56 protein-coding genes, 1 tRNA gene, 1 other RNA gene and 1 pseudogene (2 of these 59 only partly in view) are annotated in these 55,591 nt (G+C 65.1%); 10 read left to right on the top strand and 49 right to left on the bottom strand.

Features of this window, described 5'->3' with window-relative positions; genetic code table 11:
• The 3 genes from J4O76_RS00560 to J4O76_RS00550 form a co-directional block, all read right to left on the bottom strand.
• Window positions 1-310 carry the 5' portion of a dihydrofolate reductase gene (locus tag J4O76_RS00560; protein WP_426279707.1) on the bottom strand. Its footprint begins 155 nt before the window's first position, so only the first 310 of its 465 coding nucleotides appear in the window; its start codon is at window positions 308-310; its stop codon lies beyond the left edge, outside the window.
• Window positions 311-504: 194 nt separating this feature from the next.
• On the bottom strand, window positions 505-1,023 hold the full coding sequence (locus J4O76_RS00555; protein ID WP_426279706.1) for a hemerythrin domain-containing protein: 519 nt from the start codon (window positions 1,021-1,023) through the stop codon (window positions 505-507).
• Between the two features lie 79 nt (window positions 1,024-1,102).
• Complete coding sequence (locus J4O76_RS00550; RefSeq protein ID WP_426279705.1) at window positions 1,103-1,897, bottom strand: thymidylate synthase; 795 nt, start codon at window positions 1,895-1,897, stop codon at window positions 1,103-1,105.
• A 91-nt stretch (window positions 1,898-1,988) separates the two neighbouring features.
• Between J4O76_RS00550 and J4O76_RS00545 the strand changes: the two genes are divergently transcribed.
• A complete protein-coding gene (locus tag J4O76_RS00545; protein WP_426279704.1) occupies window positions 1,989-2,381 on the top strand; it encodes a JAB domain-containing protein in 393 nt (130 codons plus the stop codon).
• A gap of 363 nt (window positions 2,382-2,744) precedes the next feature.
• Here the strand turns inward: J4O76_RS00545 and J4O76_RS00540 are convergent, their stop codons facing one another.
• From J4O76_RS00540 to J4O76_RS00530, 3 genes are all read right to left on the bottom strand, one after another.
• Window positions 2,745-3,440, bottom strand: coding sequence for a class I SAM-dependent methyltransferase (locus J4O76_RS00540; protein WP_107954741.1), 696 nt, complete (start codon window positions 3,438-3,440; stop codon window positions 2,745-2,747).
• Between the two features lie 23 nt (window positions 3,441-3,463).
• Complete coding sequence (prfB, locus tag J4O76_RS00535) at window positions 3,464-4,591, bottom strand: peptide chain release factor 2 (RefSeq protein ID WP_056065876.1); 1,128 nt, start codon at window positions 4,589-4,591, stop codon at window positions 3,464-3,466.
• Window positions 4,592-4,725: 134 nt separating this feature from the next.
• Window positions 4,726-7,242, bottom strand: a complete 2,517-nt coding sequence (locus tag J4O76_RS00530; RefSeq protein ID WP_426279703.1) for a penicillin-binding protein 1A — start codon at window positions 7,240-7,242, stop codon at window positions 4,726-4,728.
• 502 nt (window positions 7,243-7,744) lie between these two features.
• Between J4O76_RS00530 and hrpB the strand changes: the two are divergent.
• Both hrpB and J4O76_RS00520 read left to right on the top strand, forming a co-directional pair.
• Window positions 7,745-10,185, top strand: a pseudogene (gene hrpB / locus J4O76_RS00525) (ATP-dependent helicase HrpB).
• Window positions 10,186-10,194: 9 nt separating this feature from the next.
• Window positions 10,195-10,476 carry an ETC complex I subunit gene (locus J4O76_RS00520; protein WP_056051595.1) on the top strand — a complete coding sequence of 94 codons (282 nt, stop codon included), beginning with the start codon at window positions 10,195-10,197 and terminating at the stop codon, window positions 10,474-10,476.
• 100 nt (window positions 10,477-10,576) lie between these two features.
• Here J4O76_RS00520 and J4O76_RS00515 read toward each other — a convergent pair whose 3' ends face one another.
• The 4 genes from J4O76_RS00515 to J4O76_RS00500 are packed head-to-tail and all read right to left on the bottom strand — an operon-like array spanning window position 10,577 to window position 13,208.
• Window positions 10,577-11,080, bottom strand: coding sequence for an NUDIX hydrolase (locus J4O76_RS00515; RefSeq protein ID WP_426279702.1), 504 nt, complete (start codon window positions 11,078-11,080; stop codon window positions 10,577-10,579).
• Window positions 11,077-11,742 (bottom strand): TPM domain-containing protein, encoded by a 666-nt coding sequence (locus tag J4O76_RS00510; protein WP_426279701.1) that lies wholly within the window; start codon window positions 11,740-11,742, stop codon window positions 11,077-11,079. Before J4O76_RS00510 ends, J4O76_RS00515 begins: the two co-directional genes overlap by 4 nt.
• A 1-nt stretch (window position 11,743) precedes the next feature.
• Window positions 11,744-12,601: a TPM domain-containing protein gene (locus J4O76_RS00505; protein ID WP_426279700.1), complete on the bottom strand. Its 858-nt coding sequence runs from the start codon at window positions 12,599-12,601 to the stop codon at window positions 11,744-11,746.
• A 10-nt stretch (window positions 12,602-12,611) separates the two neighbouring features.
• Window positions 12,612-13,208 (bottom strand): LemA family protein, encoded by a 597-nt coding sequence (locus J4O76_RS00500; RefSeq protein ID WP_277984471.1) that lies wholly within the window; start codon window positions 13,206-13,208, stop codon window positions 12,612-12,614.
• Between the two features lie 104 nt (window positions 13,209-13,312).
• Here J4O76_RS00500 and mscL point away from each other — a divergent pair, with 104 nt between their 5' ends.
• Window positions 13,313-13,783: a large conductance mechanosensitive channel protein MscL gene (gene mscL, locus J4O76_RS00495; RefSeq protein WP_056065888.1), complete on the top strand. Its 471-nt coding sequence runs from the start codon at window positions 13,313-13,315 to the stop codon at window positions 13,781-13,783.
• 146 nt (window positions 13,784-13,929) lie between these two features.
• Here mscL and J4O76_RS00490 read toward each other — a convergent pair whose 3' ends face one another.
• On the bottom strand, window positions 13,930-14,361 hold the full coding sequence (locus J4O76_RS00490) for an RrF2 family transcriptional regulator (protein WP_176501167.1): 432 nt from the start codon (window positions 14,359-14,361) through the stop codon (window positions 13,930-13,932).
• A 122-nt stretch (window positions 14,362-14,483) separates the two neighbouring features.
• Between J4O76_RS00490 and ssrA the strand changes: the two genes are divergently transcribed.
• Window positions 14,484-14,839: a transfer-messenger RNA gene (gene ssrA / locus J4O76_RS00485) on the top strand.
• A gap of 72 nt (window positions 14,840-14,911) precedes the next feature.
• Here ssrA and J4O76_RS00480 read toward each other — a convergent pair.
• The 12 genes from J4O76_RS00480 to rimP all read right to left on the bottom strand — a co-directional run bounded on the left by J4O76_RS00480 (window position 14,912) and on the right by rimP (window position 28,207).
• Entirely contained in the window at window positions 14,912-15,643 is a 732-nt protein-coding gene (locus J4O76_RS00480; RefSeq protein WP_426279699.1) for a hypothetical protein, read from the bottom strand.
• A 137-nt stretch (window positions 15,644-15,780) separates the two neighbouring features.
• Complete coding sequence (locus tag J4O76_RS00475; RefSeq protein ID WP_207897157.1) at window positions 15,781-16,161, bottom strand: response regulator; 381 nt, start codon at window positions 16,159-16,161, stop codon at window positions 15,781-15,783.
• A 118-nt stretch (window positions 16,162-16,279) separates the two neighbouring features.
• Window positions 16,280-18,709 carry a polyribonucleotide nucleotidyltransferase gene (gene pnp / locus J4O76_RS00470; protein ID WP_426279698.1) on the bottom strand — a complete coding sequence of 810 codons (2,430 nt, stop codon included), beginning with the start codon at window positions 18,707-18,709 and terminating at the stop codon, window positions 16,280-16,282.
• 231 nt (window positions 18,710-18,940) lie between these two features.
• The gene (gene rpsO, locus J4O76_RS00465; protein ID WP_055881152.1) at window positions 18,941-19,210 is read right to left on the bottom strand and encodes a 30S ribosomal protein S15; all 270 of its coding nucleotides are present in this window, start codon (window positions 19,208-19,210) and stop codon (window positions 18,941-18,943) included.
• 18 nt (window positions 19,211-19,228) lie between these two features.
• Entirely contained in the window at window positions 19,229-20,254 is a 1,026-nt protein-coding gene (truB, locus tag J4O76_RS00460; RefSeq protein ID WP_426279697.1) for a tRNA pseudouridine(55) synthase TruB, read from the bottom strand.
• A gap of 146 nt (window positions 20,255-20,400) precedes the next feature.
• A complete protein-coding gene (locus J4O76_RS00455) occupies window positions 20,401-20,976 on the bottom strand; it encodes a thymidine kinase (RefSeq protein ID WP_426279696.1) in 576 nt (191 codons plus the stop codon).
• 386 nt (window positions 20,977-21,362) lie between these two features.
• The gene (gene rbfA, locus J4O76_RS00450) at window positions 21,363-21,752 is read right to left on the bottom strand and encodes a 30S ribosome-binding factor RbfA (protein ID WP_107954753.1); all 390 of its coding nucleotides are present in this window, start codon (window positions 21,750-21,752) and stop codon (window positions 21,363-21,365) included.
• A gap of 118 nt (window positions 21,753-21,870) precedes the next feature.
• On the bottom strand, window positions 21,871-24,732 hold the full coding sequence (gene infB / locus J4O76_RS00445; protein ID WP_426279695.1) for a translation initiation factor IF-2: 2,862 nt from the start codon (window positions 24,730-24,732) through the stop codon (window positions 21,871-21,873).
• Window positions 24,729-25,601: a DUF448 domain-containing protein gene (locus tag J4O76_RS00440; protein ID WP_426279694.1), complete on the bottom strand. Its 873-nt coding sequence runs from the start codon at window positions 25,599-25,601 to the stop codon at window positions 24,729-24,731. Before J4O76_RS00440 ends, infB begins: the two co-directional genes overlap by 4 nt.
• Window positions 25,582-25,821: a 4-oxalocrotonate tautomerase family protein gene (locus tag J4O76_RS00435; RefSeq protein WP_332795938.1), complete on the bottom strand. Its 240-nt coding sequence runs from the start codon at window positions 25,819-25,821 to the stop codon at window positions 25,582-25,584. The genes J4O76_RS00440 and J4O76_RS00435 overlap by 20 nt, the downstream gene beginning before the upstream one ends.
• Complete coding sequence (gene nusA, locus J4O76_RS00430; protein WP_426279693.1) at window positions 25,821-27,611, bottom strand: transcription termination factor NusA; 1,791 nt, start codon at window positions 27,609-27,611, stop codon at window positions 25,821-25,823. Before nusA ends, J4O76_RS00435 begins: the two co-directional genes overlap by 1 nt.
• On the bottom strand, window positions 27,611-28,207 hold the full coding sequence (rimP, locus tag J4O76_RS00425) for a ribosome maturation protein RimP (RefSeq protein ID WP_056065919.1): 597 nt from the start codon (window positions 28,205-28,207) through the stop codon (window positions 27,611-27,613). Before rimP ends, nusA begins: the two co-directional genes overlap by 1 nt.
• Window positions 28,208-28,385: 178 nt before the next feature.
• Between rimP and J4O76_RS00420 the strand changes: the two genes are divergently transcribed.
• On the top strand, window positions 28,386-29,510 hold the full coding sequence (locus J4O76_RS00420) for a PQQ-dependent sugar dehydrogenase (RefSeq protein ID WP_426279692.1): 1,125 nt from the start codon (window positions 28,386-28,388) through the stop codon (window positions 29,508-29,510).
• Between the two features lie 125 nt (window positions 29,511-29,635).
• Here J4O76_RS00420 and J4O76_RS00415 read toward each other — a convergent pair whose 3' ends face one another.
• Together J4O76_RS00415 and J4O76_RS00410 are read right to left on the bottom strand one after the other, a co-directional pair.
• The gene (locus tag J4O76_RS00415; protein WP_426279691.1) at window positions 29,636-30,034 is read right to left on the bottom strand and encodes a PaaI family thioesterase; all 399 of its coding nucleotides are present in this window, start codon (window positions 30,032-30,034) and stop codon (window positions 29,636-29,638) included.
• Window positions 30,031-30,486 (bottom strand): PaaI family thioesterase, encoded by a 456-nt coding sequence (locus J4O76_RS00410; RefSeq protein ID WP_121904285.1) that lies wholly within the window; start codon window positions 30,484-30,486, stop codon window positions 30,031-30,033. The genes J4O76_RS00415 and J4O76_RS00410 overlap by 4 nt, the downstream gene beginning before the upstream one ends.
• Window positions 30,487-30,592: 106 nt before the next feature.
• On the opposite strand from J4O76_RS00410, the gene J4O76_RS00405 reads away from it, so the two are divergent.
• Window positions 30,593-31,375, top strand: coding sequence for a crotonase/enoyl-CoA hydratase family protein (locus J4O76_RS00405; protein ID WP_426279690.1), 783 nt, complete (start codon window positions 30,593-30,595; stop codon window positions 31,373-31,375).
• Window positions 31,376-31,620: 245 nt separating this feature from the next.
• Here J4O76_RS00405 and J4O76_RS00400 read toward each other — a convergent pair whose 3' ends face one another.
• From J4O76_RS00400 to J4O76_RS00340, 13 genes are all read right to left on the bottom strand, one after another.
• On the bottom strand, window positions 31,621-31,989 hold the full coding sequence (locus J4O76_RS00400; protein WP_426279689.1) for a hypothetical protein: 369 nt from the start codon (window positions 31,987-31,989) through the stop codon (window positions 31,621-31,623).
• On the bottom strand, window positions 31,986-32,417 hold the full coding sequence (locus tag J4O76_RS00395) for a hypothetical protein (RefSeq protein WP_243650177.1): 432 nt from the start codon (window positions 32,415-32,417) through the stop codon (window positions 31,986-31,988). Before J4O76_RS00395 ends, J4O76_RS00400 begins: the two co-directional genes overlap by 4 nt.
• A gap of 39 nt (window positions 32,418-32,456) precedes the next feature.
• Window positions 32,457-33,182, bottom strand: coding sequence for a hydroxyacylglutathione hydrolase (gloB, locus tag J4O76_RS00390; protein WP_426279688.1), 726 nt, complete (start codon window positions 33,180-33,182; stop codon window positions 32,457-32,459).
• Between the two features lie 7 nt (window positions 33,183-33,189).
• Window positions 33,190-33,606, bottom strand: coding sequence for a VOC family protein (locus tag J4O76_RS00385; protein WP_426279687.1), 417 nt, complete (start codon window positions 33,604-33,606; stop codon window positions 33,190-33,192).
• A gap of 79 nt (window positions 33,607-33,685) precedes the next feature.
• The gene (lptG, locus tag J4O76_RS00380; protein WP_056489568.1) at window positions 33,686-34,783 is read right to left on the bottom strand and encodes an LPS export ABC transporter permease LptG; all 1,098 of its coding nucleotides are present in this window, start codon (window positions 34,781-34,783) and stop codon (window positions 33,686-33,688) included.
• Complete coding sequence (gene lptF / locus J4O76_RS00375) at window positions 34,780-35,973, bottom strand: LPS export ABC transporter permease LptF (RefSeq protein WP_175518216.1); 1,194 nt, start codon at window positions 35,971-35,973, stop codon at window positions 34,780-34,782. Before lptF ends, lptG begins: the two co-directional genes overlap by 4 nt.
• Window positions 35,974-36,062: 89 nt before the next feature.
• Window positions 36,063-38,027 carry an ATP-binding protein gene (locus J4O76_RS00370; RefSeq protein WP_426279686.1) on the bottom strand — a complete coding sequence of 655 codons (1,965 nt, stop codon included), beginning with the start codon at window positions 38,025-38,027 and terminating at the stop codon, window positions 36,063-36,065.
• Window positions 38,028-38,123: 96 nt separating this feature from the next.
• A complete protein-coding gene (gene spt, locus J4O76_RS00365; protein WP_056066129.1) occupies window positions 38,124-39,386 on the bottom strand; it encodes a serine palmitoyltransferase in 1,263 nt (420 codons plus the stop codon).
• 150 nt (window positions 39,387-39,536) lie between these two features.
• Entirely contained in the window at window positions 39,537-39,779 is a 243-nt protein-coding gene (locus J4O76_RS00360; RefSeq protein WP_426279685.1) for an acyl carrier protein, read from the bottom strand.
• 58 nt (window positions 39,780-39,837) lie between these two features.
• Window positions 39,838-40,737, bottom strand: coding sequence for an NAD-dependent epimerase/dehydratase family protein (locus J4O76_RS00355; protein ID WP_426279684.1), 900 nt, complete (start codon window positions 40,735-40,737; stop codon window positions 39,838-39,840).
• A 97-nt stretch (window positions 40,738-40,834) separates the two neighbouring features.
• Window positions 40,835-41,932 (bottom strand): glutamate 5-kinase, encoded by a 1,098-nt coding sequence (gene proB, locus J4O76_RS00350; RefSeq protein ID WP_426279683.1) that lies wholly within the window; start codon window positions 41,930-41,932, stop codon window positions 40,835-40,837.
• A gap of 118 nt (window positions 41,933-42,050) precedes the next feature.
• Window positions 42,051-43,097: a GTPase ObgE gene (gene obgE / locus J4O76_RS00345; RefSeq protein ID WP_056055836.1), complete on the bottom strand. Its 1,047-nt coding sequence runs from the start codon at window positions 43,095-43,097 to the stop codon at window positions 42,051-42,053.
• Between the two features lie 78 nt (window positions 43,098-43,175).
• Window positions 43,176-43,775: a TetR/AcrR family transcriptional regulator gene (locus tag J4O76_RS00340; RefSeq protein WP_056055838.1), complete on the bottom strand. Its 600-nt coding sequence runs from the start codon at window positions 43,773-43,775 to the stop codon at window positions 43,176-43,178.
• Between the two features lie 63 nt (window positions 43,776-43,838).
• Between J4O76_RS00340 and J4O76_RS00335 the strand changes: the two genes are divergently transcribed.
• Window positions 43,839-44,708 (top strand): metal-dependent hydrolase, encoded by an 870-nt coding sequence (locus J4O76_RS00335; RefSeq protein ID WP_426279682.1) that lies wholly within the window; start codon window positions 43,839-43,841, stop codon window positions 44,706-44,708.
• Between the two features lie 283 nt (window positions 44,709-44,991).
• On the opposite strand, the gene J4O76_RS00330 is transcribed toward J4O76_RS00335, so the two are convergent.
• The 4 genes from J4O76_RS00330 to hspQ form a co-directional block, all read right to left on the bottom strand.
• Window positions 44,992-45,537, bottom strand: a complete 546-nt coding sequence (locus tag J4O76_RS00330; RefSeq protein ID WP_426279681.1) for a GNAT family N-acetyltransferase — start codon at window positions 45,535-45,537, stop codon at window positions 44,992-44,994.
• A 174-nt stretch (window positions 45,538-45,711) separates the two neighbouring features.
• Complete coding sequence (gene rpmA, locus J4O76_RS00325; protein ID WP_132738101.1) at window positions 45,712-46,002, bottom strand: 50S ribosomal protein L27; 291 nt, start codon at window positions 46,000-46,002, stop codon at window positions 45,712-45,714.
• Between the two features lie 13 nt (window positions 46,003-46,015).
• The gene (gene rplU / locus J4O76_RS00320; protein ID WP_107963253.1) at window positions 46,016-46,363 is read right to left on the bottom strand and encodes a 50S ribosomal protein L21; all 348 of its coding nucleotides are present in this window, start codon (window positions 46,361-46,363) and stop codon (window positions 46,016-46,018) included.
• A gap of 236 nt (window positions 46,364-46,599) precedes the next feature.
• Window positions 46,600-46,995 (bottom strand): heat shock protein HspQ, encoded by a 396-nt coding sequence (gene hspQ / locus J4O76_RS00315; RefSeq protein WP_056065959.1) that lies wholly within the window; start codon window positions 46,993-46,995, stop codon window positions 46,600-46,602.
• Between the two features lie 156 nt (window positions 46,996-47,151).
• On the opposite strand from hspQ, the gene J4O76_RS00310 reads away from it, so the two are divergent.
• Window positions 47,152-47,241 (top strand) — tRNA-Ser (locus J4O76_RS00310).
• A 137-nt stretch (window positions 47,242-47,378) separates the two neighbouring features.
• Here J4O76_RS00310 and J4O76_RS00305 read toward each other — a convergent pair.
• Together J4O76_RS00305 and J4O76_RS00300 are read right to left on the bottom strand one after the other, a co-directional pair.
• Window positions 47,379-48,164, bottom strand: a complete 786-nt coding sequence (locus J4O76_RS00305) for a formate/nitrite transporter family protein (protein WP_426279680.1) — start codon at window positions 48,162-48,164, stop codon at window positions 47,379-47,381.
• 35 nt (window positions 48,165-48,199) lie between these two features.
• Entirely contained in the window at window positions 48,200-50,560 is a 2,361-nt protein-coding gene (locus tag J4O76_RS00300) for an FdhF/YdeP family oxidoreductase (RefSeq protein WP_426279679.1), read from the bottom strand.
• A 336-nt stretch (window positions 50,561-50,896) separates the two neighbouring features.
• On the opposite strand from J4O76_RS00300, the gene J4O76_RS00295 reads away from it, so the two are divergent.
• Window positions 50,897-51,394, top strand: a complete 498-nt coding sequence (locus J4O76_RS00295; RefSeq protein WP_426279678.1) for a hypothetical protein — start codon at window positions 50,897-50,899, stop codon at window positions 51,392-51,394.
• On the opposite strand, the gene J4O76_RS00290 is transcribed toward J4O76_RS00295, so the two are convergent.
• From J4O76_RS00290 to J4O76_RS00270, 5 genes are all read right to left on the bottom strand, one after another.
• Window positions 51,382-51,972: a YoaK family protein gene (locus J4O76_RS00290; protein ID WP_426279677.1), complete on the bottom strand. Its 591-nt coding sequence runs from the start codon at window positions 51,970-51,972 to the stop codon at window positions 51,382-51,384. The genes J4O76_RS00295 and J4O76_RS00290 overlap by 13 nt on opposite strands.
• A gap of 318 nt (window positions 51,973-52,290) precedes the next feature.
• On the bottom strand, window positions 52,291-53,082 hold the full coding sequence (locus J4O76_RS00285; protein WP_426279676.1) for an alpha/beta hydrolase: 792 nt from the start codon (window positions 53,080-53,082) through the stop codon (window positions 52,291-52,293).
• 398 nt (window positions 53,083-53,480) lie between these two features.
• The gene (locus J4O76_RS00280) at window positions 53,481-54,503 is read right to left on the bottom strand and encodes an FUSC family protein (RefSeq protein ID WP_426279675.1); all 1,023 of its coding nucleotides are present in this window, start codon (window positions 54,501-54,503) and stop codon (window positions 53,481-53,483) included.
• 60 nt (window positions 54,504-54,563) lie between these two features.
• Window positions 54,564-55,115, bottom strand: coding sequence for an RNA polymerase sigma factor (locus J4O76_RS00275; protein ID WP_426279674.1), 552 nt, complete (start codon window positions 55,113-55,115; stop codon window positions 54,564-54,566).
• A 113-nt stretch (window positions 55,116-55,228) separates the two neighbouring features.
• Window positions 55,229-55,591: the 3' portion of a hypothetical protein gene (locus J4O76_RS00270; RefSeq protein ID WP_426279673.1), read on the bottom strand. The gene runs 33 nt beyond the window's last position; the window shows 363 of its 396 coding nt (coding positions 34-396); the start codon falls outside the window, past its right edge — the gene reads right to left on this strand; its stop codon occupies window positions 55,229-55,231.

The following is a 55,591-nucleotide window of genomic DNA, read 5'->3' as shown; positions in this document are numbered from 1 at the left end:
GGGGGAGCAACTGCGCATAAATCTGTGCGCCACCGATGACTGCGACGTCATCGCCCGCCATCGCCAGCGCTTCCTCGACCGAATGCGCGACCTCGGCGCCTGGAGCCGTCCAGTCGCCGCGGGTGAGAACGATATGTCGGCGGCCGGGGAGGGGGCTCGGGAAGCTCTCGAACGTCTTGCGCCCCATCACCATCGGCTTGCCCATCGTCAGCGCCTTGAAGCGCTTGAGGTCGGCGGGGATGCGCCAGGGTAGCTGGCCGTCACGGCCGATGACGCCGTTGGTAGCGCGGGCGAGGTAGAAGGTGATCATGTTTCGGTCATGCCGGAATGAGGGAAGGGGGGCTACACTTCCGTTTAAGTCGGCATACTCCGCCTAACGAGCAACCACCCCGGCGGAGGCCGGGGCCCAATTGGGAAACGCTGCTGATGGACGCCGCGCCCTGTTACTCCGACCTTTCCAATTGGGCCCCGGCCTTCGCCGGGGTGGTAGATAAACCGTGTGGCTCAACCCGGCGCGTGTTCCTTCACATACGCCTCGGGATCCTTCTCGACGACCTTCACCCCGTTCAGGTGATTCGCCTCGAACGCCGCAAACCGCACGCCAAGCTCGTGCCGTTCCTCCAGCGTCGCATGCTTGCGGAAGTCGGTCAGGCCCTGGCGCTCTTCCTCAGCCAGGTGATCGCTGTTCGCCTTGTTGCACTCGCCGACCGCTTCGAACCAGGCGTCCGAGCCGACCGGGTGCTTGTCGACCGCCTCGCCCGTCTCGCGAATGTCGTTGTGATCCTCAATCGCGTCCTCGGTCTCCTCGGCGGCCGAGTCGGCATCGTTGCCACCGGTGCCGATCTTCATCAGCCGCGGGTAGAAGAAGCGCTCCTCGGCCTCGGCATGCGCGTCGAGCAGGTTCTTGAGGCGAGTCCATAGAGCCGACAGCGCCTCGGTGTCCGTGGCGTCGATCGAATCGATCTGAGCGAACAATGCGCGCTGCTGCGCGTGTTCGTCGAGAATGAGCTGTGTGATATCCATGCGCATCTGAACCGCACAGCGGACGGGCGGTTCCTATTGCGATTCGGTCGCGCGGCGCTGCCGCGGGGTCGCTCCCTGTTCAGACCGCTACGGGGGCCTTGATGTGCGCCTGCGCGACGTAGTCGTGGAGGACGAAATCCTCATACTCGTACGCGTCGATCGAGTCCGGCTTCCGCAAAATCTCAAGGCGCGGGAGAGGCCCCGGCGAGCGGGTCAGTTGCAGTTGCGCCTGCTCCAGATGATTCGAATAGAGGTGGCAATCGCCGCCGGTCCAGATGAACTCGCCGACCTCGAGCCCGCATTGCTGCGCGAGGATGTGCGTGAGCAGCGCGTAGCTGGCGATGTTGAACGGCACGCCGAGGAAGATGTCGCCCGAGCGCTGGTAGAGCTGGAGCGAGAGCCTGCCGTTGGCGACGTGCGTCTGGAAGAGGCAGTGGCACGGCGCGAGCGCCATCGCGTGAAGGTCGCCCGGGTTCCACGCGCTGACGATCTGGCGGCGCGAGGCGGGGTTGGTCTTGATCTGGCCGATCAGCTCGGCGATCTGGTCGATGTGGCGGCCGTCCGCAGCAACCCAGTCGCGCCATTGCTTTCCGTAGACCGGGCCGAGATCGCCGTCCTCGTCCGCCCATTCGTCCCAGATCGCGACTTTACGCTCTTGCAGCCAGCGGACGTTGGTGTCGCCGCGGAGGAACCACAGAAGTTCGACGATGATCGAGCGAAGGTGAAGCTTCTTGGTGGTGAGCACGGGGAAGCCCTGCGCGAGATCGAACCGCATCTGCGCGCCGAACACGCTGAGCGTGCCGGTGCCGGTGCGGTCCATCGTCTCGACGCCGGTCGAGAGCACGCGGTCCATGAGGTCTAGATATTGGCGCATGCGGGGGGCGTAGCGGCGTAGTGGCGGCGGCTCAAGCCGATGTGGACGCGGTTGCGCGTGCAGCCGCCCGCGCGCCGACGCAGTCGGGTATGTGCCGCCGCCACCCGTACCATCCCCTCGTATCACCGACCTCAAGACGGCGCGCGCGCTGTTCGCTGGCTTACGTGATGCCACGGTAGAGACAGTCGCGGTCGCGTATCTTGATCCGAATCGGAGGCTTCTCGGGATGCGGCATGTCGTCGGGGGGCGGGATCAGGTGGCGATCCCGATCCGGACGGTCGCGGTGGATGCGTTGGCGTTCGGGGCTTACGGGGTGATCATCGCGCACAACCATCCGAGCGGGGATGCTACGCCGAGTGCGCGCGATGTGGCGTTCACGCGGGCACTGGCCGTTGGGTTGCGGACGTTGGAAGTGGTTTTGATCGATCACCTGGTGATCGCGGGGGACGAGGTGACGAGTTTGCGAGCGATGGGGATCGTCTGACTTGTCGCATCGATTCCTATCGAACCTGTGGCGGACATCACCGAGATGGGGGGCGTCTGCTAGTTGACGACACAAAAGCTTGTTTCCCCGCGAAGGCGGGGACCCGGACTGGGCTCCCGCCTTCGCGGGAGAACAAGGAAGCGTGGGCTGCCGTCGGGTTGCGGGCGATGGCTTCTCAAGTTTGCGGGATTGGCGTGGGTGTGAGGAGCGCTTGTTCCCAATTCCACCACCCCGGCGAAGGCCGGGGCCCAATTGGGGGACGTTGCCAACGACACGCAGTTCGCTGTTACTGCGACCTTTCCAATTGGGCCCCGGCCTCCGCCGGGGTGGTGCATCTGGATCGGTAACGGCCCGAACCAAAGCTCACCCCAGCCGGCACGCCCGGATCGCTTCCGGCGCCGGCCGCGGCCCGTTAGCGCGGAACGTCGCGATGTACCCGCCCGCAGAGGGCATGTCGTCGGTATCCACCTGCGTATACCCGACCGCCGCGAACTCGCACTTCAGCAGCGCCGGCGGCGTGCCGTGGTTCTGCGTCGGCCGGTTCGCATCGACCACCACCACCAGCCCGTCGGGCTTCAGCGACGGCCGCAACCGCCAAAGGAACTCATACGGCTGCTCGATCTCGTGGTACATATGCACCATCAGCACCCGGTCGAAGCTCGCCTCGGGCAGTTTCGGATCGTTCGCCTCGCCCAGCTTCACGCTCACGTTCGCCAGATCCTCGCGCGCGACGCGTTCGGCGAGCTGGTCGCGCACCGCCGGGATGATGTCCTCGGCGAGCACGCGACCATCCTTGCCGACGCGCGCCGCGAGACGGATCGTGTAATAGCCTTCGCCCGCGCCGATATCCGCGACCGTCATACCCTTGCGGATCTCGCCCTTGTTCATGACCTCGCCGGCCTCGTTCAGCCGGTCGCGCGCTTCCTCGTTCGACCAGCGCGTCGAGACGATCGACGCGACCGGACGGTCGGCGGCGGGGAACACCGGTTCCTTGGGCTCGCGCTTGATCAGTGGCTTGCTGCCGTCACACGCGCATAGCGCAAGCATCGGCAGGACCATCAGGGCAAGGACACCCCGCAAGCTCAATCGACGTCCTCCACCTCGACGGCCTCGCCGGTCACGCGCTGCGACAGCGCCGCCGCCATGAACATCTCGAGGTCGCCGTCGAGCACGTCCGACGGGCTGGTCGAGACCACGCCGGTGCGCAGGTCCTTCACCATCTGGTACGGCTGGAGAACGTAGCTGCGGATCTGGTGACCCCAGCCGATATCGGTCTTGCCGGCATTCTCGGCATTCGCCGCAGTCTCGCGGATCGCCAGTTCACGCTCGTACAGACGCGCGCGGAGCTGGTTGTACGCCTCGGCCTTGTTCTTGTGCTGCGAACGCTGGTTCTGGCACTGCACGACGATCCCGGTCGGGATGTGCGTGATGCGCACCGCCGAATCGGTCGTGTTGATGTGCTGGCCGCCGGCGCCCGACGCGCGATACGTGTCGATGCGCAGGTCGCTCTCGTTGTATTCGACCTCGATATTGTCGTCGACGACCGGATACACCCAGACGCTGGCAAACGAGGTGTGCCGCCGCGCCGCCGAATCGTAGGGGCTGATCCGGACGAGCCGGTGCACGCCGCTTTCGGTCTTCGCGTAACCGTACGCGTTCTCGCCCTTGAGCAGCAGCGTGGCGGACTTGATCCCCGCCTGCTCGCCCGAATGCTGGTCGACCAGCTCGACCTTCAGACCGTGGCGCTCGCCCCAGCGCGAATACATCCGGCTGAGCATGCCCGCCCAGTCCTGGCTTTCGGTCCCGCCGGCGCCGGCGTTGACCTCGATATAGGTGTCGTTCGCGTCGGCTTCGCCCGCGAGCAACGCCTTGATCTTGTCCTTGTCCGCACGCGCGGCGAGTTCGGCGAGCGACGCAACGCCGTCCGCTTCCATCTCGGTATCGCCCTCGGCCTCGGCCATCTCGATCAGCTCAGACGTGTCCGACAGCTCGCTCTGGATCGCGCGCGTCGCGCTTATCGCCTCGTCGAGACGACGACGCTCGCGCATCACCTCCTGCGCGGCCTTGGGATCGGACCAGAGCGCCTGATCCTCGACGCGCGCGTTCAGCTCGTCGAGACGACGCAGCGCGCGGTCCCAGTCGAGGAAGCGGCGCAGCAGCGCCAGCGCGTCGTTGATGGTGTCTACGTGAGCCTGCGCTTCGGCGCGCATGATATTCTCCAAAAATTCCGCCGCCCCGGCGAAGGCCGGGGAAATTTCGTCGTCCCAGCGGAGGCCGGGATCACCGTCCCAAGCGAGCGGGGCGGGTCTCCGGCGGACGCCGGGATGACGTCTATATAAGCGCGCTAGTAGATTCCGCCTTGTCTTTGCAAGAAATCGCTGTCGCGCGGGGCTTCGGCCTTCTTCACCGCGGTCGTCGTGGCAGCAGTAGGAGCGGCATCCGAGCGTCGCGCGGCACGCCGCGGTTCGCTCTCGGGCTTGAACGCTTCCCAGATCACCGCGGGCTTGGGATCGCTCGTATCGGGCCACGTGCCATAGACCGGCCGGCCGCTGCCGCGATCGATCCGGACCATGCGGATCCCCGCCGGCGCGCGGAACGGCAGCTTGGGCAGATCCTCATACGCCTTGACCGCGAACTGCTTGAAGATCGGCGCGGCGAGCGTGCCGCCCTGTGCCGCGCCCCCGAGGTTCTTCGGCGTGTCGAACCCGATGTACAGCCCGCCGACGAACTGCGGCGTGCCGCCGACGAACCACACATCGGTCGGGCCATTATTGGTGCCGGTCTTGCCGAACATCGGCCGGTCGAGATCGCGCAACGTCACCGCGGTGCCGCGCTGGACGACGCCTTCTGTGATGTGGACCATCTGGTACGCCGTCATCGCGTCGAGCACCTGACGCTGGCGCGTGATCGGCCGCGGCATCGGCTTGCCGTCCCAGTCGGGCGCGTTGCAGCGATCGCACGGCCGCCAGTTCTCGGGCCAGATCACCTTGCCGTGGCGATCCTGGACAAAGTCGATCAGTGACGGCGGGCCGCCCTTGCCGTTGTTGGCCAGGATCGAATACGCGTTGACCATCCGCCCGACGGTCGTCTCGCCGGCGCCGAGCGCGTAGGAGAGATAGGGCGCGTAATCGCCGACGCCCATCTTCTTGATCGTCGCGACCACCTTGGGCATGCCGGTCTGCGCGGCGGCGCGCACCGTCATGAGGTTGCGCGACTGCTCGATACCCCAGCGCATCGTGTGGGGGCCTGACCCGCGCGAATTGCCGAAGTTGCGGAAGCATTTCTGCCCGAGCCGCGCGCCCTGATAGACGCAGAATGGCCCGTCGATGATGATCGACGCAGGCGTCATGCCATTGTCGAGCGCGGCGGAATAGACGATCGGCTTGATCGTCGAACCCGGCTGGCGCATCGCCTGAGTCGCGCGGTTGAACGCTTGCAACCGGTCGTCGAAGCCGCCCTGCATCGCCAGCACGCGGCCTGACGAGGGTTCCTCCACGACGAACGCGCCCGAGACCTTCGGGATCGCCCGCAGCGAGAATTCGCCACCGTCCGGCGCCACCGCAATGATGTCGCCGACCTTGATCGCGCCGAACGCGTTGCCGCCCTTGCCGCGCACCGGCATCTGCGCCGCATAGCGCGGCAGCGTGCCGGTCTTGCCGGTGCGGAAGCCGAGGCTCCAGGCGTTGCCGTCCTTGGCCGTCACGATCGCCGCGACCCAATCGCGGTAATCGAGCGCGATATTGCTGTTGAGCAACGGCTGGAGCCAGTTGTCGTCCTCGATCTCGACATGACGGATCGGCCCGTTCCAGCCGCGCCCGCTGTCGAACCGCACCAGACCATCACGCAAGGCTTGCTGCGCGAGATCCTGCAGCTTCGCGTCGAACGAGGTCCGCACCCACAGTCCGCCCGAATACACGCTGTACGGGCCGTCCTTCGCGTTCTCGCCGAATTTCGCCATCAGCTGGCGACGGACTTCCTCGACGAAATAGCCGCCGACGCTTTCGAACTTCGGCGTGCGGCGCATCACCGCGCCGAGCGGCTCGGCATTCGCCTGGTCATGCTGCGCGCGCGTGATGAAGCCGTTGTCGAGCATACGGTTGAGCACATAGTTGCGCCGCGTCATCGCCTTCTCGGTGTTGCGCACCGGATCGTAGTTCGACGGACCCTTGGGCAGGATCGCGAGATACGCCATCTGCGCGAGATCGAGCTGGTCGAGTTCCTTGTCGAAATACGCATGGCTCGCCGCCTCGACGCCGAACGCATTACGCCCGAGCGCGATCTGGTTGAGATACAGCTCGAGGATCTGCTCCTTGGTCAGCGTATCCTCGATCTTGTACGCCAGCACCGCCTCGCGCAGTTTGCGCGACGGCGAATAGGCGTTGCCGATCAACAGGTTCTTGGCGACCTGCTGGGTGATCGTCGAGCCGCCCTTGGCGCGCTTGCCGGTGCCGAGCTTGGTCGCATAATCGTACACCGCGCCGGCGAGGCCGGGATAATCGACGCCGTGATGCTCGAAGAACGACTTGTCCTCGGCGGCGAGGAACGCCTTCACCAGCAGCGGCGGATATTCGGCATAGCTGAGTTCCACGCGCCGTTCGCGCGCGTAGCTGTGGATCGGCGCGCCATCGATCCCGCGCACGTTGGTCGGCAGCGGTGGCTCATAGGTGCGCAACGTATCCACGGAAGGCAGGTCGCGCATAACCGCGAACCAGAATGCGAAGATCGCGACGAAGCCGAGTACCACCAGCGCCAATGCCGCCTTGGTCCACCGACTCGCCCAGGCGCGCGCTACCCTGCCGCGCAGCCGGTCGAAAGTGCGGCCTGTCGCCGTCGTCGAGGTGGGGGAGGGATCGGACGCCATGATTACTGCCGCAGCGTCTAGCAGGTTCGCGGGCGCTTGCCAGCCTTCGGTGGGATGGGGGCGGGGCGGGCTGTCGCAACGCGTTCGGCAGCGATCAACTCGTCTGGTGCCCGGCCCGTCCGGATATGCCCACCACCCCGGCGGAGGCCGGGGCCCAATCGGAGAGGCGGCAATAACGGAGCGCAACAGCAGTCAGTGCCGTTTCCCAATTAGACCCCGGCCTTCGCCGGGGCGGTGCTGTTGGCGGGTAGGTAAGCCATCGACGTCCGTGAGCTCGAACGATCCTCCCCCGCCAGGGGGAAGTGGCACCGAAGGTGACGGAGGGGGAGGACACGGAGCTGAGGTTGTCGCTTACCGCCCCCTCCGTCAGGCAAGCGCCTGCCACCTCCCCCTGGCGGGGAAGGATCGAAAGCGCGCAATCGTTGGTTTGAAATCGCACCTTCCCAAGGGACTGCCCAAGCAAAACCTGTCGCGAACTTCGCTACTGTGGCAGCAGGCGCGCATGACCCCGCCGCCGCTCCCGATCCTAGCCGTACTCCCCGATCTCCTTGCCAAGCTCCGCGATCGAACTTCGGCAGTCCTCGTCGCCCCCCCGGGCGCCGGCAAGACCACCGCGGTAGCGCCGGCCCTCCTCACCGAACCCTGGTGCACGGACGAGATTCTCCTCCTATCCCCCCGTCGCTTGGCCGCCCGCGCCGCCGCCGAACGCATGGCCTCCACCGCGGGCGAACCCGTCGGCCAGACCTTCGGTTACGCCACCCGCATGGACAGCAAGCGCTCCGCCGCCACCCGCGTCACGGTGATCACCGAAGGCATCTTCGTCGCCCGCATCCAAGCCGACCCAGAACTCGCCGGCGTGTCCGCGGTTCTTTTCGACGAAGTCCACGAACGCAGCCTCGACGGCGATTTCGGCCTCGCGCTGGCGCTGGACGTCCAAGCCGGTTTCCGCCCCGACCTCCGTATCGTCGCGATGTCCGCAACGCTCGACGGTGCGCGGTTCGCGGCATTGATGGACGGCGCCCCCGTCATCGAAAGCGAAGGCCGCAGCTACCCACTCACCCTCCGCCACATCGGTCGCCAAGCCGAACTCCGCATCGAGGACTCGGTCGCCGCCGCGATCCGCCGCGCACTCGGCGAAGCGGAGGGCGGCGTGCTCGCCTTCCTCCCCGGCGTTGCGGAGATCGAACGGACCGCCGATCGCCTCGCCAACCTCCCCGACGGCATTGTCCTGCACGAACTCCACGGCAGCCTCGACCCCGCAGCGCAGCGCGCCGCGATTCTCCCCGAACCGGACGGCCGGCGGAAAGTCGTGCTCGCCACTAGCATCGCTGAGACCAGCCTGACGCTCGACGGCATCCGCATCGTCGTCGACTCCGGCCTCGCCAGACGCCCGAGGTACGACCGCGCCGCCGGCATGACACGGCTGGTAACGGAACGCGCGAGCCAAGCCGCGGTGACCCAACGCGCTGGCCGCGCCGCGCGCCTCGGGCCGGGCATAGCGTACCGCCTGTGGGAAGAGGCCGCCACCGCTGGCCTCCCGCGCTACGATCCGCCCGAAATCTTGGAGGCGGACCTGTCCGCGCTGGTGCTGGCTTGCGCACTCTGGGGCGTCGGCGATCCGCGAGACCTCCGCTGGATCGACCCGCCCCCCGCCGCCGCGATCGACGAGGCGATTGCGCGACTGACGACGCTGGAAGCGATCGAAGACGGTCGTCCGACGTCGCATGGCCGCGCGATCGCGAAACTCCTGATGCCGCCGAGACTGGCGCACATGCTCCTGCGAGCGGGGGAGCGGGGCTTGGCAAACACAGCGGCACAAATCGCGGTCCTGCTAGGCGAACGCGGTATTGGTGGACAGGACGTCGACCTGGAAACCCGCCTCCGCCGCTGGAAAACCGAACGTGGGGCCAAGGCGCAAGCGGCAAGAGCGATGGCCGATCGCTGGGCGCGCCTGGCTCCCCTCCCGCAAGCGGAAGGGGGGCAGAAATTTGTGTCGCGCTTGGCTTCCCCGACCGCGTCGCACGACGCCGCGATGCATCCGGCGAAACCTGGGCCTCGGTCGGCGGCCGCGGGTTCAAGCTCGACCCGACCTCGCCACTCGCCCGCTCGGAATGGCTCGCCGTCGCCGACACGCAAGGCTCGGCCGCCGGCGCGCGCATTCTCTCCGCCGTGGCGATCGACCAAACCACCGTCGAAACCCTCTTCGCCGACCGCATCGACTCCCGCCGCACCGTCACGTTCGACCCCATAACCGGCGGCATCCAGGCCCTCCGGGAACGTCGTCTCGGCGCGATCCGTCTTTCCAGCGGCCCCGACAGCGGCGCGGACCCTGACGCGATTCTCGCCGCGCTGATCAACGGCGTCCGCGAGCACGGCCTTGCGCTGCTACCGTGGAGCGACGGCGCCCAGGCCCTGCGCGACCGTGCCGCCTATGCCGGCGTACCGCTCGACGACGCTACCCTTCTCGACCGCGCCGACGGATGGCTAGCCCCGCTTCTGACCGGCAAACGCCGACTCGAAGCGATCGCCCCCGGCGCGCTTGCCGAAGCGCTGCGCAACCTGCTCGGCTGGGACGCGATGCAGACGATCAACCGCCTCGCGCCGCCCGATTTCACCAGCCCCGCCGGCAGCACACACGAGATCGACTACGCAGCCGAAGGTGGCCCCCGGGTCGAACTCCGCGTGCAAGCCCTGTTCGGCCTCGCGGTCCACCCGGTGATCGGCGAGGCCCGCGTACCGCTAGTGCTGAGCCTCACATCGCCCGCCGGCCGTCCGATCCAGACGACGCGAGATCTCACCGGATTCTGGGCGGGCAGCTGGACCGCGGTGGCTAAGGAAATGCGCGGGCGCTACCCCAAGCATCCGTGGCCCGACGACCCCGCCGCGGCGTCGGCGACGCTGCGCACGAAAAAGGCGGATGCAAGGGCCGCCGGTTCGCGATAAGGGGGTCTCATGCCAACCGCCCGTATCTTTCAGCGCCCCAAGAACGCCATGCAGTCCGGCAAGCACCGGACCGACGCCTGGCAGCTCGAATTCGAACCTTCGGAGCCCAAGCGCCCCGACCCGCTCACCGGATGGGCCGGCAGCGGCGACACCCGCGACCAGCTGCGCCTGCTGTTCCCGACCGCCGAGGCGGCGATCGCGCACTGCGAGCGCGAGGGGTTCGGCTACACGGTCGTGCCGGCGCCGCAGAAGACGCTGAAGCTGCAGAGCTACGCCGACAACTTCAAGTAAGCCCGCGGGAGCGGCGCTAGGCCCTCCCGCACCTCCTTGTTCTCCCGCAAAGGCGGGAGCCCAGTCTGGGTCCCCGCCTTCGCGGGGAAACAGGTCTTGGTTAGAGGATCGACCCAGCCAGGATCAGCAGCATCTTGGTATCGATCGCCACGCCCGCCTTCCGCTTCTCGGCCACGAACGCCGGCACGTCGGCAAGCGCCACGCGGTGCACGGTGATGTTCTCGTCGCCATCGCCGCCGCCATCGCTCACCTTCGTCAGCCCGGTCGCGCGGGCTAGCGTGAAGCATTCCGACGTCATCCCGGGCGACGAATAGAACACCCCCAGATCCTCGATTGCCTTCGCGCGGTAGCCGGTTTCTTCCTCCAGCTCGCGGCCGGCAGCGACCGCGACACTCTCGCCCGCGGTCTCGTCACCGACCAGCCCCGCCGGCAGCTCTAGGCACGCGCGCCCGAGCGGCACGCGGAACTGCTCCACCAGGATCACGTCGCCGTCGTCGATCGCGACGATCACCGCCGCCGCGATCTCGCCTTGGCGCGCGGCGAATTCCCACGTGCCCTCGGTCTGCACGGTCAGGAATTTCCCGGCCCATACGGTCTTGCTCATAGTTCGATCAGCCTGTCCGGAAGTTCGTTTACCGGCGCACCGGTCCGCGGGAAATGTTCGGCGAGCACCGCGCCGATCTGCGCGACTGCATCCGCCATCCCGTCGCCGGGACGATCGTCGCGCACGCCGGCGAGTACCGCTGCCATAGCTGCGCCCCAGGTTTCGTTCGGCACGCGCGAATGGATCGCATCGTCGGCGATGATCTCCGCGCGGTGCTCGGCCAGCGACAGGTACAGCAGTACGCCGGTCGAGCCCTTGGTCCGCTTCTCGGCACCCGCACGGAACAGGAGCAAAGCCCGCCGCCGCACGCGCCGCGCCTTGGTCGCACCCGGCGTCAGCGCGAGCCGCGCCGGCGTCCACGCCAGCACCAGCCGCACCGCCAGGAACACCAAGGTCACTAGCACCAGCGCGACCACGTACAGCGCACCCTGCGGTGCCGCCTGCCAGGGATCGACCAGCGCGTAGATATGGTCCGCCGCGACCGGGTGGTACGCGAGCAGCGCCAGCGTCAGCAGCATCGCCAGCACGCCCCAGTGCATCGACACGTCGTGATACGCATCCGACTGCCGCGCGACGATCGTGACGATCTCGCCGGTCGTCTCGGTTTCCGCCTGCGTGACCGCCGCGGTGACGCGGTCGTGGTCGGTGTCGCTCAATCGCATGTCACCATCCCCCCGATGCGCCGCCGCCGCCGCCGGATCCCCCGCCGCCGCCGCCGAAACCACCGCCGCCCCAGCCGCCACCACCGCTGTCGTCGCCACCGCCCCAGCTTCCGCCGCCGCCACCGCCGCCGCCACGGGTCATCGCGTCGGCGATGCTCCACAACACGATCGGCAAGGCGCCGCTGCCGCCGCTCCGGTTGCCGCCATCGACGTAATGCTTGCCGCCGGCCCGCCGCGAGATCATCGGAATGACGATCGCCGCCAGGACGATGCCAAAGAAGATCAGCCCGATCGGCACGCCGCCGCCACCCGAGTTCGAGCGACGATGCGTCTTGTCATACTCCGCCGCCGCCGCCGTAACCTTCGCGCGCGCCTCCGCATCGGGCAGCGCAAGCTGGTCTGCCACCGCGTTGGTCCCCGCGACGATCCCGCCCGGGATGTCCCCCGCCTTGAAACGCGGCAGGATCTGCTGGTTGATGACGACGCTGGAGAACGCGTCGGTCAGCACCGGCTCAAGCCCATAGCCGACCTCGATCCGCACCTTCCGGTCGTTCGGCGCGACCAGCAGGATCGCGCCGTTGTTCGCATCCTTCAGCCCGACGCCCCAGCTCCGCAGCAGGCGATTGCCGTAATCCTCGATCGGATAGCCTTCGAGATCGGACACCGTCGCGACCACCAGCTGGTTGCCGGTCGTCCTTTGCAGGTCGTCGAGCCGCTTGGTCAGCGCCGCTTCCTGATCGGGCGGGATGACGTTCGCGGCGTCGACGACGAAGCCGGTGAACTTGGGAAGCGTCTGCGCGGTCGAAGCATTGCTTCCCAGCAGCACCGCGAACGCGAGCGTCAGGAGATGGCGGAGCATGACGCGCGGATCAGCTCGCGTTGCCGAAGTTCACCGTCGGTGCGGTCTCGGCACCCGGCGTGGTCGCCGCGAACGGCACCATCGGCTTGGCGCCATAGAAGATCTTCGCGCCGACCGCGTCGGGGAAGGTGCGGATCTTGGTATTATACGCCTGCACCGCGCCGTTGTAATCGCGCCGCGCGATCGTGATGCGGTTCTCGGTGCCCTCGAGCTGGCTCATCAGCGTGGTGTAGTTGGCCTGGCTCTTCAACTCAGGATACGCTTCCTGCAAGCGCTGGAGCGATACGCCGACGGCACCCTGGACGCGCTGATACTGCTCCATCTTCGCCGGATCGGAGAGATCGGCTGCCGAAACCTGGACCGAGTTCGCAGCCGAGCGCGCCTGTGTCACCTGGACGAGGATATCCTTCTCCTGCGCGCCCGCCGCCTTCACGGTCGCGACGAGGTTGGGGATCAGGTCGGCGCGGCGTTGATAATTGTTCTGGACGTCGGCCCAGCGTGCCTTCGCGTTCTCTTCCGCGGTCGGAATGCTGTTGATCCCGCACCCGGCCAGCGCCGATGCGAGGAGGATCGCGGCGGTACCGCGGGCGATTGGGGCACGTGACATCGGGGCTCTCCTGAATACCTGTGTCACCCTCATAGGACAGTCCGCAGGGTTGGCGAAACCGAAATCGGCGGTTAGCCTTGGGCTGGCAACAGAAGGGGGCGGCATTGCTCAAGGAATTCAAGGCGTTCATCATGCGCGGCAACGTGCTCGATCTCGCCATCGCGGTGATCATCGGTGCGGCGTTCGGCAAGATCGTCACGTCGCTGACCGACGACGTGCTGATGCCGGTGATCGGCAAGATCTTCGGCGGGCTCGATTTCTCGAGCTATTTCTGGCGGATGGGGCCGGTGCCGGCGAACTATGCGGGCTCGCTGAGCGATTACGCGGCGTTGAAGAAGGCGGGCGTGCCGCTGCTCGGCTATGGCGCGTTCGCGACGCAGCTGGTCAATTTCGTGATCGTCGCGGGTATCATCTTCATGATCCTGCGCGTGGTGAACCGGACGGCGGCGCTGATCGAGCGCGAGACGGCGCGGTTGAAGCGCGAGGAAGAGGCGGTTGTCGTCGCACCTGCGCCGGAGCCGGTCGAGATCGCGCTGCTTCGCGAGATCCGCGACGAGTTGAAGGCGCGGGGGTGATCGCCTTGTCCCTCTCCCCGCCGGGGAGAGGGAGGGAGGAGCCGTAGGCGACGGAAGGGTGAGGGGCCTGAGGCTCGGGACGGGATCCCAACTCCCCCTCATCCGACGCTGCCGCGCCACCTTCTCCCCGAGGGGAGAAGGAAAGCCTAAGCCGCTACCAGATCCTCGGCGTTCGCATCCGCCAGGCTCGTCCCATCCAGAATCCGCGCAGTCTCGTCGCGCACGCGCATCATCGCATAGCGGATCGCGCAGTCGGCTTCGCTCTTGCAGTCGAGGCACGGCCGGTACGCCGTGCGGCTGACGCACGGGACAAGTGCGAGCGGGCCCTCGATGATCCGGATGATCTCGCCAAGCGAAATCAGATGGCTCGGCCGCGAGAGGCGATAGCCGCCCATCTTGCCGCGATGGCTGTGCAACAGGCCGGACTCGCGCAGGTCGGCGAGGATCAGCTCGAGGAATTTGCGCGGCACGTTCGCCTCGGCGGCGATCCGCGTCATCGGGATGGGAGGGCCACCGACGGGGGCGCCGCCAAGGAAGATCATCGCGCGGAGCGCGTAGCGGGAGCGCTGCGTCAACATAATGCAGGTTGCTATGCACGCGCTTTGTGGCGAGCGGAAGGCGGTTTGGCACGCTGTGTGCTAACCCATCGGAGATTTATCCGGGGCAGGTCGCGCCACGGCGCCAGTCTTTTCATTTGGCCGGGCTTTTCAGATCGATGCGGCCCCCCTATATCGGTCATGCCGTCGGGGGAATCTTCTCTTGGCGGCTATGGCGATAAACCGTGGCGTGTCATAGACACAGCGGACCCGGGGGCAGTACCCGGCGACTCCACCACCGCCCTCTTCGCAAGAGGGGGACGATGACGGGGTCGAACTAGGATCGACGTGTGTTCAACGACGCTATGTTTCGCTCGGAATGGGACCACCGCAACGGCCCATACACAAGTGCCAACGATAACGAAGCACTCGCAATTGCCGCATAACTGACGGTCTAACGACCTAAGTTATACGGACGAAAGCGCGGTTCGGGCCACACCGGGCAACAGAAGTGGACACCGGCGGTACGGGGGGCACCGAGCAACAGAAGCTCCCCACTAACCCGACACTTGGTCTCATCACGCAGCTCCGATCAGGCAGCAAGGCGCTCGACCAGTCGCAACACCGGCGGGCTGAAGCCGAGCGGACCGACCAGCACGTTGGTCACGACCAGCACCCCGCCACCCCAGTAATAGGCCGGATGTATCTTCCCGCGCAGGCGCAAGTCGGAGATCATCCCTGCGATGACGAACACCGCCATCGACGCGAACACCGCGAGCGGCGCGAACTGGCCAAGCAGCGGCATCGGCAGGATCCGCCCGAGCGCCGGAGACATGACCAGGATCGTGCCGCACAACATCAGTCGCTTGTGCCACGCCGCCTGTTTCCGCAGCGCTATCGCCCAGGCGGTCAGAATGCCAAACCCGATCACCCCCAGCACATCTAGCACGAGGAAGATCCCAGGCGGAAAGAATGGCGGTACGCGGTGCTGCTGGATCGCCGCGACGGTGGTGACGATGCCCAGCACGACCATCGACGCTGCGATAACGGCGCCGAGTACGCCGAGTTGTCGATGCCAAGTGATCAATCCCCGAACGACCAGCCAGTTCTGCACGACGTAGAGAATGATCCACGCCAGGAAGGCGGCGGCATGCAGATGAACTTGCAAGGGCAGTTCGAGAAACGTCCAGTTCATCCGCGCTGCATTCAGCGTGAAGCCGAAGATCACCGTGACGGCGATCGCTATCGCCATGCCGAGGAAGAAGCGACGCTCGCTCGCGACGACATTCCGTTGCGCAGGCCGTACACTATTTAACGATGCCATTGGACCGCCCCCGCGAGTCGATGCTCAAGCGACGGACGATGGCCCTAATACTGATAACGGGCAATACTCATGACGAATGAGGATTGCCTAGACTAGTAGATGTAAGATCCTGAATACTCTTCCAGTCCGTTAACTGCTCAGAGTTGCAGAAGCTTGCTGAGTTGTGCGCCGGTATAGGGCTTCTGCACGAACCGCGCGGCCTTGGGCAGCGCCTCGGTGGTGCCGTTGTCGGCACCCGACGTGACCAGGATCGCGATATCGGGGCGCTGCGCGTGAACGGCATTGGCAAGGTCGATGCCGTTCAGGTCTCCGGGCATGCGGACATCGGTAAACAGCGCGGCGATATCGGGCCGCTCTTCGAGCTTCGCCAAGGCGTCGGCCGCGTTGCTGGCTTCGACGACTTCATAGCCGGCATCCTCCAGCGCGAGGTTGGAATGGACCCGGACGAGGGCATCGTCATCGACGACGAGGATAACGGACTTCGCAATGGCGTTCATACCGGTTCGAACATCCGGCATGCCGCTCCGTTCCAATATAAGTCATGTTCTCAAGGCATAACGGGGCAAAGCGAGCCTGACATGAGAAAGGGGCCCGGTTTCCCGAGCCCCTCCATCACTGCCGTTAGGCCGTAAAGGCTTAGTCGCGATCGCCGGTCAGGAATGCCGGTGCGAACTCCGGAGCCTTGTCGCCGTCGGTGCGTGCAGCACGCTCGCCGCCGCCGTTGCCGCCGCCATCGCGACGCGGACCACGGCCACCGCCGTTGCCCCCTGCGTCACGGCCGCCATCGCCGTCGCGACGTGGGCCACGCGAGCCGCGATCGCCCCCATCACGACCGCCGCCGCCTTCGCCGCGTGGACCGCGACCGCCGCCGTTGCCGCCAGCATCACGGCCGCCATCGCCATCACGACGCGGACCGCGCGGACCACGATCGCCACCCTCGCGGGGTTCCCGGGCAGGACGCGTGTCCTCGAGCTCTTCGCCGGTCGTCTGGTCGACGACGCGCATCGACAGGCGAACCTTGCCGCGCGGATCGATCTCGAGAACCTTGACCTTGACCTCCTGGCCTTCGGTCAGGGCGTCGGAGACCTTCTCGACGCGCTCGTTCTTGATTTCGGACACGTGGACGAGACCGTCCTTGCCACCCATGAAGTTCACGAACGCCCCGAAATCGACCAGGTTGACGACCTTGCCGTCATAGACCTTGCCGACTTCGGCTTCCTCGACGAGGCCCTTGATCCACTTGATCGCGGCTTCGATCTGCGCGGGATCGGACGACGACACCTTGATCACGCCCTCGTCGTCGATGTCGACCTTGGCGCCGGTCTGCGCGACGATCTCGCGGATCACCTTGCCGCCGGTGCCGATGACTTCACGGATCTTCGACTTGTCGATCTGGAAGCTCTCGATGCGCGGTGCGTGGGCGCTGAGTTCCTCACGCGTGTGGTCGAGCGCCTTCGCCATCTCGCCCAGGATGTGCGCGCGGCCTTCCTTGGCCTGCGCCAGCGCCTTGCCCATGATCTCCTCGGTGATGCCGGCGATCTTGATGTCCATCTGCATCGTGGTGATGCCCTCGGACGTGCCAGCCACCTTGAAGTCCATGTCGCCGAGGTGATCCTCGTCGCCGAGGATGTCCGATAGAACCGCGAAGTTCTTGCCCTCGAGGATCAGGCCCATCGCGATGCCCGACACCGGACGCTTCAGCGGAACGCCCGCATCCATCATCGACAGCGAACCGCCGCAGACCGTCGCCATCGACGACGAACCGTTGCTCTCGGTGATGTCCGACAGAACGCGGATCGTGTACGGGAACTCTTCCTTGGTCGGCAGAACCGGGTGCAGCGCGCGCCATGCGAGCTTGCCGTGACCGACTTCGCGACGACCCGGCGCACCGAAGCGACCGACTTCACCAACCGAATAGGGAGGGAAGTTGTAGTGCAGCATGAAGTTTTCGTACGACAGGCCGTTCAGGCCGTCGATCATCTGCTCCGCATCGCGCGTGCCGAGCGTGGTGGTGCAGATCGACTGCGTCTCGCCGCGCGTGAACAGCGCCGAGCCATGCGTGCGCGGGAGGAAGTGGACCATCGCCTCGATCGGACGGATCTGCGTGGTGGTGCGGCCGTCGATGCGGGTGCCGTCCTTGAGGATGGCGCCGCGGACGATCTCCGCCTCCAGCTTCTTCATCAGCTTGCCGGCTGCCATCTGGTCCTGCGGCGACGCATCGGCGAACGCCGTCTTGCCCTTGGCGCGCGCCGCGTTGAGCAGGTCAGACCGCTTGGACTTGTCGGTCACCTTGTAGGCAGCCGCGATGTCCTTGCCGATCAGCTTCTTCAGCTTGTCCTTGGCGGTCGACAGGTCGGCCTGCTCGGCCATTTCCCAAGGATCCTTGGCAGCCATCTCGGCCAGATCGATGATCAGGTTGGCGGCTTCGCGGCAGGCCTTGTGGGCGAACTGCACGGCGCCGAGCATGATCTCTTCCGAAAGCTCCTTGGCTTCCGATTCCACCATCATCACGGCCTGGCCGGTGGCGGCGACGACGAGGTCGAGATCGCCAGCCTTGGCTTCTTCCAGCGTCGGGTTGAGGATGTACGCGCCATCGACGTAACCGACGCGCGCTGCGCCGATCGGGCCCATGAACGGCACGCCCGAGATCGTCAGGGCTGCCGATGCCGCGACCATCGCGAGGACGTCCGGCTCGTTCTCGCCGTCATACGACAGAACCTGGCAGATCACGTTGATCTCGTTGTAGAAACCCTCTGGGAAAAGGGGACGGATCGGGCGATCGATGAGACGGCTGGTCAGCGTCTCCTTTTCGGTCGCGCCGCGCTCACGCTTGAAGAAGCCACCGGGGATGCGGCCGCTTGCGGAGAACTTCTCCTGGTAATGGACGGTGAGCGGGAAGAAATCCTGCCCTTCCTTGACGGTCCGTGCAGCCGTCACGGCGCAAAGAACGACGGTCTCGCCGAGGGTGGCGAGCACTGCGCCGTTAGCCTGGCGCGCAACGCGGCCGGTCTCGAGCGTCAGAGTCTTGCCGCCCCACTGGGCGCTTACGGTCTTGGTATCGAACATTCTTTTTCCTTCACTCCAAACGCCAGATGCGTTTGGGGCCGTTGAGGTCTCCATGAAAGTAGTACTTTCATGGAAGCCTGGTGTGCGGGCTTAGCCGGCCCGCGGCGGTGTGGAGCGAGTTGTCGCTCCTTGCCATTGCACCGAATTGTGTCCTGGCGTTTGCCTCCGCGCGAAATGCGCGGAATCAAAACCCTATATACGAAAACGGCCCCCCGAGGGGAGCCGTTCGTGTTACTTGCGGAGACCGAGCTTCGCGATCAAATCCAGATAGCGCTGGCCGTCCTTGTGACGGAGATAATCCAACAGCGTCCGGCGCTTGTTGACCATCATGAGAAGACCACGACGCGAGTGGTTGTCCTTCTTGTGGCCCTTGAAATGCTCGGTCAGGTTCTTGATGCGCTCGGTCAGGATCGCGACCTGGACTTCCGGCGAACCGGTGTCACCCTCGGCGCGCGAATGCTCCTTGACGAGCTCGGTCTTGCGTTCAGCGGTAATCGTCATGAATTCATGTCCTCGACATCACAGATTGAAACCGCGAACGACCCGGACGTCTCCGTCCTCGACCTCGACCAGCGCGACCGGGACAGCGTCCAGTTCGGCGAAGTATTGGCCATCGTCTGCGGCAATCCCGGCCAAGATACGCCCCTGTCGGAGCGCCCCTGCCTGGTCGGGGGTGAGGGAGAGAGCCGGGATGTCGTCCAGCGCCACCCTCAAGGGCAGAAGTACATCTTCAAGCGCGGAGGCCTTAGCGAGTTCGTCCAGTTTGTCCAGCGATATCGCGGAGGAGAGGTCGAACGGGCCGGCCTTGGTGCGGCGTAACATCGTGACGTGGCCGACGGTGCCGAGGGCGATCGCGATGTCGCGCGCGAGGGAGCGGATGTAGGTGCCCTTGGACACATGCGCGGTAAGCGTGACCTCCTCCAGCGGGGAGTGGAGCAGGGGTGCATCCTGCAATTCCTCCCCGGCACGGGGAGGGGGACCGCCGTTCACTTGGACGGGGGTGGAGGGGGGCTCGTCACCAACGGTACGCTCGCGGAAGCCCCCCTCCACCAGCTGCGCTGGTCCCCCTCCCCGTACCGGGGAGGATAGCGAATAAATCGTCACGTCCCGGCTCGCGAGCACTACTTCCTGCCCAGCCCGAGCCAGATCATAAGCCCGCTCCCCGTCAATCTTCAGCGCGGAATAGGCGGGCGGCACCTGAGAAATCGGTCCGGTAAACTGCGCCAGCACCGCCTCGACCGCAGCCAGGGTCGGCCGGACGTCGGACGTAGCGATGCTCACCCCCTCAGCATCCAGCGTATCCGTCTGAACCCCGAACACAACCGTAAAATCATAGATCTTGTCGCTATCGAGCATCCGCCCAGCCAGCTTCGTCGCCTCCCCAACCGCGATCGGCAGCACCCCCGTAGCGAGCGGATCGAGCGTCCCCCCATGCCCCACCTTGAACTTCCCATACCCGCCGCTCCGCAAGGCACGCTTCACCGCCGACACCCCCTGCGTCGAGCCAAGCTCCAGCGGTTTGTCGAGAATGATCCAGCCATGCATGCGCGTAAGTCCTAGAATTCAGTTTAGGCGGGAGCGGCCGCCCATCTACTCCGTCATGCTGACGAAAGTCAGGATCCAGAGCCACAAGCGACGGTGTTTGGTACCCTGGTCCTGACTTTCGTCAGGATGACGGGGAGGGGTGAAGCCTACCCCAAAGCCTCGCAAAAATGCCGCCGGCACAGCGCGACATACCGGTCGTTCCCGCCGATCTCGGTCTGCTGCCCCTCGGCAATCGCCCGGCCGCTCCCATCGACCCGCAGGTTCATCGTCGCCTTGCGTCCGCACATGCAAACCGACTTGATCTCCACCAGCGAGTCCGCGAGCGCGAGCAACCGCGCCGACCCCGGAAACAGCGCCCCCTGGAAATCGGTCCGCAACCCGTAGGCCAGCACCGGAATCCCGACCACATCACAGATATGCGCAAGCTGATCCACCTGCGCAGACGTCAGAAACTGCGCCTCGTCCACCAGCACGCACGAAATCGCGTCCTCGCCGTGCTGTCGAACAACGCAGGCCCCGATATCCGTCCCCGCATCGAACGCGATCGCCGGTGCCTCCAGCCCGATCCGCGACGTGATCGTCCCCGCCGCGAACCGATCGTCGATCGCCGCCGTGAACAGCATCGTCCGCATCCCCCGCTCGCGATAATTGAAGTCCGCCTGCAACAGGTTCGTCGACTTCCCCGCGTTCATCGAGGCGTAGTAGAAATACAGCTTGGCCATGGGGGCAAAGAGCGGGAACGCGGGGGGATGTCCAGAGGCGTCGCAGTCTTAGGCCGGGAATTCCGCAAGCAGCAAGCTGCTCCCGTACGACCGCCGCTCATCACCCGTCCCGTGGCACCGCCCCCACCACCCGTTCGTCCTGAGTAGCTGCTGAGCTTGTCGAAGCGGCGTATCGAAGGATGGATTGGCGCGGAAGACCTGTGCTTCGATACGAGCCCTCGATACGGCTCTTCGAGCCTACTCGGTCTCTACTCAGCACGAACGGGGAGGGGGAAGGGCACGAGGAGCGCAGAAGGTTCGGAACGGGACAGGACGTAGGAGGCGTTTCATTCCAATCGCCGCAAAGCCCTTACTGACTGCGAGCGAGGTGCTCGCAGCCCTGCAAATCAATCTTCAGCCAGATCCCGCGCAACATGCGGATCCCGCAACAACTGGTCGATGTGCGTGCCTTCGTCGAAGCTCTCGTCCGCAAGAAACTTTAGTTTCGCCGCGTACCGCATCTGCACACGGTTCGCGACTTCGCGCTGAAGGTAGGCGGTGTTGGTGCGCAGCGCCTTCAGCACCTTTTCTTCGTCCTTGCCGAGCAACGGCTTCACGAAAACGGTGGCGTGTCGGAGGTCCGGGGACATGCGGACTTCGGTGATCGTCACGAGGTGCTTTTCGAGCACCGGATCGTGGACGTCTCCGCGCGCGAGGATGTCGGACAGCGCATGACGCGCCTGTTCGCCGACTCGCAACGAGCGGACGGCCTTTGCTTCTGGGGTATCGGTCTTCATTCTTCTAACTCCCTCGCCCCTCCAGGGAGAGGGTGGGGGTGAGGGGCGGCCACGAACGCTGTCGCGCGGTACTGCTCCTCACCCAACCCTCTCCCCGCAGGGGAGAGGGCTCTCGGCCTCAAAGCGTACGTTCGCGCATCTCGACTTCGAACGTCTCGAGGACGTCGCCGGCCTTGATATCCACGAAGTTCGACGTGAACGTCACGCCGCACTCGAGCCCCGCACGGACCTCGGCGACATCATCCTTGAAGCGACGCAGCGATGCGATTTCGCCCTGGTAGATGATGACGTCGTTGCGCGTGATGCGCGCCTTGAGCGCCTTGCGGATGTTGCCCTCGGTGACCAGCAGACCCGCCGCCTTGCCGTGCTTGCCCGCCGAGAAGACCTCGCGGATATCGGCACGACCGACGACCGTCTCGAACGCTTCCGGCCCAAGCTCGCCAGCCATCCCCGCCCGGATCTCGTCGATCAGGTCGTAGATCACGTCATAATACTTGAACGCGACCTTCTGGCGCTCGGCGATTTCACGCGCCTTGGCGTTCGGGCGAACGTTGAAGCCGATGATCGGAGCACCCGATGCAGCTGCCAACGTGACATCCGACTCGGTGATGCCGCCGACGCCCGAGCTCAGCACGCGCGCCTTGATCAGGTCGGTGGAGATCTTGTTGATCGCCCCGACGATCGCCTCGACCGTGCCTTGCGTATCCGCCTTCACGACCAGCGGATATTCGATCGCCTGCTTTTCCTTCAGCGCCGAGAACATGCTCTCGAGGCTGGCAGGAACCGATGCGGTCCGCTTGTCGGTCTTCACGCTGCGACGATATTCCGCGACTTCGCGGGCCCGTGCCTCGTTCTCGACGACCTGGAACGGATCGCCCGCCTGCGGAACACCCGACAGACCGAGAACCTCGACCGGCATCGCCGGACCCGCTTCCTTGATCTGCTTGCCCTTGTCGTCGACCAGCGCACGGACCTTGCCGCTCTCGCCACCGACCACGAAGATGTCGCCGACCCGCAGCGTACCGCGGTTGACGAGGATCGTCGCGACGGGCCCCCGACCCTTGTCGAGCTTGGCCTCGATCACCGTACCCTCGGCCGCGCGATCCGGATTGGCGCGCAGTTCGAGCAGTTCGGCCTGGAGCTGGATCTTCTCGATCAACGCATCGAGACCGATCTTCTTGGTCGCGGAGACTTCGACGTCCTGGACGTCGCCGCCCATGTCCTCGACCACGATCTCCTCACTCAGCAGGCGCTCGCGCACCTTCTGGGCATTGGCGCCTTCCTTGTCGATCTTGTTGATCGCGACGATCATCGGCACGCCCGCCGCCTTGGTGTGGGCGATCGCCTCCACCGTCTGCGGCATCAGGCCGTCGTCCGCCGCCACCACCAGGATGACGATGTCGGTGACGTCCGCACCGCGCGCACGCATCTGCGTGAACGCCTCGTGGCCCGGGGTGTCGAGGAAGGTGATCTTCGACTTGTCCTTCAGGGTCACCTGATACGCGCCGATATGCTGGGTGATGCCACCCGCTTCGCCGCGCACCACGTCGGTGCCGCGCAGGGCATCGAGCAGCGACGTCTTGCCGTGATCGACGTGACCCATGATCGTGACGACCGGGGCACGTGGCTTCAGCGTCTCCTCGGCATCGTCGATCGTGTCGTTGGCCAGATCCTGGTCGACATCGCTGACGCGCGTCAGGTTGTGGCCGAACTCGGTGACGAGCAACTCGGCGGTATCCTGGTCGATCGTCTGCGTCATCGTGACGGGCATGCCCATCTTGAACAACGCCTTGACGAGGTCGGCACCCTTCTCGGCCATGCGGTTGGCGAGTTCCTGCACGGTGATCGCCTCTGGAACGACGACGTCGCGGATCTGCTTGGCCTGCGCCTCGCGCGGACCACCGGTGCCACGACGCTCCTTCTCGCGCGCACGCTTCAGTGCGGCGAGCGAGCGAGCGCGTGCACCATCACCATCGCCGAGCGCGCGGTTGACGGTGAGCTTGCCCGAGGTGCGACGATCGTCACCCTTGCGGTCACGCTGCTGCGGACGCGCCGGCACTGCGTCGCGACGGACGCCACCAGCCGGAGCATTGACGCCGGTCGCGCCGGGGCGAGCCGCGGTCGTGCCGGCATTCGCAGCCGTGGTCGGCGCCGCGGCAGCGGGTGCTGCGACAGGCTTCGGCGGCGGAGGAGGACGCTCGGGACGCGCCACCGGCGAAAACCGGCGCGGTGCCGGGAACGCCGGATCGCGGGTCAGTTCGATGACGGGCGGCGGTGCCGGCGGAGCGACGGGGGCCGGCGCAGGCTTGGGAGCCGGTGCGGGAGCAGCCACGACTGGAGCTGGCTTCGGTGCAGGCGCAGGTGCCGCGGCAATCGGTGCCGGGGCAGGAGCCGCAGCAACGGGAGCTTCGACCGGGGCCGGCGCAGGCGCTGGAGCCGGTGCCGCGACCGGAGCGGGAGCCGCTTCGACCACAGGAGCGGGGGCCGGTGCGGGCGCAGGGGCCTCGACCGGCTTCGGCGCCTTAGCTTCAGCCTCGGCACGCGCACGATCGGCGACGCGATTGCGCTCGTCTTCGATCGCCTTGGCGCGTTCGGCTTCCTGGCGACGACGCCCTTCTTCCAGCGTGTTCATGCGCTGCTCTTCAGCCTCGCGGAGCAGCTTGGCCTGACGCTCCTGCGGCGACAGATTGCTCTGCTGCTGACGCACGGGGGCGGGCGCAGGCTGCGGTGCGCGCGCCTGCGGTGCCGGGGCTGCGGGGGCAGCCGCCGGGGCGGGCGCGGCAACCGGTGCGGCATCCGCGACCTGCACGTCGGGCTCGCCCGGACGGCGCAGGACGCGCGCGCGCTTGGTTTCCACGATCACCGTATTCGATCGGCCGTGGCTGAAGCTCTGCTTCACCTGGCCGGTCTCGACCGTGCGCTTCACACCCAAAGGTGCGCGCATGCCAAGTTTCGGCTTCTCGTTGTCCGTGTCGCTCACTCAAATTCCTCAGTCATGTCCACGGCCGGGCGTGTTCCGGTCGATCCGGACGCCTGTTGTATCGGTGGCGCCCCATTTTGTGGTGACGCCGATGCGCCCTGCGAGGCCGTTTCGCAAGACACGGAAGAAGGTTCGGGGCCGATAAAATGCAGCCAACGGTCGAGCGCTTCGCTCACCCGCTTTGCTGCAGCGCGGTCGGTCAGGCCAATGTGTACCACATTTTCCCGCCCCAGCGCCAACGCCAATATGGTGCGCGATACCGGGAGTGCCAACCCCCGCAAACCCGAGCCCTCGACATCGTTGCCGATGCGCCAAGCCTGATCGAGCTTGCGGTTGCCATCCTCGGCCGCATCGGACGCGTGATAGAGCGCCTTCAGCTTGCCCTGTCGCGCGTTCTGCTCGATCCGGTCGGAGCCGATCAGCACCGTCCCCGAGCGCGATTCGAGGCCGAGCCGGTCGAGCGCGTTACGCTCGAGTGCGGATTCGATCTTAGCCGGAAGCTCAGGATCGATGGTGAACTCGCCGGTCTTGAACGCGCGGGAGAGAGCGCCCTTGAGCTTGCCCTTCTTGATCGCGGCTTCGAGTTCGACTCGAGTCACCCCGATCCACGCGCCGCGGCCCGGAGCCTTGGCGCGCACGTCGGGAAGGATCTGGCCATCGGGCGACAACGCGAGTCGCACGAGGTGGGGCCTGACGTCGCGCTCGCCCGAAAGAATGCACTTGCGAACGGGCTCATTCCCCTCCCGCTCGCGGGAGGGGTCAGGGGAGGGGCCATCCGCAGGGGCAGCAGCCGTGACTGCCCTCCCCCGACCCCTCCCGCCAGCGGGAGGGGAGTTTAGCGGCGCAGTGTCATCGGGAGGGTTCCGCATGTGCGTCCTCCTGCGCCGGAGTTGCTTTCGGAGCGTCGCGGTCGACCAGCAGCTGGCCGCCCGCGCCGTAATTCTCGGTCGAGACCTCTTCGATCACGATCTGCACCGCAGCCGGGTTCTTCCCCAGCCGCTGCACGAGCGACTGGGTGACGTCGGCGACGATGCCGGACTTCTGGTCCTTGGTGGCGGACCCCGAGATGCGGATGCTGACGAAGGGCATTAGGCCTTGTCGCCCTCGCTTTTCGTGTCGGTCTTGTCCGCCGCGTCTTCAACCGAAGCGTCCTCGACCGAAGCGTCGTCCGCCGAAGCGTCCTCAGCCACGGCTTCGTCGGCCGTCGTCTCTTCAGTCGCAGCGTCCTCGACCACGGCGTCGTCAGCCGAAGCCTCGTCCACCGAAGTCTCGTCCGCCTCGACGTCGTCAGCCGAAGCCTCGGGAGCCTCGTCCTCGAACCAGTGCGCACGCGCGGCCATGATGATCTCGTTACCCTGCTCGTCGCTCAAGCCATACTCGGCAAGAATCCCGCCCTTCGGCTCAGGCCGCTTCGGTGCGTCTTCGTTGCGACGACGTGGCTCGACGCGCTTCTTCTCGACCAGTTCATCTGTCGCGAGATCGGCGAGATCGTCGAGCGTCTTGATGCCCGCCTTGCCGAGCGTCACCAGCATCGCCTCGTTGAGATACGGCATGCCGGCCAGCGCGTCCTCGACGCCGAGAGCGGTACGCTCTTCGCGGCTCGCAGCATCACGACGCTCCAAAGCCTCGGTCGCACGGTTCTGCAACTCGCCCGCCAGGTCCTCGTCGAAGCCCTCGATACCGGCGATCTCCTCGACCTCGACATAGGCGACCTCTTCGAGGTTGGTGAACCCTTCGGCCACCAGCAACTGTGCGAGCGTCTCGTCGACATCGAGCTCCTTCTCGAACATCGCCGAGCGCTCGACAAAGTCCTTCTGGCGCTTCTCCGACGCATCGGCCTCGGTGAGGATGTCGATCGCCTTGCCGGTCAGCTGCGACGCGAGCCGCACGTTCTGGCCACGACGGCCGATCGCCAGCGAAAGCTGGTCATCGGGAACGACCACCTCGATGCGCTCTTCTTCCTCGTCGATCACGACGCGCGACACGGAAGCCGGCTGCAACGCATTGACGACGAAGGTCGCGATGTCGGGCGACCAGGGGATGATGTCGATCTTCTCGCCCTGCATTTCCTGCACGACGGCCTGGACTCGCGAGCCCTTCATGCCGACGCATGCGCCAACCGGATCGATGCTCGAATCGTGCGAGATGACGCCGATCTTCGCGCGCGAACCCGGATCGCGGGCCGCGGCCTTGATCTCGATGATGCCGTCGTAGATCTCGGGCACTTCCTGCGCGAACAGCTTCTTCATGAAGTCGGGGTGCGCGCGTGACAGGAAGATCTGCGGCCCACGGTTCTCGCGGCGGACGTTCAGGATCAGCGAACGGATGCGGTCGTTGACGCGCACCACTTCGCGCGGGATCTGCGCGTCGCGACGGATGACGCCCTCGGCGCGGCCCAGGTCGACGACGACATGGCCAAACTCGACGCGCTTGACGACGCCGGTGATGATCTCGCCGGCGCGGTCCTTATACTCTTCGAACTGGCGCTCGCGCTCGGCGTCGCGGACCTTCTGGAAGATGACCTGCTTGGCGGCCTGTGCGGCGATGCGGCCGAACTCGATCGGGGGCAGCGGATCGACGATGAAGTCGCCGAGTGCGGCGTCCTTCTGGAGCTTCTGCGCGCCCTTGACGTCGACCTGCTTGAAATAATCGTCGACCGCCTCGACCACTTCGACGACGCGCCACAAGCGCAGATCGCCGGTGTTCGGATCGAGCTTCGCGCGGATGTCGTTCTCGGCGCCGTAGCGCGAGCGGGCGGCGCGCTGGATCGCGTCCTCCATCGCCTCGATCACGATCGCCTTGTCGATCATCTTCTCCGACGCGACCGAATTCGCGATCGCGATCAGTTCCGCGCGGTTTGCGGTGACTGCCGTGGCCATCAATGCTGTCCTTCTTCGGTGTCGGCCTCGTGAGCATCGGGCTCATCGGTGGGCGTATCTTGATAGAAAACCTCGTCCGCGCCTTCGGTCGAAAGCGGCGCGGTCGCGGCGATGAGACGGTCGGTCATGACGAGCTTGGCGTCGGCGACCTGCGAAAAGTCGATCGTCATGAGCTTGTGCTTGTTGACGTCGACGGTGATCTTCGTCCCCTCAACGCCCATCAAATTGCCCGAGATCTGCTTGCGGTCCTCGAACGGCTCGACGAGGCGAATGCGCGCCTCCTGGCCTTCCCAGTCGGCAAAGTCCTGGAGCCGGGTCAGCGGCCGATCGATACCGGGGCTCGACACTTCGAGACGATACGCGTCCTCGCCGACCGGGTCCTTGCCCTCGGCCTCGAGCGCATCGAACTTGTCCGAAATCCGGCGCGACAGCTCGGCGCAATCCTCGATCACCAGCTGGCGGGTGTCGGGGCGCTCGGCCATCACCTGCAACGTCGGATCGGACTTGCCGCCCTGCATGCGCACGCGCACGAGGCTGAGGCCGAGCGCGGTCGCCTCGGGTTCGATCAGGTCGGTCAGCAGGGCGATATTCGCCATCGAAATTCCAAACAGGGCCAAAGCACAGGTGATTGCCGCCGCGGAGCAAGCCCCGCAGCCTCTTCATCTGGCGATGTAGAGAAGTGGTGCCTCTATACGCGGGGTGGCGCCCGTCCGCAAGCGGGAGCAACCTTCGTTTAGTACGCTGCGTTAGCGCAGGGATTTCCGGGAGAAGATCATGATTCGCAAAACGCTGTTCGCCACTGGGTTGCTGACAACCACGCTGCTCGCCTCGACCGCCTGTTCCGCGCAACCGGCCGCGGCGGGGAAGCCGTTCAAGGAGACCGTGGTCGCCGATTTCGATTCGCCTTGGGCGATGACGTTCCTGCCCGACAAGCGCATGCTGGTGACCGAGAAGAAGGGCCAGATGCTGCTCGTCTCCGCCGACGGCAAGTCGCGCCAGACGGTCGCGACGCTCACCGTCGATTCGGCCGGGCAGGGCGGTCTGATGGATGTCGTCCTCGCGCCCGACTTCGCGACCAGCCAGCGCGTGTATTTCAGCTATTCGACTGCAGGCGAGGGCGGCAAGGGCGTCGTCCTCGCGCGTGGTCGTCTGCGTCCGGATGGTGGTGGCGGCGAGCGTCTCGGCGAGATCGAAGCGTTGTTCAGCGCGCGGCCGTTCGTCGAGGGCAACGGCCATTACTCCGGCCGCATCGCCTTCTCGCCCGACGGCAAATACCTGTTCTTCACCAATGGCGAACGCCAGAAATTCACCCCGGCGCAGGACCCGAAGATGACGCTCGGCAAGGTGCTGCGTCTCACGCTCGACGGCAAACCCGCCCCCGGCAACCCGCTCGCGGCCAAAGGCTTCGCACCCGAGATCTGGAGCTACGGCCACCGCAACCTGCTAGGCATCGCGTTCGACAAGCAGGGCAATCTCTGGGAGCAGGAGATGGGGCCAAAGGGTGGCGACGAGGTCAATCTGATCAAGCCCGGCCTCAACTATGGCTGGCCCAACGCCTCGAACGGCAGCAACTACGACGGCACCGACATTCCCGATCACAAGCCCGGCGATGGCTATGAGCCGCCCAAGGTGTTCTGGAACCCGGTTATCTCGCCCGGCGGGTTGATGATCTATTCAGGCAGTATGTTCCCGCAGTGGAAGGGCGACGCCTTCATCGGTGGGTTGTCGTCGAAGTCCCTCGTCCGCGTCCACCTCACCGGCACGAATGCTGCAAAAGGCGACCAATGGGACATGGGAGCAAGAATCCGCGAAGTAGAACAAGGCCCCGACGGCGCAATCTGGCTCCTGGAAGACGGCGGCGACTCCCAAGGCCGCCTGATAAAACTGACCGCGAAGTAAGTGAAATTCCCCTTCCGCTTGCGGGAGGGGTCAGGGGAGGGCACGACGTACGTACTGGCGTCCGGTCTTTGAGGCACACCCCTCCCCCGACCCCTCCCGCTAAGCGGAAGGGGAGTAGAAGTGCGCTAATCCCGCATGATCAGGTAGTTCATCCGCGCAGCCGCAATCGGCTTGTCGCGCTCGTCCTGCCAAGCCGTCGCCTCGACATTCGCCACCCGGTTCCCCAACCGGGTCACCACGCCCGCCGCCCGCGTAGGCTTGTCCCGACCACCCCGCATGAAATCGACCGTGACGTTCACCGGCTTGATCCGAGCTTCGGAACCAGCACCCTCAGCCTCCAACGCATGCTGCAAAGCCGCAATCGCCGCCATTTCCAGCAATCCCGAAATTGCACCCCCATGCAAAAACCCCGGCCGCCCCAGCACGTCGTCGGCAAACGGCATCAGCAATACCGGCGGCGCGCCGTCCTCGGCCTCGACCGACACGCGCAGGATCTCCGCATAGGGCGGCAGGCCGATCGTCATGCCTCGATCCTCCTGTTGAGACCCATGCCCGCGACATCGCCCACCACCATGAACGTCCCCGCGACATGCGCGAGCGGATCGCCCGGGTCGCCGTCATGCGCCTGCCCCCGCACGAACGCGATCGAGCGCGTGATCCGGTAGCACTCCCCGCGCCCGATCACCGTCTTCCCCGGCGTCGCCGGCCGCAGGTAATCCACCCGCAGGTCGAGCGTCGCATGCGGCACGAACGCGTTGCGCTTGATCCAGATCGCCAGACTCGTCGCCATGTCCATCATGGTGATGATCGGCCCCGACGCGATCACGCCACTCGCCGGATCGCCGATCAGCCGTTCGTCATAGGGCAGCGCAAGCTCCGCCCAGTCGTCGCCATGCGCGTGATAGCGCATCCCCAGCGCGGCGCCGTGCCCGCCGAACCCGCGCGTCGCAAACCATTGTGGATCAAAACCAGCCATGCGCGAGCCTCTACACGCCGCGTGAGCGCGCGCAACATTGCGGGCGCCGTTGCAGGTGGGGGCAGGGCCGGTTAGCGTCGATGCAAAGATCGAGAGGATCGCCACTATGAACGACCGGGTCACCATCACCGTCACGGACGGCATCGCCGACGTCCGCCTCGCCCGCGCCGACAAGATGAACGCGATCGACCCGGCGATGTTCGAGGGCATTGCCGCGGCGATCGACCGACTCAAGGGGATGCCCGAAGTCCGCTGCGTTGTCCTCTCCGGCGAGGGCAAGGCGTTCTGCGCCGGCCTCGACATGGCCTCGATGGCGAACGGCGGTTCCGGGCTGGCACTAGGCGACCGGACCGAAGAGGGCGCGAACCTAGTCCAACAGGTCGCCTGGGGCTGGCGCACCTTGCCGATGCCGGTGATCGCCGCGGTCCACGGCGTCGCGTTCGGCGGCGGCTTCCAGATTATGTCCGGCGCCGACATCCGCATCGCGCATCCGCAAGCCCGCTTCGCAATTCGCGAGACGTATTGGGGCCTAGTCCCCGACATGGCCGGCATCGCGCTCTGGCGTACGCTCGCCCGCGACGACGTGCTCCGCGAACTCACCTACACCGCGCGCGAGTTCGATGGCGCGGAAGCGCTGCGGCACGGCTTCGTCACGCGGCTGTCGGAAGACCCGCTCGGCGAGGCGATGATGCTCGCCCGCGAGATCGCGGCGAGGAACCCCCACGCGATCCGCGGGTCGAAAGCGCTCTATAACCTCGCGGCGGATGCGGACGCGGCGGCAGTGCTGCACGCGGAAACCGAAGAGCAGCTGAAGGTCATCCGCACGCCCAATCAGGTCGAACAGGTGCGGGCCAACATGGAGAAGCGGGCGGCGGTGTTCGAGGACTGAACCTTCCGACATCCTGACGAAAGTCAGGATCCAGAGCCACGCGCGTTGCCCTGGGTAACCCTGGATACTGACTTTCGTCAGGATGACGAGGGGGGGGGCGACGTTCGGTCCCACTTCTACCACCCCGGCGAAGGCCGGGGCCCAGTTGGAAAGGTCGTTGTAACGGAGCGCTGTCTTACGCCATCATCGTCCCTCAACTGGGCCCTGGCCTCCGCCGGGGTGGCGAATGTGTAGCGTGGATGCGTCTACTTCGCCTTGTCATAAGGCGTGAAATCCCGAAACCGGCAATAGCCCGACGGAATCGACATACCGACCGACACCGTCCGAAACCGATCGTTCCGGCACAATTGCCCGCCGTAAACATCGACAATCAACGTATCGAGTGGTCGCAACGAAGGACATTCGCCAACCGGCCCAGTCTTCCAGATCCGCTTGCCCGACTGCCGATACAGGATAGTCTGCGAATCGACGATCTCAGGCCCATTGAGCTGCTGCAGGTCGATGCACCGCACCGGCGCCCCCGCAACCCGACCCGCCAACGGGTCGGACTTGCCCGCCCCGAGCATCCCCACCGTCAGCAGCGCCACCGACGCCAAAATGGCCCCGCGCATCATGGCTTCCGATACGGCACGAAGTCGCCGAAGCTGCAACTCCCGGTCGGAAAGCGCGAGGCCTGGTCGAACGTCTGCGCAATGTCGCCGCGGCACAGCTGCCCGCTTGGCGTCCGCGTTACGAGGATATCGCCGCGCGCGATCCCCTCGCATCCGCCGACGGTATCGCTGCGGTACACCAGCCCGCTATTCACCCGGTACAGGATCGTCGCGCCGTAGCCTGAACTCTGCTTCTGGGGGAACTGGCTGATGCACGACTCGGGCTTGCCCGGCACGAGCCCAGCGAGTTCCTTTGCTAGTTTCTCCTGCACGCCAGCTTCACGAACCTGCGCGCGCTCGACCTCCGCCTGGGTCTGCGTACAGGCGCCTAATGTCATAGCGGGCAACAAAAGCGCCGGCAGCATCAAGAGTGGCAGGGTCCGCATACGCATCGAAACGCTCCTCAAAATCCCATCGTCCTCATACGCGCTTCACCCGCGAAACGCATCCTTGGCCGCACGATAGCCCGCAAACTGCTCAAGCGAGGTTGCCCGCAGGAAAGGATTGGTCGCCCGCTCCCGCCCGATCGTCGTCGGCACGGTAGGCTCACCCTTCGCGCGCGCCGCGTCAACCTCTGCCATCCGCGCGACGATGTCCGCATTGTCGGGCTCGGCGACCAGCGCATAGCGCCCGTTGCTCTGCGTATATTCATGCCCGCAGAACACCTCGGTCTCGTCCGACATCTTGGCGTACCGCTGCATGTTCGCGAACATGTCCGCCGGCGTGCCCTCGAACAGCCGCCCACAGCCCATCGCGAACAGCGTGTCGCCGGTGAAGATCGCCGCATCGTCGGCAAAGTGAAACGCGATATGCCCCTGCGTATGCCCCGGCACCGTCATCACGGTCGCCTCGTGCGCACCAAGACGGACGACGTCGCCTTCGCCGACCTGCTCGTCGAGCGTCGGGATCTTGTCCGCTTCCGCAGCCGGTCCGACGACGGTGGCGCCATACGCCTTCATCTCGGCATTGCCGCCGGTATGATCGGGATGCCAGTGCGTCGTCCACACCCGGTCGATCCGCCAGTCGCGCATCTTGGCGGCGGCGATCACCGGCCCCGCCTCGCCTGGATCAACCACCACCGTCTCGCCCGAGACGGTGTCGTGGATCAGCCAGGCATAATTGTCGGAAAGCACCGGAACGCGGACGATATCGAGCATCAGCGTGTCACCACTTGCCGGTGTTCGGCATCGACGCCCACGGCTCGGCGGGGTCGAGCGGACGATCCGCCTGCAACAGCTCGATCGAGATGTTGTCGGGCGTCCGCACGAACGCCATGTGGCCATCGCGCGGCGGCCGGTTGATCGTCACACCCGAATCCATCAGCCGCTGGCACGTGTCGTAGATATTGTCGACGCGGTAGGCGAGGTGGCCGAAATTGCGGCCCTCGTCATACTCCTCGGGATCCCAATTGTGCGTCAGCTCGACTTCTGCGCTCTCGTCGCCGGGGACCGACAGGAAGATCAGCGTGAACCGCCCCTTCTCGTTCTCCATCCGGCGGACCTCTTTCAGGCCCAGCGTCTCGAAGAACGCGATCGTCTTCGCCGGGTCGGTCACGCGGATCATCGTGTGGAGATATTTCATGCTGGCTCCGAGGGTTGTTCGGACCAGCAGATAGGGACGGGGGCGGTGGCGTGAAAGGGTACGACCGACCGGCACAGTCCTATTCCTCCGACCGGATCAGCACCGCCTCACCGATAAAGAAGAACAGCAGGAACGGCGCCCAGGCGGCAAGGAACGGCGGGTAGGCGCCGAGATTGCCCATCGCGAGCGCGAAATTGTCCGCGACGAAGAACGCGAAACCGAGCCCCATGCCGATCACGGCGCGCACGAACAGCTTGCCCGATCGCGCGATGCCGAACGCCGCGACCGCGCCCAGCAGCGGCATCAGCACCGACGACAGCGGCCCCGACAGCTTGTGCCACAACGACCCTTCGAGCGCCTTGGTCGGTCGCCCCGCGTCGGACAGGTCGGCGATCGCCGCCTTCAACGCGCCGAACGACAGCCCGTCCGCATCGACGCTCGCCAGCGTGAACTGGTCCGGCCGTACGTCCTTTGCGATCACCACCGCGCCCAAGGGGCGGACGTTGCCGCTCTTCACGTCGAACCGGGTCGCAGGGCTTACCTCCCAGCCGCTCGCGACGCGCCTGCCATGATCCGCCCGCAGGATCGCGACGAGGTTGCCGCCGGTGCGATCATACAGCGTAATCCCGCCAAGCCGCGTCGCGTCGCCGCGCCCGCGGATCTGCGCGACCTCGATCAGGTCGTCGCCGTCGCGCACCCACACGTTGGCGCGGTCGCCGCGATCGATCGGCAGCTTGCCGTAATTCACCTTCTGCCACTGGTTCAGCGTCGCCGTCGCCCGCGCCACCACGCGGTCGTTGAACACGAAGCTGATCACCGCGACACCCAGGCTCGCGACCAGCAATGGCGCCAGCACCTGGTGCGCGGACAGGCCGGAGCCCTTCAGCGCGACGATCTCGCTGTTCTGGTTCATCGTGATCAGCGTCAGGATGGTGCCGAGCAGGACCGAGAACGGCAGGAACCGCGAGACGATCTGCGGCGCGCGCAGCGACACATATTGCCAGACCTGCGCATCGCCATTGCCCGGAAAGGCGAGGATGTCGCCGGAGTTGCTCAGCAGGTCGAGCGCCTGGAGCACCAGCACGAGCGCGGCGAGCACCGCGAACGTCCGCACCAGGAACATCCGTCCCATGTAGATCGCGACCGTCCGCGACGGGAAGAAGCTGACGATGTTCATGCGGCCTTGCTCTTGCGGAAGCCCGGGATACGCTTGGTGATCGCCTTGAACGTCTTCGAGAAGACGCGTTCGAGCGCACCGATCGGTTGCCCGCCGGGTACATAGGCGATCGTGTAGTACATCCACAGGATCAGCCCGGCGAAGATCGTGAACGGCACCCACAGCGCGATGATCGGATCGATCCGCCCGAGTTCGCCGACGTCCGCCGCGTATTGGTTCACCTTGTGATAGGTGACGATCATCACGATCGAAAGGAACACGCCGAGCGCGGACGAGGATCGTTTGGGCGGCACGCCGAGCGCGAGCGCGAGCAGCGGCAACAGGAACATCGTCGCGACTTCGGCGAGGCGGAAGTGGAATTCGGACCGGCTGCCGTCGCGCTGCTCCAGCGTCGCGCCGCGCTGGCCCTGCTTGGCGAGCTCGGGCAGCGTGTATTCGAGATTGCGCCCGCCGCGACTGCGGAAGCTTTCGAACTTCGGCAGGTTGATCGGCAGATCGTGGCTGCTGAAGGTCAGCACGCGCGGCGTCTTGAACTCGGGCCGGTTGTGGATCAGCGTCCCGTTCGCAAGGCGGAAGATGATGACGTTGGGATCGTCGGTCGCGAGGAACTTGCCCTTCTCCGCGGTCACCCCCAGCCAGTCGCCATTCTGGCTCGACGCATGGACGAAGATGCCCGACAGCTCGCGGCCCTTGTCCTTGCTCTCCTCGATCCGCAGCGTCATCCGGTCGCCGAGATTGGTGAACTCGCCGACCTTGATCGACGCGCCGAGGGCACCCGTGCGCAGCTCGAACCGCAGGCCTTCGTAATAATAACGCGCGATCGGCTGGACATAGCCGACGATCGCCAGGTTCAGCAGCGCCAGTGCGATCGTGTACATGTACGGCACGCGCAGCAGCCGATTGTAGCTCATGCCGACGCCGCGCAGGACGTCCAGCTCCGATGAGGTCGACAGCCGGCGGAACGCGAGCAGGATGCCGAGCATCAGCCCGATCGGGATACCGAGCCCGAGATATTCGGGCAGCAGATTGGCGAGCATCCGCCATACGACGCTGATCGGGCCGCCTTGCGTCGCGACGAAATTGAACAGTCCGAGCATGCGATCGAGCACGAACAGCATGACGGCGATCAGCAGCGTCGAAAATAGCGGCACCGCGATCAGCCGGGCCATGTAGCGGTCGATGGATTTCATGCGCGGGTTGGGCTCGGTATGCTGGGTCGCGCGGGTATAGGGGCGCACGCGCTAGGCGTCATCCTCAATCGCAACACGTCATTGAACGATCATTCCGCGGCGATCGGGTGGTTCGTCTCGCGGCGTTCCGCGGCCATCGCCGTCATGACCGCGCGCTCCAGCCCGTTGAGCGTGAAGGGTTTACGCAGCACCTCGTGTCCGCCGAACTGCGCGACGTTCACTTCGCCGGCAAACCCGGTAACGAACAGCACCGCGACGTGCGGATAGAGTGGCGAGAGCGCGGCGATCATCTCCGGCCCTGTCTGGCGCGGCATCAGCACGTCTGAGATGATCAGCCTGATCCCCGGATTCGCCGCCAGTATCGCAGGGGCGGCAAGCGGATCGTCGCACGCGATCGGGTGATGCCCGATCTCCTCCAGCGCGCCGGTCGTCGCGGCCAGCACGCGCGGATCGTCCTCGACCACCAGGATCTGCAACGTCTCGGGCATCGTCGGTGCGATCGGCTCGACCATCGCGATCGGGACGGTCGGCAGGGGCGTTGCGACGAGCTCGGCCGCGAGCGGGAAATACAGCGTGACGGTCGTCCCTTCGCCCGGTGCGGAAACGATGCCGACCTCGCCGTGCAACTGCTGGACCAGCGCAAAGATCTGGCTGAGCCCGAGCCCGGTGCCCTTGCCGACTTCCTTGGTGGTGAAGAACGGTTCGAACACGCGCTCGGCGACGTCGGGCGCCATTCCGCAGCCATCGTCGCCGACCATGATCGTGACGTAGTCGCCCGCCGCGCACCGCCCGACCTGCTCCGCCGCTAGCGTCGTCATGCCGGTCGCGACGGTCAGCGTGCCGCGCCCGTTCATCGCGTCGCGCGCGTTGACCGCCAGGTTCAGCACTGCGTTCTCCAGCTGGACGCGGTCGGCGCGGACGCATCCGCCCGCCGCATCGTCGCGCACGATGACGGTGATCGCGTCGCCGAGCGTGCGATCGAGCAGGTCGGACATCCCGGAGACCAGCGCGGCGGCGTCGATCGTCTCGGCCTTCAGCGAATCCTCGCGACTGAAGGCGAGCAGCCGGCGGGTCAGCGCCGCCGCGCGATTGGCGCCCTCGGTCGCGCTATCGATATGGCGACGGACGCTGGCCGGATCGCTCGCGAGATTGCGCCGCGCCAGTTCCAGGCCGCCCAAGACCACCGCCAGCATGTTGTTGAAGTCATGCGCGATCCCGCCGGTCAGCTGCCCGACCGCCTCCATCTTCTGGATCTGGCGCAGCTTGGCCTCCTGCACGCGCAGTTCGGCGGTGGCGGCAGCGACCGCGGTGGTCAGCTCGTCGGCGCGCTCGCGTTCCAGCTCCGCATCGGCCAGCGCGGTCGCCCGCTCGCCGACCGCACGGATCGTGAACCAGCCGAGCAGGATCGCGCCCAGCACGATCAGCACGCCGAATATCGCCAGCACCCCTGCGACCCAGCTCGATCGCTCGACCGACCCCAAGGCCGCCGCCGTCCGGTCGTCGAGCAACGCGCGCTCGCGTGCGATCAGCGTGTCGAGCGTCGTGTTGATCTCGATGAGCGTCGGCGCCTTTCGCCCCTGGTAATAGCGTGCGAGCGCCTGGCCGTTCTTGCCGTAGCGCGTGTTGAGCGCCGTCAGCGACAACTCCCGCCCGCGCGCGTCATAGGCGGCACGAAGCCGATCGACTCGCGGCTGCTGCTCGGGATTGTCGTTGGTGATCTGGTCGAGCCGGTCGATCTGCGTCCCCGCGAGCAGCCATTCGTCGAAATAGAGTTGCCCCAATTGCTTGTCGCCGCTGATGACGTACCGCCCGAGCGACGCCTCCGATCGCGCGATCGTCCCGGACAGCGTGCGCGCGAGGATCATCACGTCATAGCTGTGCGCCTGAAGTTCGAGCGCGCGATCGCGCTGGCGATTGGCGTGGCCGAGCGTCACGATCAGCGCAATGAGCACAGCCGCACCGAGCAGGCCCATCACGACCAGCATGGCTATGCGCCATCTCGCCCCGCCCCCCTGGGCCGCAGTTTCGACCTCGTCTTGCGTCACGGCCGGCATCCTAACGCGTCGTTGCCCACACGCAATGACTTGGAACGCCGGTACCGATCGAACATTTCACGGATGTTTCCTCCTCCCCGCGAGAGGAGGAAACCGTCAGCCGATCACGCCGACGGCGCGGCCAGCGGTCTCGAACATGCCCAGGATCGTCGTGATCTGCTCGTCGGTATGTTCCGCGCACAGCGAGCACCGCAGCAGGAATGTCCCCGCGGGCGTTGCGGGCGGACGCGCCATGTTGACGTAGAGACCACCCTCGAGGAGCGACTGCCAGATCGCGATCGCCTGTTCCTGGTCGGTCAGGATCACCGCGATGATCGCCGAATCGGACGTCTCGGTGCCGAGCTTGAAGCCCATCGCCTTCAGCCCGCCGTGTAGCCGCCGCGCGTTCTTCCAGAGCTGAGCGCGCTTGTCGTGCGCGGTCATCAGCTTGCGGATCGAGGTCGCGGCGGTGGCGACCACCGACGGCGGCAGTGAGGCGGTGAAGATGTACGGACGGCAGGCGAACCGCACCATCTCGAACTTCGGGTGGTTCGACACGACGAACCCGCCGACCGTGCCGACCGACTTCGAGAAGGTGCCGACGACGAAGTCGACCTCGTCGGTGAGGCCCATCTCCTCGTACACGCCGCGACCATTGGGGCCGAAGAACCCCATCGAATGCGCCTCGTCGACCAGCACCATGCAGCCATGCTTCTTGGCGACCGCGACCATTTCCTTCAGCGGCGCGATGTCGCCGAGCATCGAATAGACGCCTTCGAGCACCACCAGCTTGCCCGCTTCCTTCGGCAGGCGACCGAGCCGCTTGTCGAGATCGGTGACGTCGTTGTGGCGGAAGCGGACGATCTCGGCATTGCCCTGCTTGCAGCCGTCGTAGATCGACGCGTGGCTGTCGGCGTCGAGGATGACGTATTCGCCCTTGCCGGCGAGCGTCGAGATGATCCCGAGATTGGCCATGTACCCGGTCGAGAACACGATCGCGCCGGTCATGTCGTAGAATTCGCGCAGCGCCTGTTCGACGTCGATATGATCGTGGAACGTGCCGTTGAGCATCCGGCTGCCGTTGGTGCCCGACCCGAACGCGTCGAGCGCGTCCTTGCCCGCCTGGATCACGTCGGGGTCGAACGTCATGCCCATGTAATTGTAGGTGCCGAGCAGGATCGTGTCCTTGCCGCGGATCACCGCCTGCGTCGGCCCCTTCACCTCGTCCATCACGATCGCGAACGGATTGCGCACGCCACTGGCGATCAGCGCCTCGCGTTCGGCGATAAGCGCGTCGAATTTCGACATGAGGTCGCGTTCGGGGGCGACCTCGGGCGCGTCGACGGGGAGGGCGTGGGCGGTGGTGGCGGCTTCGGTCATTCTAATGATTCCATGAGGTTGGAATGTGTATCCCAACCGTTCGTCCCGAGTAGCCGTCGAGCTTGTCGAGATGGCGTATCGAAGGACATGTACCTCGATACGGGCTCTCGGCTACGCTCGATCCCTACTCGGCACGAACGGCAAGGGGGGTCAGGTCTTCAACTTCGCGACCGCGTCGACCAGCTGGCCGACCGTCTCGATCTCGGCCTGCATGTTCATCGTGATGATGATGTCGAACTCGTCCTCGATCGCGGCGACGAAATCCATGACGGTCAGGCTGTCCCACTCCAAGTCGCCCTGGAACGTCGTCGCATCGGTCAGCGGCGCGTTCTTCTTGTTGAACGGCTCGATCTGCGCGGTGACGGTGTCGTAGATCTGCTGGCGGTCGCTCATCGTAATCCTTCCGGGTGTCGGCGCAGTCCTGACAGGGAATTGCGGCGGCTTTTCGGCGCTATAGCAGCCCGGCGGCGCGATACCACGCCGCGGTTTGCGCGAGCGCCTGCGGAGTCGGGACGGACGGCGTCCACAGCGCGGGCGGCGGCGGCTTGTGCGAGACCCAGTCGGGGTGGCAGAAATAGCTCACCCGGTCGCGCGTGAGCTTCGCCTTGCGACGCCGGACGAGCCGGTCGGCGGCGGACGCGAGCTTAAGGAGCCCGCGGGGCGTCGAGAAGACCTTGACCGGCTTGCCAACGGCCACGCCGATCGCGCGCGCAAAGTCGCGGTTGTCCCAGCCGTTCGGCACCCCGTCGTCGGGCTCCATGATCGACGGCGCATCGGCGGTCTCGGCGAGCGCGAGCAGCAGCGCGGTCAGGTCCTCGACATACAGCAGCGAGACGCGCGTGCCAGCCGGAGGCATTGGGACGTAGCCGGACCGTGCCGCCTTGAAGACGTCGAGCAGCTCATGGTCGCGCGGGCCGAAAATCGCGGGCGGGCGGACGATCGTCCAGTCCAGCCCCGACGTCTGCACCCGCGTTTCCGCCTCGGCCTTCGACCAGCCATAGTTCGACAACGTCGGCTCGCGCGCGGCAAGCGAGGAGACATGGACGAAGCGGCGGATGCCGGCCGCCCGCGTCGCCTGTAGGATGCCTTCGGTGCCGGCGACATTGCCCTCGGCAAAGCCCGCGCGGTCGGCCGCGTTGACGACACCGGCGACGTGGATGACCACGTCCGCGCCTTCGACCAAGGTCGCGAGGCTCTTCGGGCGATCGAGTGCGCCTTCGATCCAGGTTACGCCGATGCGCTTGGCCTGCGGTTTCCGGGCGAGCGCACGGACAATGTGCCCGGTCTCGAGCGCGTGATCGATCAGGTGGCTGCCGACGAACCCGGTGCCGCCGGTGATGGCCAGGATCATGACCGCGCTCCCGAGGTAGCATAAGAAGTATGTTCACCCGCGAAGGCGGGTGCCCAGTCTGGGCACCCGCCTTCGCGGGTGAACATTGTTTGGCCGATCATATGAGCGCCAAGTGATTGCGGTGCACCAGCGCGGATCTTGGAGCGTAGCCGAGGATGGCCGCATGATCGTCGCTATGTCGACCAAGCAGGCGCGCGGTATCCGCCGCATCATACTCAGCCAGGCCTCGCGCGACCGTCCCGGCAGGCCCCTCGATCGTCACGAGATCGCCCCGCACGAACCCGCCATCGATTCGAGTAGCGCCAGCGGCGAGCAAACTCCGCCCCCGTCCAAGCGCAGCCGCAGCCCCCGCATCGACATGGATCGCACCCTTCGCGGTCAGCCCCCCCGCCAGCCAGGCCTTCCGTGCAGACGCCGTCCGCTCAGCTGTAAAGATCGTATGACGGGCAGGCGTAGACAGCGGATGCTCGATCCGCCCCGAAGCGATCGCCAGCGGAATACCCGCACCCGTCGCGATCCGCGCGGCCGCGATCTTCGACGCCATCCCACCCGAACCCATCCCAGAGCCCGATCCGTCGTCCGCCATCCCAGCGACCGCATCGATCCGCGGCACGCTGGCGATATGAGTCGCGGACGGATCGGTATGCGGATTGGCGGTATAGAGCCCGTCGACGTCGGACAACAGGATCACGCCCTGCGCACCCGCCGCCTGCGCCACGCGCGCGGCAAGGCGGTCATTGTCGCCGAACCGGATTTCCTCGGTCGCGACGCTGTCGTTCTCGTTGATGACGGGCACTACCTTCAGCGACAACAGCCGGTTGAGCGTCGCCGCGGCGTTGAGATAGCGGCGGCGGTCTTCGAGGTCGTCCAGCGTGACGAGGATCTGCGCCGCGTTAAGCCCCTGCGCGGCGAGGAGTTCGGCCCAGACCTGACTAAGTGCGATCTGGCCGGTCGCCGCGGCGGCCTGCGCGTCCTCGAGACTAGCTCGCCCACCCTTTGGAAGACCCAGCCGGCGCGCACCCAAGGCAATTGCGCCGGACGACACGATCGCAACCTGCTGGCCTTCATCGGTCCGAGCGGCAATGTCAGCGACGAGACCGGTCAGCCACTCCCGCCGAACGCTCCCATCAGGGTCGACAAGTAACGCCGACCCGATCTTCACGATCAGCCGCGCGCAAGACGAAGGCGGAAACATCACTGCTCCCTCTCCCCGCCGGGGAGAGGGCCGGGGTGAGGGGTAGCCAAGCAGTGCTCCACTTGGAACAACCCCTCACCCAACCCTCTCCCCGGAGGGGAGAGGGCTAAGACGGCCCCTAAAGCGGCGACCATGCGACCGGCACTTCGCCTTCTTCCAGTTCCTTCGCTGCGCCCGGCGCAGGCCCGATCGCCTCGATCAGCTGGTCCAGCACCGCCTCGATACCAGCGCCACTAGCCCCCGAAATCGCCATCACCTCGGCACCGCTAGCTTCCGCCAGCTCCGCCGACAGTGCCGCGATCAGCTCAGGATCGAGCATGTCGATCTTGTTCAGCGCGACGATCACCTTCTTGTCGGTGAGCCCCTCGCCGTAATTCTCCAGCTCGTCGCGCACGATCCGGTACGATTCGGCTACGTCACGGTCGTTCGCATCGACCAGATGCAGCAGCACCCGGCACCGCTCGATATGCCCGAGGAACCGGTCGCCGATCCCCGCACCTTCGGCCGCGCCCTGGATCAGCCCCGGAATATCCGCGACCACGAACTCGCGCTGCTTGTGGCGCACCACGCCCAGCTGCGGTCGCGTCGTCGTGAAGGCATATTCGCCGACCTTCGCCTGCGCATTCGTCACCTGGTTGATGAAGGTCGACTTGCCCGCATTCGGCAAGCCCACAAGGCCCGCATCGGCGAGCAGCTTCAGCCGCAGCCAGACCCACGCCTCGCCGAACGGCCAGCCGGTGCCGTGCTGGCGTGGCGTGCGGTTGGTCGACGTCTTGTAGCTCGCATTGCCGCGCCCGCCGTCGCCGCCGCGGAACAGCACTTCGCGCTGGCCGACCTCGGTGAAGTCGATCAGCACCTCTTCCTTGTCCTCCGAAAGCACTTGCGTGCCGAGCGGAACGCGGATCACCAGGTCCTTGCCGCCCGCGCCGGTGCGGTTCGAACCCGATCCGCCCGAGCCGCGGGGCGCGCGGAAATGCTGCGTGTAGCGGAAGTCGATCAGCGTGTTCAGGCCGGCGATGCATTCGAACACGATGTCGCCGCCCTTGCCGCCATTGCCGCCGTCGGGGCCGCCATATTCGATATATTTCTCGCGGCGGAAGCTGACGGCACCGGGGCCGCCCTCACCCGAACGTACGTAGATCTTGGCTTGGTCTAGAAAATGCATCGCCGCCCCATAGCGAAATTGGCGAAAATCTCCACCCTCTGCGATTCGTCTCGCGATTCGAGCCCCGAACGGGTGCGCTTAGCAGCGGGCAGGGGCGGCGGCGTCCTTGCTGGCGAGCAGTGCGTCGAGCGCGAGTTCGCGTGCCTTGCCGACCGGGAGGCCGAGCGCGCGCGCCATCGGTGCCCCCATCAGCGCATCGCCGAGCGCCATCAGCACCAGTGTCAGGGTCTGTTCCTGGATCGGCTGGTCGCCGGGCATGTCGCCCTCCGCCAGTTCGTCGACGAGGTCATGGATCGCGGTCAGGATCGGATCGAGCGCATTGGTATTGCCCGACAGGATCATCCAGCTCGCCAGCGCCCCCGCGCCGCCCTTGCCGAACGCGTCGAAGGTCATCTCGACGACCTCTCGCGGGTCCAACTCGCCCGCCCGCACGCGTAGAACCGCTGCGCCGATGGTGCCGACGATGTCCGCCGCCATCCGCGTGATCAGCGCGGTATGCAGCGCTTCCGCCGAGCCGAAATGGTGGAGCAGATTAGCGTGCGTCCGCCCGACGCGGCCTGCCACAGCCTTCAACGTCACAGCGCTGGGGCCGCTCTCGACAAGCAAGGCTCGCGCAGCCTCGACGGCGGCTTCACGCGATTCGGTGGGGGAGAGTCGCTTGCGCGGTGTTGACGTCACGGACCGGGAAACCTATTTACATCAATGTAAGTAACGAGTGTTCATTCCTGTTTGGAGGTTTCCGTGGCGAAAGCAACCACGCCTGCCGATCTGACGATCACCCCGCGCGACCGCCGCTTCGGCCGCGGTGCCGCGATTCGCCGCTGGTGGCTGAACGACGATCCCATCGCGACCGCGTTCTACAACGCGTTGTCGGTGACGTTCCCGAAGGGCGAGGGCTATTTCGTCGACAGCGTGCGGAAGTTCCGCGAGGGTACGCCGCCGAAACTCCACGCCGAGATCAACGCCTTCATCAAGCAGGAAGTGATCCACACCCGCGAGCACGTCGCGTTCAACCGCCACGTCACCGACCAGGGCTACGACGTCGCGCCGTTGATCGTGGATGTCGACGCGGCGCTGGCGCTGACCAAGGGGCGCCCGGAGATCGCGAGCCTCGCCGCCACCACTGCGCTCGAGCATTTCACCGCGATGCTGGCGCACGAACTGATCGCCAACCCGAAGCACCTCGCGGGTGGCGATCAGCAGGCGGCTGCGCTCTGGTTGTGGCATGCCGCCGAGGAGATCGAGCACAAGGGCGTCGCCTACGACACGTGGCTGCACGCAACGCGGGACTGGCCGCGGTTCACGCGCTGGCGGGTGAAGTCGCTGGTGATGCTGATCACGACATGGCGGTTCTTCACCGGGCGTGCGCGGGGCATGGCGGAACTGCTGCGGCAGGACGGGCTGACCGGGCCTCGCGTCTGGGCGCGAATGGCGTGGTACGCGTTCGGCAACCCGGGAATGGCGCGCAAGATCGCCGGCGTCTGGGCTGCGTATTTCCTGCCGGGCTTCCACCCGTGGAAGCACGACGATCGCGCGCTGATCGGCTTGGCAGAGAGCGAGTATGAGGCGGCGGTGCTGCCGGTTGCGAGGCGGGCGGTAGCGGTGGCCTGAGCCCCGGACTTCAGGCTTCTCCCTACTCTCCTAGTTCTCCCGCGAAGGCGGGAGCCCAGGATACCAAACGACACCGCCTGTGATTCCTGGACCCCCGCCTTCGCGGGGGAACAGTTAGTACAGAGCAACTGCTCGCCTAAACTAAGGCCCCACCCCGGCGAAGGCCAGGGCCCAGTTGGAAAGGTCGCAATAGCGAAGCAATGTCCTTCGTTAGTAACGTCTCCCAACTGGGCCCCGGCCTTCGCCGGGGTGGCGTACCTTTAGGGGGTAGCGAATCTCCGACTCACGCCGCCAAAGGCATCGGCGCACATCGGTCCTCATCCAGATCCAGCTCGAACATCACCGCAGGCGCCTCACCCCCACGCCCCCGCGAAGTCCGCGCTTCGACCCGCCCAGTCGGCCGAAACCCAAGCTTCGCCAGCACACGCCCCGACGCTGGGTTGTCTACGAAATGAAACGCATCCAGCCGCCGCAAGCCCAGCGCATGCCGCGCCATCGCCACCACCGCTTCACCAGCCTCGGTAGCATACCCGCGACCCCAGGCGTCCGGCGCCAGCCAATAGCCCAACTCGTGCCCGGCTTCCGCCGCGCGGATACCGATCCCGCCGACGAGTCGCGGCGTGCCCGCCTCCATCGTCTCGATCATGAAATGGGGGTCATGTGGCCCCCGCGGCTGTGCGAGGAACGCCTCGGCATCGCCTAGCGCATACGGCCAGGGCGCCCGCGCCAGCTTGGCGACCACCGACTCATGGCCGATCGCCCGCGCCAGTGCAGGCGCATCTTCAGGCCAACCCGGCCGCAATGTCAGTCTCTTGGTGCGCGCGAACACGGCTCTCTCCTATCGCGTCATTGGCTGCGCGCATGCCACGTCGGGATGACGGGACCGCGACAGCCGCGTGGAGGGAGCAATAAAAAAGGGAGCCGGGGTGACCCGTCTCCCTTGTTCAGGTTCGCTTTCGCGACCCGGGTCACCCTGGTGGGCAACCCGGATGGTTACCCGATGTTATTCGGCTGCTACCGGCATCTCTGCCGTGTCGTTCGCTGCCAGCTCGACCGAGCAGAACTTGCGCCCGAGTTTGCCTTGGCTGAACACGACGCGGCCATCGACCAGCGCGAACAGCGTATGGTCGGTACCGATGCCGACGTTCGTGCCGGGATAGAACTTCGTCCCGCGCTGACGCACGAGAATGTTGCCGGCGACGCACGCCTGGCCACCGAACTTCTTGACGCCGAGGCGACGACCGGCCGAATCGCGACCGTTGCGCGAAGAGCCGCCTGCTTTCTTATGTGCCATCTGAAGCTACTCCTTATGCCTGAGCGGCCGGGGCGGTGTCGCCCTCGTTGCTCTTTGCAGTCTGGCCGCCGACCGACACGATCTTCAGGATCGTATGCTGCTGGCGATGGCCGTTCTTACGACGATAGTTATGACGACGACGCTTCTTGAAGACGATGACCTTGTCCGCCTTCGCCTGCGCGATGATCTCTGCAGCGACGACGAAGCCCTCGACGGACCGCAGCTCCGAGCCTTCGCCCGCCAGCAGAACGTCACCCAGCGTCACCGACGCACCTGCATCGCCCTCGATCTTCTCGATGACGATCTTATCTCCGGCGGCGACGCGATACTGCTTGCCGCCCGTGCGCACGACTGCGAACATGGCCCTTGTCACTTTCCAAATACGTGTATCCCACGAACGCAGGGTCCGCCGGAAGAAGCCGGGCAGCTAAGCGAGGGGGGGAGGGTTGTCAACCGCGAAGGGGCGGGAAAGGGTAGTTTACCGCGAGGTGCTGCCCATAGGCGAGGCAGAGGATTGTTTCCCCGCGAAGGCGGGGACCCAGTTTGGGCTCCCGCCTTCGCGGGAGAACAAGCTTTTAAAAGCTAAGCGATTCGCCCTTAGTGCCGATGAACCTGCCGCAGCGCGTACCGACCATCCGCATACTCACTGAACAGCCCATCGATCGCCGGATGGTCGACCGGCTCGTCGCTATCGTCCGGCACCAGATTCTGCTGGCTCACATAGGCGACGTAGCTCGACTCCATGTTCTCGGCGAGCAGATGGTAGAACGGCTGGTCCTTGCGCGGACGAATGTCCTCGGGGATCGCCGCATACCATTCGTCGCTGTTCGCAAACACGGGATCCACGTCGAAGATCACCCCGCGAAAATCGAACAGCCGGTGCCGCACGACGTCGCCGATCGAGAAATTCGCATGCGAAACCGGCGGTGCGACCACCTCGGCGGGCACGATCGGGCGGGTGATGTCGTGAGCGATACTGTCGTGTCGGGGCATATCCGCCAATTTAGGGTTTGTTTTGCGCCGCACAAGGAAAACGCGTCGAGCGACGCCCGGAGCGCTCAAAACCCTCTTGCATCGCTGGGGCCCTTTCTTTAGAGGCCGCGCTTCGACCGATCGGAGGCGCTGTTCGCAGAGCTTCGGATGACCTGCGGAGAGGTGGCAGAGTGGTCGAACGTACCGCACTCGAAATGCGGCGTACCCGCGAGGGTACCGTGGGTTCGAATCCCACCCTCTCCGCCATTTACCTGTTCTAGGACGGCCCTGAAAGGGCGTAGTGCCGTGCGATCGCCAGCGGGCGTGCCGTGCAGACTGGCCCGGTCTTTCGAGTGTCGCGGTATTCGGCGTAGTGATCTGCGTGATAAAAGTGATGTTAGTACTCAACCGGTGCGCGCCGACACAGGTAGTGGGCCTACGTCATGCTGGGGACGTCCCGCTGGATCGGTTCGCGCGGCGGCGAGGTACGCGCCGGTGACAAATACGACGCCACCAACGACGTTGCCGACGGTCACCAACAGCAGGTTTCGTGCCGCGCCTACGAGGTCGATCGTGGCTGCCGGAACGAAGAGGCCAAGGCTCAAGGCCGTCATGTTCGCGACGGAATGCTCGAACCCAGCAGTAACGAACGCGAAGAGCGTCCACGACAGCGCCACCATCTTGGCTGTATCGCCCTCGACCCGCACCGCAGTCCAAAGCGCCAGGCACACGAGCCAATTGCAGAGGATGCCCCTGGCAATGAGCGCCATTGCGCTGGCTTCGACCTTGTGCGCGACATAGGCGTGCAGATTTTCCGCACCAGCCGCAAAGATCGCGCCACCGCCGCCTGCAGAGAATATGGCTGCGAGGACCAAGACACCCGCAAGGTTCCCCATCCACACCACTATCATCAGGCGAATTGCATCATTCCAGGAAATGCTGCGTCGTGCGAGGCCGAAGCCCACATACATCACGTAACCCGTGAACAACTCGGCTCCCGCGAATACGGTGAGGATCAGGCCGATGCCGAACACCGCTCCCATCAGCAGCGGCCGGACGCCCGGCGGGACCCCGGCAGCCGCGCTGAGCGACAAGATCATGGCGATGCCGATATAGCTGCCGGCGAGCATGGCGCCGATGAAAAAGCCGACGGGCGAGCGGTTGAGGCCCGCCGCCTTTTCCTTGGCCAACTCGGCGAAATGGACGATGCTGGGCTGATACATGCTCAAAGATCCTTGCTGAGGGTGCGACCCGATACGCCGGCGTGGCCCACTATGCGGTCCGGTTCTTCGGTCCCGGCGGACCGCGTCAGGCGGACAGGCACGGATTTGTAGGACGGTGTCAGGCTTTGCGGATCGCTGTGGTCCAGCGCGATCAGCGGCTGCGTCTCGGGATAATAGGACGCGCAGCATCCGTCGGGCAGGGCATAGCGGACGATCGTGAGATTGCGCACGACCCGGTCAGGTCGGGCATGATCCAGCGCGGTCCAGAGATCGACGACGTCACCCTCGGCGAACCCCAACCGTTCGATGTCGGTCGTGCCCATGAAAAGGATATCGCGACGGCCGAACACCCCGCGATACCTGTCGTCGAGACCATAGATCGTTGTGTTGTACTGATCGTGCGATCGAAGCGTGGTCAGTCGCAGGACGTCGGGTTCCGACACCAGCGCATCTTCCTCCAGTCCGTCGAAGATCAGGAAATTGGCCTTGCCGGTCGTTGTCTTCCACACCCGCATTGCCGCCGAGTTCGGCAGTTGGAACCCACCCGGTGTCCGGATCCGATCGTTGAAGGCCTCGAATTCGGGAAAGACCTTTTCGATGTCCTCCCGGATCAAGGCGTAGTCCCCGGCCAGCGCATCCCAGTCGACCCGTGCTCGCGATCCGACCGTTGCCTTGGCAATCCCGGCGATGATCGCCGGCTCGGAGCGAAGCTGGTCGCCGGCCGGTTTCAGAAACCCGCGCGAGGCATGCACCATCGACATGGAGTCTTCCACCGTCACCGCCTGTGGCCCCGTCGCCTGGAGATCCGCCTCCGTACGACCAAGGCAGGGCAGGATGTAGGTCGCCCGCCCCGTCAGCAGGTGCGTGCGATTGAGTTTGGTCGTTATGTGGACGGACAGTTCGAGGCGCCTGAACGCCTTGAAGCAGGCTTGAGGATCGGATGCCGCCACCGCCAGATTGCCGCCGAGGCAGACGATCGCCTTGGACCGGCCATCCAGCATGGCTTGGATCGCCTCGACGACCGAATGGCCGTGCTGCCGCGGCGGTTCGAAGTCGAAGACGTCGGCCATCCGGTCCAGGAAGGCGGTCGACGGCTTTTCGGTGATGCCGACCGTACGATCGCCTTGCACGTTCGAATGTCCACGAAGCGGACAAATGCCGGCGCCTGCCCGGCCTATATTACCCTTGAGCAGCAGCAGATTAGCGATCTGCTGGACATTTTCCGTACCGGTCCGGTGTTGCGTGATCCCCATGCCGTAGCAGAGAATGGTCGCGTCAGCCTTGGCATAGGCGACGGCGACCATCTCGAGATCGGCGCGACGCAATCCGCTCGCGCGTTCGACCGCTGCCCAGTCTGTCGCCGCGAGATCCGCGGCATACGTCTCGAATCCCGCTGTATGGCCAGCGATGAAGGCGTGATCGAGAACCGGTGCGGTGTCGTTCGCCCGAGCCGCGATATCCATTGCCACCAACGCCTTGCAGACGCCCTTCAGTGCCGCGGCATCACCACCGACCTTCACCTGAAGATATGTCGTCGCGATAGGCGTCGACGAGTATGTCGCCATTTCGATCGGCGATTGCGGTGCCGCGAACCGTTCGAGCGCCCGTTCTTTGAGCGGATTGAAGACCAGAATCGTCGCACCCCTGCGGGACGCATCGCGCAGGGGTGTCATCATCCGCGGATGGTTGGTGCCAGGATTGTGGCCCATCGAGATGATCAGGTCGGCAGCGTCGAAATCCTCGAGCGTGACTGTGGCTTTGCCGATGCCGATCGACTTCGGGAGGCCGACAGACGTCGCCTCGTGACACATGTTCGAGCAGTCGGGGAAGTTGTTCGTACCGTATAGCCGGGCGAACAGCTGGAACAGGAACGCTGCTTCGTTCGATGTCCGTCCCGAGGTATAGAACTCGACTTGGTCCGGATCGCCGACCGCGCTCAGTCCGGCACCGATTTCTGCCAGCGCAGCGTCCCACGATATCGGCAGATAATGGTCGGTCGCGGCATCGTAGCGCATCGGGTGAGTGACGCGGCCCTGATCTTCTAGCCAATGGTCGGACCGCTCCCAGAGTTCGGCGACCGTATGCTCCGCGAAGAAGTCGGGACCGATGCGACGTGCGGTCGACTCCCATGTGACGGCCTTTGCGCCGTTCTCGCAGAATTCGAACGAGGACGTATGCTTGGGGTCGGGCCATGCGCAGCCGGGACAGTCGAAGCCGTTCGGCTGGTTCGCGTTCAGGAGCGTACTGATCCCCTGAACGACGACGTCCTGGTGTCGAAGCGTCTGCGCCAGCGCCCGCACCGATCCCCAGCCGCCGGCCGGCGCATCATATTCTCGGATACCCTCTGGACGGCGTTCGGTCATGGTGCATCCTCTGTTGGAAGATGACCTTGGGCCGATGATGTCGTTCAAGACACTATACGAACGTTTGGGTGGTTAGTGCGGCGCTCTTCCAATTGGATAAGGAAAACTCTCGCGGTCCACCAGTTAAATGCCAATCTCGTGCCGATCAGTTAAAGTACAGAGCATGGAATCACGCCATCGGTAATGTGCGAACATACCCGAGCGAGTGCTAGGTGAAGAGTTGTTTCAGCGCTGTATGAACTAATTCAACTATACGAAAAGCTGAAGCGCGTTCCATATTTATGATGTTCGACACTGCCTATGTAGATCGATCGGGAGATAAATGAAGGAATGGAAATGCGTACATCAAATGGCCTGTTCGCCGCCTTATCCAGTTTGGCGGTTCTGATAGCAACGCCAGCGCTGGCCCAGCATGGTGGCGGTGGTTCGCACGGTGGCGGTGGTTCGCACGGTGGCGGTAGTTCGCACGGTGGCGGTGGTTCGCACGCGGGGGGAGCGCCGGATGATGGAGGATTTCACGGCGGCGGTGGTGGCGGCCATGGTGGTGGCAATCATGGCTATGGTGGACAACCCGGCGGTGGAGGATACCGCCCTGGGGGTGGCTACGGATTTGCCAACGGGGGGCATGGATATCATGGCGGGCACGGGTATCGTGGTGGCTATGGGCGCGGGTATTATCCGGGTTACGGCTATGGTGGATATTCCGGCTATCCGCTGGGTTACGGGTTTGGCGGCAACTTGCTCGGGTATGGCGGATATTATCCGTACGGCAACGATCAGAACTGCCCCTATTGGGACCCTGACGATCAGGTCTACGACGACTATTGCGATTGAGGGCCGAGGGGCGTCCGTCCTGGCTCGACATGTCGCGAGATCAACGCGATGCACGCAAAAGTAGTCAGCATGGGGATGAGCGGCGTCAGCGAGGGCGCCGCCGTCGTCACCAGAACCGCGGCGATCGCGCCGCAAGGCAAGGCGGCAAGCGGTAGCCATCGGGAGTTCGTCCAGCCAGCATTCCCGCCGACGATATCGTGTACTAGATCCGTCAGGACACCGGTTACATACGTCGTTGGAGGGCCATGCTCGACTCCGCCACGTTTCACAGCAACCGTCTGTAGGGCCATGCCAGCAGCGGACCCAGAAAGCAGAAGGCAAACGAACCCGCGAGTGTGCGGTCCAAACCACCACAACAGGGCTACCATCACATGGCATCCAGCCGCCGCCGTTAGTGCCGCATGGACAGGGTTGCCATGCGGTGAGCGGGTGAGCCGAAATCCAATGAAAAGGGCAATGGTGAAGCCAGTTATTGCCGAAAAGGCGTCGATCAAGACCGTGCCACACGTCGGTTGCTCGAACATTGCTGCCAATACGGCGTTGCCAGTCATGTTCGCGGTGAAGATTCCGCCCAACATCGAGAAAGCAAAGGCAGCTGCGGCACCCGCCCAAAACGCGAGCAGCGGTAGGACAACTCTGCTGCGACTAAGAGAGGGCCTCGCCTTGGCTGGATCAAGGGGGCGCCGGTCTGCAGCATCTGGTGGCTTCCCAGCGTTCGATCGCATTACCCGCTGAGACTTTCCTGTCATGAAGCAACGGCGTAAGTCGTGGCCGGTCTCGACCGCGTATGGTGCAGTACCAGTGTTGCTGCCTGACAAAGAGCGACTTGTACCAAGCGGAATGATGGCAACCGCCAAACTGATTTCGCGAGGAACGTTTTCTCGCTAAGCCACTTATCAAGGCCGGGCGTCGTTCGTCTTCCCTGAAGCGCCTTTCGCGGCCGCTTCGATAACCGCTGCGACTTCGTTTGGTCTAGACTCGTATACCGAGTGGCTGGCGCCCACGAGTGTCGAGGTGTGGCTGTTGGCGCGCCGATAGTAGAATGCTTCCAATTCTGGACTGATGATCTTGTCCGATCCGGCAATGATGCCCCAACTGGGCTTTGATCTCCATGCGGCGGCGGTCATCGGTGTCGTGAAGACGCTTGCCGCCGTCAGAACCTGCGATTGCGCCTCGAAAACGGCCTGTTCGCGCGGCAGGTCGGCAGCGAAGAATGCGGGGAACATCGACCGGGTCAAATACGTGAAGCCGTCCGCAGTCTTTTGCGTGGCTGCCGGCGAGTTCTTCAAGGCACTTGGCGTCTTGGCACCCATCGCGGCCTCGTTCTCGCCGACGTCGGGCGCGTGTGCCGCGACATAGACCAGGCCCACGACGTGCGAGTCCATTCCCGCGACGGTGATAACCGATCCTCCGTAGCTATGCGCGACGAGGATCGTCGGCCCGTCCTGGGCAGCCAGAATGCGCGTGGTTGCGGCGACATCCGCATGAAAGTCCGTCAGCGGTTCTTGAACGATCGTGACGTGATAGCCCTTGCGCGTCAGGATATCGAACACCGGTTTCCATCCCGAGCCATCCGCCCATGCGCCATGGACAAGAACGATGTTCTTGACGGTTTCGGCGCTAGCCACCGCTGGAGTCGTCGCCAGTAAAGCACTGGCTGCAAGCACGAGTTTGGACCGGAATTTCATGGAGGATGATCTTTCTTGGCCAAGTATCGGTTGTGGGTATCACTAGCAAGCGTGTGATTGCGTCCGTTATGCGTGCTAATAGGTTCCATCTATTAGAATGTGCGGGTGCTGCCCAAGTATACAAAGGTATATCAATCAACATATCTGAAAATCTAACCTGTATAGTGATCAGGCAAAATCTATTAATAGGCATGAAAGGGCGATCTCGTGCCGATCGTCGTCGATACGTGTCGTTCGCCTCGGAACGACGCATTTCATTATACGGTCAGCACGATCTTGTATCAGCGTAGGGTTTCCAGCAACGGAACGAGTTCGGTGGGGGTGTACATCTCTCTCGGTGCTCCGTTACTGGAACGGGGGTCAATGCTGCGGTCTCCTCACATGCATGGACTGTTCGTTCAAAGGTGATCGCCGCCGCTGTTCTTGTTGGTGCGCCAGCGCGGGGCGATTGCGGCACCGGCCAAGGCGATCGCCCCACCCAGCAACGTGGCCAGCAGCCTTTCCCGGTCTGCGCCTGGTAAGGCTCCACCCGCCAAAGCGATCATCAGAAGAACGCTGGTCGTGATGGCTGCGCTAAACACGGCATATCGTGCCTGCTGGAGACCGAATGAAACGCTCGCTGTGAGGATTGCAAAGGTTGCCGTCCAGGCGTCGGAGGGTGCGATACGCGTCAGGCCCGACGCAACGATGATCCCTGCGATTGTCCCGGCGATACGTTCCAGTCCCTGGCCGGCGGTATCACGCAGTCCCGGCTTCAGAACGAGCATCGCGGTCATGGGCGCCCAATAGCTGTGGGCGAAGCCAGCCGTTCGGCTTGCTAGGAGTGCGACCGATATGCAGATGGCCGCGCGCAACGCGTGAAATCGGACTTCGACCGTGCTCGAATGATCGGCGGGGCCGGGAATTGTCGGACGGGGTTCGCCAATGAGATGTATCATCGCCATGACGCTGACGCACTGAAGCGCCGCACCTCCGGCAACGATTGCGGCACGAAGCGCCCCATCCGTAACCGTACCTGGGAAGCTTGCGGCCAGCAGAAAGGCGATGATGATCTGCAGGCACGCCCACCAATGGTCTGCGTTACGGCGTGATAGCGCGCCGCAGCACGCGCCCAGTATAGCGGTGGCGGCAAGCTCGACGATCGGGTCATTGCCGACAAGCGTGCCAATGAACGCCACCGCCGTCATACCAGTGCCGGTAAGAACCACTGCGTAGCTACGACTTCGCCAAAATTTCTTGGTTACGCCAAGGCCGACGGAATAGGCTGCGCCCGCCGCAATTCCAGCGGCGATCTGCTCATGGAGCTGGACTCCCCCGAACAGCAGCAGCGCCATACCCGGCAAAGGGATCAAGGCGGCATACGCGTCGAATTGAAGGATCGCGCGCAACTGCGCTGGTACAGTTTTGCTGGGGGGCGGCATCCTTATATCCCGATCCTTGAACCCTGTAATGCGAGGTACGCCGCGGCGTTGTCGCTGGATCTAAACTGCGAGGTCGCAGCGTAAATGCTCCAGCGCGCGATAGCATCGGCAGAGGTGCTTCTCGACGCCGCTCACCGTGATGCCCCGTTCCCGTGCAATTTCGGCGTGGCTGGCACCTTCGATACGATAGCGCTTGAATATGGCGGATGCGCGCGCGCCCATCGTGGTCAGCCAGCCTTCGACAGCGCTGAGTTGCTCGCGGACGATCAAGGTCGTTTCGGCTGATGCTTCGAAACTGCCGATTGCTACTGGTCCAGTACACTCCACCCAGAGGCCATCACGCCGCTGCCGGCGAAGTCTAGTGCGGTAATGATCGGCAACGAGGTTGATAGCCATGCGGTAAAGGAACGCGCGGGGGTCATCGAGAAGAGGTGTCGTCTGGACCCTTGCATCCGTCCAGCGAGCCTTCAACCAGAGTTCCTGGACAATATCTTCCGCTGCTTCGCCGGTACCGCGCGAGCGTATAAATCCGAGTAGCGCTCGATAATTCTCAAGAAACAAGGTCTCCAGCCGATCGTTCGGGGTCGGTAGCGTGATGTCGGGACGGGTCATCTGTACCTCGCACTGCTGGGACGTGACGTCTCGGAATTTGGCGTTTCTAGGGGGTGGTTGTCCGCGCCCCGCGACGACGTTCTGAAAAAGGGGGGGGGCTGCGACGATCCCGATCAGGGAGCTGCGGCTTCACCAAGGAGCGCGTAAACCTGTTCCCTCAGCGCCGCGACGTGAGCAAGATCCGATGACCGGTCGGCATCGGCGCGCGCCGTGACGTTCGGGCAATCGGCGGCGATGACGACGTCGACGACATCGTCTGTGGCAATGGTCGGATCCTTCGATCGCATCTGCCGGATCGCCTCGGCGATTGTGTTCTCACGATCTGGTCCGGCAAGGCGTGAGGTCAAATCGCGTACGAATGCCTTCCCGATCGCGGGCGACGCAACGCTGTAGCCGTCACCGCAGCGCGGCAGTTTGCCACCGTCGGCGCAGGACATCAGGAGGAGGGTCGCACTGGCCGCAAAAAGGGCAATTCG

Origin of the sequence: Sphingomonas sp. NFX23, from assembly GCF_049887795.1 — a bacterium.
In the GTDB taxonomy this organism is placed as follows: domain Bacteria; phylum Pseudomonadota; class Alphaproteobacteria; order Sphingomonadales; family Sphingomonadaceae; genus Sphingomonas.
This window is presented reverse-complemented; position numbering and strand designations above follow the sequence as displayed.

What these genes read in the sequence shown, in the direction of transcription:
- spt (WP_056066129.1), bottom strand. Translation starts at nt 39,386, where the DNA reads ATGACCGAAGCCGCCACCACCGCCCACGCCCTCCCCGTCGACGCGCCC.
- J4O76_RS00505 (WP_426279700.1), bottom strand. Translation starts at nt 12,601, where the DNA reads ATGCTCCGCCATCTCCTGACGCTCGCGTTCGCGGTGCTGCTGGGAAGC.
- J4O76_RS00275 (WP_426279674.1), bottom strand. Translation starts at nt 55,115, where the DNA reads ATGACCCGTCCCGACATCACGCTACCGACCCCGAACGATCGGCTGGAG.
- lptG (WP_056489568.1), bottom strand. Translation starts at nt 34,783, where the DNA reads ATGAACATCGTCAGCTTCTTCCCGTCGCGGACGGTCGCGATCTACATG.
- J4O76_RS00280 (WP_426279675.1), bottom strand. Translation starts at nt 54,503, where the DNA reads ATGCCGCCCCCCAGCAAAACTGTACCAGCGCAGTTGCGCGCGATCCTT.
- J4O76_RS00385 (WP_426279687.1), bottom strand. Translation starts at nt 33,606, where the DNA reads ATGAAATATCTCCACACGATGATCCGCGTGACCGACCCGGCGAAGACG.
- J4O76_RS00370 (WP_426279686.1), bottom strand. Translation starts at nt 38,027, where the DNA reads ATGCCGGCCGTGACGCAAGACGAGGTCGAAACTGCGGCCCAGGGGGGC.
- J4O76_RS00475 (WP_207897157.1), bottom strand. Translation starts at nt 16,161, where the DNA reads ATGCCGGATGTTCGAACCGGTATGAACGCCATTGCGAAGTCCGTTATC.
- J4O76_RS00435 (WP_332795938.1), bottom strand. Translation starts at nt 25,821, where the DNA reads ATGCCCTTCGTCAGCATCCGCATCTCGGGGTCCGCCACCAAGGACCAG.
- J4O76_RS00360 (WP_426279685.1), bottom strand. Translation starts at nt 39,779, where the DNA reads ATGAGCGACCGCCAGCAGATCTACGACACCGTCACCGCGCAGATCGAG.
- proB (WP_426279683.1), bottom strand. Translation starts at nt 41,932, where the DNA reads ATGTTTCCGCCTTCGTCTTGCGCGCGGCTGATCGTGAAGATCGGGTCG.
- pnp (WP_426279698.1), bottom strand. Translation starts at nt 18,709, where the DNA reads ATGTTCGATACCAAGACCGTAAGCGCCCAGTGGGGCGGCAAGACTCTG.
- J4O76_RS00550 (WP_426279705.1), bottom strand. Translation starts at nt 1,897, where the DNA reads ATGCGCCAATATCTAGACCTCATGGACCGCGTGCTCTCGACCGGCGTC.
- J4O76_RS00420 (WP_426279692.1), top strand. Translation starts at nt 28,386, where the DNA reads ATGATTCGCAAAACGCTGTTCGCCACTGGGTTGCTGACAACCACGCTG.
- gloB (WP_426279688.1), bottom strand. Translation starts at nt 33,182, where the DNA reads ATGCTCGATATCGTCCGCGTTCCGGTGCTTTCCGACAATTATGCCTGG.
- J4O76_RS00395 (WP_243650177.1), bottom strand. Translation starts at nt 32,417, where the DNA reads ATGCGTATGCGGACCCTGCCACTCTTGATGCTGCCGGCGCTTTTGTTG.
- J4O76_RS00300 (WP_426279679.1), bottom strand. Translation starts at nt 50,560, where the DNA reads ATGACCGAACGCCGTCCAGAGGGTATCCGAGAATATGATGCGCCGGCC.
- J4O76_RS00440 (WP_426279694.1), bottom strand. Translation starts at nt 25,601, where the DNA reads ATGCGGAACCCTCCCGATGACACTGCGCCGCTAAACTCCCCTCCCGCT.
- rbfA (WP_107954753.1), bottom strand. Translation starts at nt 21,752, where the DNA reads ATGAAGACCGATACCCCAGAAGCAAAGGCCGTCCGCTCGTTGCGAGTC.
- J4O76_RS00405 (WP_426279690.1), top strand. Translation starts at nt 30,593, where the DNA reads ATGAACGACCGGGTCACCATCACCGTCACGGACGGCATCGCCGACGTC.
- J4O76_RS00295 (WP_426279678.1), top strand. Translation starts at nt 50,897, where the DNA reads ATGCGTACATCAAATGGCCTGTTCGCCGCCTTATCCAGTTTGGCGGTT.
- truB (WP_426279697.1), bottom strand. Translation starts at nt 20,254, where the DNA reads ATGCATGGCTGGATCATTCTCGACAAACCGCTGGAGCTTGGCTCGACG.
- obgE (WP_056055836.1), bottom strand. Translation starts at nt 43,097, where the DNA reads ATGCATTTTCTAGACCAAGCCAAGATCTACGTACGTTCGGGTGAGGGC.
- J4O76_RS00540 (WP_107954741.1), bottom strand. Translation starts at nt 3,440, where the DNA reads ATGGTCCTGCCGATGCTTGCGCTATGCGCGTGTGACGGCAGCAAGCCA.
- nusA (WP_426279693.1), bottom strand. Translation starts at nt 27,611, where the DNA reads ATGGCCACGGCAGTCACCGCAAACCGCGCGGAACTGATCGCGATCGCG.
- rpsO (WP_055881152.1), bottom strand. Translation starts at nt 19,210, where the DNA reads ATGACGATTACCGCTGAACGCAAGACCGAGCTCGTCAAGGAGCATTCG.
- rpmA (WP_132738101.1), bottom strand. Translation starts at nt 46,002, where the DNA reads ATGGCACATAAGAAAGCAGGCGGCTCTTCGCGCAACGGTCGCGATTCG.
- J4O76_RS00490 (WP_176501167.1), bottom strand. Translation starts at nt 14,361, where the DNA reads ATGTTGACGCAGCGCTCCCGCTACGCGCTCCGCGCGATGATCTTCCTT.
- J4O76_RS00510 (WP_426279701.1), bottom strand. Translation starts at nt 11,742, where the DNA reads ATGCGATTGAGCGACACCGACCACGACCGCGTCACCGCGGCGGTCACG.
- J4O76_RS00455 (WP_426279696.1), bottom strand. Translation starts at nt 20,976, where the DNA reads ATGGCCAAGCTGTATTTCTACTACGCCTCGATGAACGCGGGGAAGTCG.
- J4O76_RS00285 (WP_426279676.1), bottom strand. Translation starts at nt 53,082, where the DNA reads ATGAAATTCCGGTCCAAACTCGTGCTTGCAGCCAGTGCTTTACTGGCG.
- J4O76_RS00530 (WP_426279703.1), bottom strand. Translation starts at nt 7,242, where the DNA reads ATGGCGTCCGATCCCTCCCCCACCTCGACGACGGCGACAGGCCGCACT.
- prfB (WP_056065876.1), bottom strand. Translation starts at nt 4,591, where the DNA reads ATGCGCGCCGAAGCGCAGGCTCACGTAGACACCATCAACGACGCGCTG.
- J4O76_RS00400 (WP_426279689.1), bottom strand. Translation starts at nt 31,989, where the DNA reads ATGATGCGCGGGGCCATTTTGGCGTCGGTGGCGCTGCTGACGGTGGGG.
- hspQ (WP_056065959.1), bottom strand. Translation starts at nt 46,995, where the DNA reads ATGCCCCGACACGACAGTATCGCTCACGACATCACCCGCCCGATCGTG.
- J4O76_RS00415 (WP_426279691.1), bottom strand. Translation starts at nt 30,034, where the DNA reads ATGACGATCGGCCTGCCGCCCTATGCGGAGATCCTGCGCGTGTCGGTC.
- rplU (WP_107963253.1), bottom strand. Translation starts at nt 46,363, where the DNA reads ATGTTCGCAGTCGTGCGCACGGGCGGCAAGCAGTATCGCGTCGCCGCC.
- rimP (WP_056065919.1), bottom strand. Translation starts at nt 28,207, where the DNA reads ATGGCGAATATCGCCCTGCTGACCGACCTGATCGAACCCGAGGCGACC.
- J4O76_RS00500 (WP_277984471.1), bottom strand. Translation starts at nt 13,208, where the DNA reads ATGTCACGTGCCCCAATCGCCCGCGGTACCGCCGCGATCCTCCTCGCA.
- J4O76_RS00520 (WP_056051595.1), top strand. Translation starts at nt 10,195, where the DNA reads ATGCCAACCGCCCGTATCTTTCAGCGCCCCAAGAACGCCATGCAGTCC.
- J4O76_RS00290 (WP_426279677.1), bottom strand. Translation starts at nt 51,972, where the DNA reads ATGTTGGGCGGAATCTTCACCGCGAACATGACTGGCAACGCCGTATTG.
- J4O76_RS00515 (WP_426279702.1), bottom strand. Translation starts at nt 11,080, where the DNA reads ATGAGCAAGACCGTATGGGCCGGGAAATTCCTGACCGTGCAGACCGAG.
- lptF (WP_175518216.1), bottom strand. Translation starts at nt 35,973, where the DNA reads ATGAAATCCATCGACCGCTACATGGCCCGGCTGATCGCGGTGCCGCTA.
- J4O76_RS00355 (WP_426279684.1), bottom strand. Translation starts at nt 40,737, where the DNA reads ATGATCCTGGCCATCACCGGCGGCACCGGGTTCGTCGGCAGCCACCTG.
- J4O76_RS00480 (WP_426279699.1), bottom strand. Translation starts at nt 15,643, where the DNA reads ATGGCATCGTTAAATAGTGTACGGCCTGCGCAACGGAATGTCGTCGCG.
- J4O76_RS00555 (WP_426279706.1), bottom strand. Translation starts at nt 1,023, where the DNA reads ATGGATATCACACAGCTCATTCTCGACGAACACGCGCAGCAGCGCGCA.
- J4O76_RS00410 (WP_121904285.1), bottom strand. Translation starts at nt 30,486, where the DNA reads ATGGCTGGTTTTGATCCACAATGGTTTGCGACGCGCGGGTTCGGCGGG.